We start from the raw sequence: 57671 nt of genomic DNA, 5'->3' as shown, positions 1-57671 counted from the left end.
GAACTCACCACAAATCAAATCAAGATCGCCATCATTATCAAAGTCAGCCAGATTTGGCGAAGGCATTCCAAAGACATCCACCGGCTCGCCGGCCGCTTCTAGCATCACCGGCTTGGCGTAAGCGGGGCTCTCTGTCGATCCCTCGTTACGCACAAGATAGACATAGCCATGCAGCGGACCACGCATCCATTTGCCGCTGGCGTCAAACGCATTGTCCCAGCCATATTCGACCCAATCGCCAACGCCGACCATCAAGTCGAGTGCTCCATCAGCATCGTAGTCAACATAGCGCCATTGATTGGCGCGCACGCGGCTGGGGTGAATGTTTTTGTCGGGGTAGATCGACCTACTTTGTTCGATACGATCACCCAGAAAATTGATCCACTCGGTCCCCGGTGAGAGGATCCGCGGTTGACCATCCACATACGAAACCTGCACCGACTGCATCCCCGGCCCAACAGGGACCGGCGGCTTAAAAATCGGCAGTTTTTGGTTGCCGCCAGGATTCTCAAACAGATAGGTCCCTTTGAAGGGAACGTCGGGACACGAGACGATCAGGTCGAGATCGCCGTCTCCATCCCAATCGATTGGCATTGGCCACGCCCAGAGTCCAACGCCTAGATCGACATGCAATCCTGGGTCGTTGTATTTCACTGGCTGCTTCGTTTCATCCGCATGAAGCGATATCGCGATCACATGCAGCATGGCAGCTGAAAGAATAAGACGAAGCATAGGGCAAGCTCCTTCAGGCGAGGTGGGGGGGATCGGCTCCAAGCGCATAGGTCAGGGCTTCCTGCCCAACCGACGAAAGGCGATTTCAGGCCTAGCTTTTACAAACCGGCCGTGATATCCCTCTGGGATCCCAGCCTAGCTGCGCCTGCGATGATTATCAACCGTTTTTAGGGACAAGTAATTTAGAGATTCTCAGAGCAACTGCGTGAGCGTACTAAACGGATCGCTCACGCGCATCCATCTGGTTCAGTTCGTCCAACAGATCTTGAGGAAGCGCCAGGGGGATCGCATTTTTGCCTTCGCCCAGCGCTTGACGACGATCGAAGGAATCCAGCGCCAAGCGTCGACTAGCGCGGATATGCTCGCGCATCCAGTAGCGTGCCAGTTCGCTGCTCCCTTTTTTAAGAGCTCGCAAAATCCGTCGATGGTAACGATAAACCGAGAGCACAATTTCTAGATCGTGAGGCTCTCTCTTGGCGGTAAAGATGCGCGAGAGGATTCGCAGGTCAGAGATGATCTTGATCATGCGGCGGTTGCCGCTTGCTTGCAGGATCACCAAATGAAAGCCCATATCGGCCGATAAGAAACTTTGTAGCAGTTCAGGGCTGAAGTTCCTTGGTTCGCTTTCGGTCAGTTCTCGCGCAACCCGCATGATTTTTTTGCACAGTAGCGAGAGCATCTGCACCTGCTCGCTGGTTAAATGGCCGGCTACCATTTCGGCCGCATGGCTTTCAATCGCTTCACGAACCTCGTAAAGCTCGGCCATTTCGGCGCGATCGAGCGCATGGACGATGGTGCCAAACCGCGGAACCTGGCGGACTAGGCCTTCGACTTCAAGTTGACGAATCGCCTCGCGGATCGGCATGCGGCTCATGCCGATTTCTTTGGCCATCGCCAATTCCGAGATCTGGCTACCTGCCGGCAAGTCGCCAGAGAGTATCCGCTTTTGGATGTGCTGATAAGCCTGTTGTCGCAGAGGTATCTTTTCCATGAGCGTCATTGTAACGTTCTCGCCGCCATTCTTTGCACGCCAATTGCAACCGTTCAACAGGCCGGTCCTCGACAACGGGCCGGAGTTGCCAGAATTCAAAATTCTGGGGGTTGCATCTCTAAACTGTATCCTACAAGATGATGGGATACCAGCAGTATCCCACACAGCAATTGCTGTTTTTCTTCTCCCGGTCGTTTGCCGCCCCACCGAGCGTATCCTGTGCACACGTTCTCTCTCATCGACATCGCGGTGCTCGTGATCTACTTGATTGGAGTGGTCGGGATGGGGTTTTGGTTCTATCGCAAAGACCGGAACCCCGATGGGTATATGGCGGCTAATCGTTCAATGCCGGGCTGGGTTGTTGGACTTTCAATCTTTGGAACTTACGTCAGCAGCATCAGCTTTCTGGCGCTGCCAGGAAAAGCCTTTTCGAGCAATTGGAACGCGATTGCGTTCAGTCTTTCGCTGCCGATCGCGGCGTGGATTGCAGCACGCTGGTTTGTGCCGTACTACCGCCAAGGAAATGCGATTTCGGCCTACGAACATTTAGAGCAACGGTTTGGAGTCTGGGCCCGGACCTATGCCGCGACCTGCTATCTACTGACTCAAGTGGCGCGGATGGGGTCGGTGATGTATCTGCTGGCGTTGCCGCTGCATCAGCTGCTCGGTTGGGATATTCCGCTTTTGATCTTGGTCACCGGTGGGCTAACCACGCTTTACACATTACTCGGCGGCATTGAGGGAGTGATCTGGACGGATGCCTTGCAGAGTGTGGTATTGACCATCGGAGCTGTGGCTTGCGCTATCTTATTACCGTTGGGGATGCCTGACGGGCCTAGTCAAATGCTGGAAATCGCGACAGCGCATGACAAGTTTAGTTTCGGCGAGATGGGACTCAGCCTGTCGCAGCCGACGTTTTGGGTGGTGCTGATTTATGGTCTGTTCATCAACTTGCAGAACTTTGGAATCGATCAAAGTTATGTGCAGCGATATATCGCATCGAAATCAGACCAAGATGCTCGCCAGTCGGTCTGGTTAGGTACGTTAATTTACGTTCCCATTTCGCTATTGTTTCTATGGATTGGAACGGCGCTGTTTGCTTATTACAAGGTGCAACCTGATCTGCTACCGCAGTCGCTGCAACTTGAAATCGCCGCCGGCAAAGGAGATAACGTCTTTCCGTTTTATATCGTCGATGGACTGCCTGTCGGCGTCTCGGGATTGTTGGTCGCCGCGATCTTTGCCGCAGCGATGAGTACCCTTTCGACCAGCCTAAACGGCGCCGCGACGTTAACGCTGACTGACTATTACCGCAGATTTATCCGGCCTAACTCCAGTGAACGAGAGTCGATGGTCGTCTTGTACAGCAGCACCTTGGTTTGGGGGCTAATTGGCACAGGAACGGCGATCGCCATGGTGCAAGTGCAAAGCGTACTGGACGCATGGTGGCAAATGGCCGGCATCTTCAGCGGCGGGATGCTGGGACTATTTTTGCTGGGGATCCTCAGCCGGAAAGCAGGCAATCCGACGGCCATTCTCAGCGTCGTACTGGGAGTATTGGTTATTTTGTGGATGACTCTTTCTAGTACTTCGCTCTGGCCTGCTGCATGGGCCGATTTCGTCAGTCCCTTTAACGGCTTCTTAGTGATCGTCTTCGGCACGTCGACGATTCTGATCGTTGGATTACTGATTGCGTCATTATTGGGTCGTGATCGAAAAGATGTCGCCAAGGCTGATCACTCGTAGCAGGATTGGGCAGAACAACTAGACGACTTAAACCTGAAATCAACCATTCAGGTCACCTATCGGCCTACTTGGGCCAACCACAACAGGATGATCAACCTCGTGAGCTTTCCCCAAGACCGACTTGAAGGCATTGTACCGCCGCTTGTCACACCGCTGACCGATCGTGATCAGCTTGATCACTCTGGTCTTGAGCGGTTAATCGAACATGTGATTGCCGGGGGAGTGCAAGGGCTATTCATCCTCGGCAGCACCGGCGAGGCGCCCAGCTTAAGCTATCGCTTACGGCGAGAATTGATTGCGGCGGTCTGTCGCTTAACGAAGCAGCGCGTTCCGATCCTAGTTGGAATTACAGACACTGCATTCGTCGAGTCGGTCGCATTGGCCAACCATGCGGCAGACGCTGGCGCTGCAGGCCTGGTCTTGACCACTCCCTATTACTTTCCGGCTGGGCAAACCGAACTGTTAAGCTATGTGCGAAATATTACTCCCGAAATGCCTTTGCCGCTGCTGTTGTACAACATGCCCTCGCTGACCAAAGTGTGGTTTGAGATCGATACCCTCAAGCAGCTGACCGATCTGCCGGGGATCGTCGGGTTGAAGGATAGCAGCGGAGACCTTGTCTACTACGAGCAGGCCACTCAATTGAAACAGCTCCGGCCTGATTGGTCGGTAATGATCGGCCCCGAAGCTCTGCTGCCAGAGTCGCTTGCGCTGGGTGGAGATGGCGGAGTTGCCGGAGGCGCCAACGTGGCGCCGCGTCTGTTTGTCGATTGCTTTGAAGCCCAGCGGTCGGGCGATCACTTAAAACTGGCCGAACTTCACCGGCGGATTCTTGACTTTCAACGGATCTACGAGATCGGCAAATATGCCTCAAAATACATCAAAGCGACCAAATGCTGTCTGTCGCTGATGGGGATCTGTAACGACTTTATGGCTGAGCCGTTCCACAGCTTCCGCAAGCCGCAGCGATTGCAAGTTGCTGAAATCCTGACAGAACTAAATATCCCCGTATCCCAGAGTTAAAACCAATGTCCGGTACTCTTCCGATCGTGCAATTGGTCGCCAGCGGCGATTCTCGTCTGTCAGCAAATCAGAAATGTTGGCCGGCCCAGCTCGCATTGGAGCAATCGTTAGAAAAAGCGGTCGGGCAGCTGGGTTATCAACTGCAACGAGCGCATCAAGTGACCGCGGATCAACATGGCTTTATCGACAGCCAAAAAAGGGGCATCGAAGTCTTCCGCTCGATAGATCCCGCTGCTCCGATCCTTGTCGCTGAAGCAGTTTGGCAGTATTCACATCATGTCTTGGCTGGGTTGATTGGCCATCGTGGACCGATTTTGACCGTTGCCAATTGGTCTGGGCAATGGCCCGGCCTGGTCGGCATGCTGAATTTGAATGGATCGTTGACCAAAGCCGGCGTTAGATATTCGACATTGTGGAGCACCGACTTCACGGACGAATATTTCACAACCCGCCTAAAGCAGTGGCTTGAGACCGGCTCCTGCGAGCATCCGACGGAGCATGTGACCTCGCTCGATGCCCACTCGATCCCAAGTGCTCAGGCCGAACTTGGGAAAAAGCTGGCCGAGCAATTGCGCCGCGAAAAGGCGATCATGGGCGTTTTCGATGAAGGCTGCATGGGAATGTTCAACGCGATCATTCCGGATCATCTTTTGCACCCGGTTGGGGTCTTCAAAGAACGGCTCAGCCAATCGGCGTTGGTTGCTGCGATGCGAGAAGTCACTGACGTTGAAGCGCGGCAAGTATTGGCCTGGTATCAAGCTCACGGGATGCAATTTCACTTTGGTGAGGACGATGTAGAAGAGTTGACTCAAGCTCAGGTCCTAGAGCAATGTCGCATGTACGTGGCTGCGGTTCGTATCGCCGATCATTTTGGCTGCGAGACAATCGGAATTCAGTACCAACAAGGTCTGAAGGATATGACGCCGGCGAGTGACCTGGTCGAAGGAACGCTGAATAGCACATTGCGGCCGCCGGTGTTAGATCCCGCTGGACAACGCGAATTGTTCGCCGGTCGTAGTATTCCGCATTTTAATGAAGTCGACGAATGCGCGGGGCTCGACGCGGTGCTGATTCAGCGCTTGCATCGAGCTTTGGGCGAGCCAGTCGAGACGACGCTCCACGATTTGCGTTGGGGTTGCTTGGACGAATCGGGGACGACAGACCAGTATGTGTGGGTCTTCGAAATTTCAGGTTCGGCCCCGGCTGAACATTTAGGAGGCTGGGACCACTGTCACGGTTATCGACAACCAGCGATGTATTTTCCCAAAGGGGGATCCACATTGTCAGGCGTCTCGCGGCCCGGCGAGATTGTCTGGTCGCGGATTTATGTCGCCGAAGACGCGCTGCATATCGATCTCGGTCGAGGAGAATCAATTGCGCTGCCGGTAGCCGAAACCCAAAGACGGTTGGACGCAACCACCGCGGTTTGGCCGATCATGCATGGAGTCACCTACGGAGTGAGTCGCGATCAGATGATGGCCAAGCATCAGGCGAACCACGTCCAGGTTGCGTATGCCAACGATGCGGAATCCGCCGATCGAGCACTGTGGGCGCGGGCCGCGATGGCAAGTTCGCTAGGGATCCAGGTCAATTTGTGCGGGACCAAGAAAGATGGTTCGCACTGGAACGGGAAAGCTTAATTCGATGGGTGACCACTATTTTGTTGGTGTGGATGTCGGGACCGGTAGTGCGCGCGCCGGCGTCTTTGATCGCCAGGGAAACTTGCAGGGATCGGCCGCTCAGGCCATCGAAACTTATCGACCGCAGGCTGACTTCGTTCAACAATCCTCCAACAACATCTGGCAAGCCGTTTGCCACAGTGTGAAGCAAGCGATTGTCGAGGCGCAGATCGATGCGGCAAAGATTCGCGGAATCGGTTTTGATGCGACCTGTTCGTTGGTGGTGACTGACAGTGAAGGGCGCCCAGTAACTGTCAGCATGGACGGGGATGACGATCAAAACGTCATCGTCTGGATGGATCATCGCGCCGCCGGTCAAGCCCATCGCATCAACGCCGGTAGCCATGAGGTGCTTAAGTTTGTCGGCGACGTTATCTCGCCAGAGATGGAAACGCCAAAATTATTGTGGTTGAAAGAAAATCTGCCGCAGAGTTGGCGGCGTGCCAAGAAGTTTTTCGATCTGCCAGACTATCTAACCTACCGCGCGACCGGAGACGAAACCCGTTCGCTGTGCAGCACCGTTTGCAAATGGACCTATCTGGTGCAGGGGACCGATCAAACAGGCCGCTGGGATGAATCTTACTTTCGTGCGATCGGTTTGGATGATCTTGCCGACGAGAAATTTGAGCGAATCGGCCAAAAAATTCGACCGATGGGGGAAGCAATTGGCCAAGGAGTTACGTCTAAGGCCGCCATTGAACTGGGAGTTCGGCCGGGAGTAGCCGTCGGTGTTTCGATCATTGACGCCCACGCTGGCGGCGTCGGAATGATCGGCGCACCCTTGAATGAGGATGCGTCGAACTCGATTCAGCTCGATCGACGGTTGGCGTTGATCGGCGGGACTTCTAGCTGCCATATGGCGGTCTCGTCGGAAGCTCGATTTATCCCAGGCATTTGGGGACCCTATTATTCGGCGATGATTCCCGGTCTGTGGCTGACCGAGGGAGGCCAGTCGGCAACCGGGGCGCTGATCGACTTTGTGATACATAATCACGGTGCAACGGCCGAGCTTGAGCAATTGGCGAAGCGATCTGGGCAGACTGTCTACGAGATTCTCAACCATCGTTTAGAGTTACTCGCCGAAGGTCAAGATGCACCTGGTTCACTGACGCGCGACTTGCACGTTTGCCCATATTTCCACGGAAATCGATCTCCTTGGGCCGATCCTACGCTGCGTGGAATGCTGTCGGGGCTTTCGATGTCGGCTTCGCTGGATGACCTGGCTCGGTTGTATCTGGCCGTGATTCAAGCGATCGCCTATGGAACTAGGCATATCATCGAAGAGATGAACCGCTCAGGCTATCGCATCGATACGATCTTTGCGTGCGGCGGCGGCGTCAAAAATCCGATCTTTCTCCGCGAGCATTCCGATATCACCGGCTGTCAAATTGTGCTGCCGCGCGAACCGGAGTCGGTCTTGCTGGGAAGTGCAATGTTAGGAGCAGTCGCGGCTGGCGAATACTCTGATCTGTTAGCTGCGATGGCCGCGATGAGCGGGACCAGCCAAGTCTTGCAACCAACTTCCGGAGCAACCGCCGCCTATCATCGGGCCAAGTACGACGTGTTTCTACGGATGCATGCGGACCAGCTAGCCTATCGGCAACGGATGCAAGCAATTGAGTCCGACTAAGGTTACAGATCGCGTCACCCCCGCATTTTTTTCTGTGAAGTCGCTAACGAAGTTACCCGTTCTACGGCGTTCTCACCAATTTATAGGAACAGCAGTTCCCTGCATCCTCGGTTCTATGAAACCAATTTCCCTTCTATCGGATGAGGATCTTTGGATCTTGCTGCTGATTTATCGGCGAACCCGCGGAGTTATGGGCGGATAATTCTTGTCTATTGCGACTCAGGCCTTCTACAATGGCTTGAACGCCGCGGTTGGTCCAGAAGTTCGCGAAGGAGCCGAGTTTGGATACGTTGTGCAGTCGTCAGACGAGGAAGCTCAAGCTGTTAATCCGCTCGTTTGGCTTGGTGATCGCGGTGGTGGGGCTCTTACGAGTCTCTTCTCCCTGTGCTGCGGAAACCTTGTCAGAAGGCAAAGAGCTGTTTCGCACCGGGCAATATGCTGAGTGCATCGCTGCTGCCAGCCAAGTGATCGCCGACGGGACCTATTCGGAAGATTGGCGCCTGCTGAAGATCGAAAGCGAAATGATCCTGGGGCGTTACGACGACGCGCTAAAATCGCTAGAAGAGGCGAAGAAGGTCAACACCTACAGCATTCGCTTACGTTGGGCCGAGCGCGACGTACGTCGTTTTAACGGAGAATCGGCGAAGGCCAAAGAGGTGCTTGCCGAAATCGCCGCTGAAGTCGAACGCTTGAGTGGACGATATCGCTCGCCAGAGGATATGGTGATCGTCGGGCAATTCTTCTTAGAAATTGGCGCCGACCCGAAGCAGATTCGGGTCAATCTGTTCAAGCAAATTCAGCAACGGGCTCCCAGCTATGCAGGCGCTTACATCGCCGCCGGCGAATTAGCGCTTGCCAAAAGTGACTTTGCACTCGCCGCCGAAGATTTTCAGAGCGCCTTGAAGATCGACAACGAGAATCCGCGCATCCTCTATGGCTTGGCGCGAGCTTTTGAACCCAGCGATTCTGAAAAGGCGCAGCAGTATCTTCATCAAGCGCTTGAGATCAATCCGCGTCACATTCCCAGCTTGCTCTTTGCGGCAGAAGAACATTTGCAGGCCGAACGTTACGACGAGACTGAAAAAGTACTGAAACAAGTGCTGCTGATCAATCCGGCCGAGCCCAAAGCATGGGCGATTCGCTCTGTCTTGGCTCATTTAAGCAGCGACGCCGATCAAGAATCAGAAGCTCGCGCGCAAGCACTTAAACATTGGACCGACAATCCTGAAGTGGACTATCTGATTGGGAAGTATCTGGGGCAAAAATATCGTTTCGCCGAAGCCGCCGCCGCTCAGCGCAAGTCGTTGAAATTTGATCCAACCTACTTGCCGGCCAAGATGGAGTTAGCAAACGATCTTTTGCGGCTCGGTAACGAAGAAGCAGGTTGGAAACTAGCCGAGGAAGTCTTTGACGCCGACAACTATAACGTTGTTGCTCATAACCTCTCGACGCTGCACGAGCATATGTCGAAGTACCGCACGTTAATCAGCGATGGTTTTGTGGTCCGCATGGATGCAAAAGAAGCCGAAATCTACGGTCCGCGCGTGCTAGAACTACTGCGTGAAGCAAAACGCGTGCTGGGTGAAAAGTACAATGTTGAACTGCCTGAAACGGTTGCGATTGAGATTTTCCCAAGACAACAAGACTTCGCAATCCGCACGTTCGGATTGCCTGGCGGCGCTGGGTTTTTAGGAGTCTGTTTTGGCAGTGTCATCACGATGAACTCGCCAGCCTCTCAGGGAAATACCCCTTCCAACTGGGAGGCAGTAGTCTGGCACGAATTTTGTCACGTGGTCACGCTCACCAAAACGCACAACAAGATGCCGCGGTGGCTGAGCGAGGGGATTTCTGTATACGAAGAAGGTTTGCGAAATCGCTCGTGGGGACAATCGATGTCGCCGAGCTATCGTAAAATGATCTTAGGCGATGATCTGACGCCGGTTAGCCAACTGAGCGGCGCGTTTCTCCGTCCCCCGAGCCCCCAGCATTTGATGTTCGCCTATTACGAATCATCGCTCGTGGTGGAATTTATCGTTGACCAATTTGGAATCGACGCCCTGCGCGCGATTCTTGACGAGCTGGGGAAAGGCTTGCAAATCAATGACGCGATCGCGCGGCATGCGGCTCCGATTGATGCGATAGACGCCGGATTTGAAAAATATATCCGTGAGCGAGCTAGCGCATTTGCCGCCGGCGCCGATTTTGATGAAGCAGATCTGCCGAAACAAGGTGATGCGACGACCTGGAAAGCATGGCTCGCGCAGCACCCTGACAGCTTTCAAGGTTTACAGCAATACGCGCTGGCTTTGATTGCTGAAGAACAATGGGAAGCGGCCCAGGCGCCGGTTGATCGCCTGCTTGAGTTGGCGCCTGACTACGCTGGCGCCGGAAGCGCACTTCCGTTGAAAGCTAAGATTTCTCGAGAACTGGGCGACACCCAACAAGAGCTCGCCGTGTTAGATCGATTGGCCGAATTGAGCGCCGACAGTCTGGTAGTCTATCGTCGTTTGGCAGAATTGCACAGCGAACAAGAAAACTGGGACGCAGTGATTTTTGCTGCCCAGCAAATTCTCGCGGTGAACCCACTGACCCCAGAGCCGCATCGTCTGCTGGCGCTGGCCGGAGAACGTGCTGGCGATCAGGACGCTGCGATCGCTGGCTTGCAGGCGCTATCGTTGATGAATCCGATTGATCCTGCCGATGTACATTTTCGCGCCGCACGATTGTTAAAGCAAGCTGGACGTCCCGAAGAAGCTCGCAAGCAAGTTTTGTTGGCGCTCGCAGAAGCTCCACGCTATCGCGAGGCGCATCTATTGCTGCTTGATTTGCTGGAGTCCAATGAAGCCACACCCAGCTCAGATCCTGAACTTACGGAAGAGGTCGAATGATCTTGAAACAAACATGGGTCCGGTCTGGCATGGTGGTGGCGGTCATTGTGATCATCAGCGGAGTCGTCTTTGCTCAGTTTGGGCCTGGACAATTTGGCGGCCGGCGAGGATATCGCGGCAGTGTGCCGCAGACCGGAGCGAAAAATGACTGGGATATCGACAAGCATTTTCAGCATGACGCGTTTCGCTTCGCGCGTGTGAAATACAACTCTTATGGCTGGCGCGACAAATGGGCGGTCGATTTTCCGGAAAGCGATTTGAATCTGCCGCATCGCCTGCGAGAACTAACATCGATCGAAGTCCACCCCGAAAGCGTGATTGTGGAGCTGACCGACGAATCGCTCTCGGACTATCCCTTTCTTTACTTAGTCGAGCCGGGGGACATGATGTTGTCCGACGACGAAGTCCAAGGTTTGCGCCGCTACTTGCTCAACGGTGGGTTTCTGATGGTGGATGACTTTTGGGGTGAGCAAGAATGGGACAATTTCTATCAGAACATTAAGCGAGTATTTCCCGATCGAGAGCCCGAAGAGCTGCCGCTAGAGCATGATGTGTTTCATCTCGTCTATGACCTGCAGGAAAAACCGATGATCATCAGCATCGGCTCTTGGATGAGTGGAAGACGAACCGAACGCCCCGACGCGCAAGAGGCGCATTACAAAGGGATCTTTGACGATCAAGGGCGGATGATGGCGATCATCTGTCATAACACCGATCTGGGGGACGGCTGGGAAGAGGAAGGAGTCGATCCAACTTACTTCAAAGAATACTCAGAGCGTTTTGCATATCCCCTGGGGATAAACATCATTACTTACGCGATGACGCACTAAGTTTGTATTGCCTGGCTCGCTTTGCCGCAGTCGCACGCGATTCACCTCCCCTGACATCCGCGAGAAAGTCCAATCATCGTGAGTATCGAGACTGAAGATTACGCCGCCGAGCAACAGACAGTCGAGCAGATCCGAGTCGGCCGTGAGCGCATCCTAAAAGAATTGTCGAAAGCCGTGATTGGGCAACAGGAAGTAATTGACCAACTCTTGCTTTGCTTATTTGCAGGCGGACATTGCTTGATTACCGGGGCTCCTGGTTTGGCGAAGACGTTGCTTGTCAATTCGATCTCGCAAATCTTCGATCTTCAGTTTCGACGGATTCAATTTACTCCGGACTTAATGCCGGCTGATATTACCGGCACCGAGATTTTGGAAGAGACGCACGACGGTAAACGAAAACTACAATTCGCCAAAGGGCCGATTTTTGCAAACGTGATTCTCGCAGACGAAATCAATCGTACGCCTCCGAAGACGCAAGCGGCCTTGTTAGAAGCGATGCAAGAGCATCAGGTAACCGCTGCCGGCGTACGTTATCCGCTAGAAGAACCCTTCTTTGTGCTCGCGACGCAGAACCCGATTGAGATGGAAGGAACCTACCCGCTGCCAGAAGCGCAGCTTGATCGCTTTATGTTCAACATCTGGATGGACTACTTGCCGGAGGACGATGAGGTTGCCGTGGTCAATCAAACCACATCGCGTGCGAGCGAGAGGATTAATTCGCTTTTTAGCGGCGAGGATGTGTTGCGGTTTCATCGCGTCGTCAAGAAGGTGCCGATCGCCGAAAATCTGGTGCGGTACGCGGTGCGTCTAGCAGACGCTTCTCGGCCGGGACGTGCATCAACGCCTGACTTTGTCAACGACTGGGTCACTTGGGGCGCTGGCTTACGTGCGGCTCAATATTTGGTGTTGGGCGCCAAAGCGCGGGCGCTGTTACTCGGCCGTCCGCATGTCGCCGCAGAAGATATCAAAGCGCTGGCCCATGTTACTTTTCGACATCGGATTCTCATCGGTTATCGCGCCGAAGCAGAAGGCGTTACGGTCGAGAAGGTGATCGACCGATTGTTGAAAACAATTGCCGTGCCGGGGGCCTGATGAACAGCGCACCCAATTCAGCAGCAAGTCCGTCCGACGCTTCTGCGAGGCTAGTGCAAAGCAAGGCTTCGTTCATCGACCCCGGTGCGTTGATGCGGATGAAGAACCTAGAACTTCGCGCTCGCGCGATTGTTGAAGGTTTCATGTCTGGGCTGCACCGTTCTCCGTATCACGGTTTTTCGGTAGAGTTTACTGAGTATCGCCAATACTCGCCTGGCGATGACACGCGGTTTTTGGATTGGAAGCTGTATGCTCGCTCTGATCGCTATTTCATCAAGTGCTTTGAAGACGAAACAAACCTCCGCTGTCACTTGCTGGTCGACTTGAGTCGTTCGATGAGCTACGGCGCCATCGGCTACAGCAAAGCCGAGTACGCCAAGACCGCCGCGGCGACGATCGCCTACTTCCTTTCGCTGCAACGCGACGCCGTTGGCTTGCTAACGTTTGACGAGAAGATTGTTGATTTGATTCCTCCCCGCTTTCGTCCGGGTCATATCCACCATTTGATGATGAGCTTAGAGCGTGCTCCGGCAGGGACGGCGACTAATATTGACAAGCCGTTAGAGCAAATCGCGGCCACCGTCGCCAAACGAGGCTTCGTCATTCTGATCTCGGACTTATTGACTTCGATTGCGTCGCTCAAGAAAAACCTGAGTTACCTGCGAACACGCGGGCACGAAGTCATTCTGCTGCGCGTGCTCGATCCTCGTGAGATTGACTTCGGTTTCGATAAACCGGCGATGTTTCACGATATTGAAACGGGACGCGACCTCTACATTGATCCAGAAGCCGCCCGCGAAAATTATCTCGCAGGCTTTCGTGAACATGCCGGCGCCATCCAAACCATCTGCAGCCAACTAGGAATCGAACTGCATCAGATTTCGACCGATCAGCCCTTAGAGCTCATGCTGTTTGATCTACTGGCCGAGCGGATGAAACGCGGACGCGGCAATGTCCGCCAAAGAACGCCGATGACGGGAGGCTCAACATGAGTTTTCTTTACGGTGCTTTTTTCCTGGGTGCGCTAACGATCGCAGCGCCGCTGTTGTTCCATTTGATTCGGCGGACCCCCAAGGCGCGCTACGAATTTAGTTCGCTGATGTTTCTGCACCCCTCTCCACCGCGGTTGACGCGCCGCAGTCGCTTGGACCAGTGGTTGCTGCTGCTATTACGATCGCTGGTAATCTTGCTGTTGGCGATCGCTTTCATGCGTCCTTATCTTCGCACCCAGGCCGATCTGTCCCTCCATGATGCGCCGCAACGGCATCTAGCGCTTTTGATGGATCGCAGCGCCAGCATGCGACGCGGCGTTGTTTGGCAAGATGCCGTCAAAGAAGCCATGTCGGTGATCGACAATTTGGAGCCGACGGACGAAGTCTCGTTGTTCGCCTTCGATGAGAAACTGGAGTTGCTTGTCGCGCCAGAGATCTCCGCAGAGCTCGATCGGTCACAGCGCCGCGAGTTGGTGCGTTACAAACTCGCCGAACTCTCGCCAACGTGGGGCGTTAGCAATTTGGGGGCCGCTCTGTTGGGAGTGGCCGAACGTTTAGAATCGGCGGATGATTTGCGGCAATCGCACGCGGCGCTGCAGATTGTCTTGATCGGAGATGTGCAGTCAAGCTCGCAATTGGATGCGCTGCAAACGAGTCAGTGGCCCACAGCAGTACGACTCGACGTTCGCAGGATCGAATCAGCAGAGGTTTCTAATGCACGCGTTCGGCTGGTTCAGTCGCAAGCAGAGGTAGAAGGAGAAATGGCGCACCGCGTTCGCGTGCGAAACGTCGCCGGCTCTACTAACGAGCAATTTAAAGTCGTGTGGAGCGATGGGGCCCAGGATCGATCGCGCCCAGTGTCATTTTATGTTCCCCCCGGCGAAAGCCTGGTGCTGGATGTGCCCAAGGAGCTCGACGGCAGCGTGCCTGATCGATTGGTGCTGAGCGGCGATGGCGCCGGGCTTGATTTCGACAATATCTTCTATCAGGTTCCCGCGATCCAGGAACAAATCAAGCTGGCTTACTTTGGCGAGGATGCTGAAGACGACCCAGCAGAAATGCAGTTTTATCTGAGCCGAGCGTTCGAAGAGACTGCAGCCCGCAAAGTAGAGATCGACGCAATTTCTATCGATGCGATGCCCAACTGGGAATTTGACGCGGCGCCTAGCTTTACGATTATCACCAAATCGCTGAGCTCTGAACAACAAGCGGGGGTCAATCGCTATCTCGATCAGGGGGGCGACGCTCTAGTAGTCCTCAGCAGCGACGAGATGGTAAGCGACTTGGGCTCATGGCTTGGCGGCGTAAAACTAATTCCAGGTAGCGAAGCAGATCGCTCCAACAATGATTCGTATGCGCTATTGGGGCAGCTTGATTTTCAGCATCCGTTGCTCCTTCCCTTCGCGGGCGCCAGGTATAACGACTTCACCAAGATCCGGTTCTGGCGACATCGCGTTGTCAGTCTCGAAGAGGTTGCAGGCGCGACCGTTATCGCAAGGTTTAGCGACGAGTCGCCTGCCCTTTGGTCGATTCCCCGCGGTGAGGGAACATTGTACGTGTTAGCCTCCGGTTGGAGTCGCGCCGATAGCCAACTTGCGTTGTCCACCAAATTTCTACCTCTCCTTTCGCGTTGGATAGAACTGGCCGCCAACAGAGGACTTGCTTCACAGTCGTATCTTGTAAATCAAGCGGTTCCGCTGCCTGCGTTACAAGGCAAACGCATAGTCAAAACCCCGGATGGATCAGAAATCGAGCTGAGTGCAACGACTAACGTATTCTCGGCGACAACCGCTCCGGGGATTTACACGCTGATCGACGAAGGGAAAGCAACAAAATTTGCTGTCAACGTCGCCGATGCGGAAAGCGAAATCGATCCGCTCGACGTGCAGCGACTTGAGCAATACAAGATTGCAATGGGCGCCGCGCCTTCGCAGTTGCAGCAGTTAGATAAGATGCGGCAACTGCGCGATCTCGAACTTGAGAACCGCCAGAAGATCTGGAAGTGGCTTATCATCGCCGCTCTGATCTTATTGGCAGTCGAAACGTTGCTCGCCGCGCGCCGAAGTCGTCAACCCGTTCAGGTCATGGGAGACCTCGCATGATGGATCGTCAACTCAAGTCTCAACTGCAACGTGTCGCCCATCGTTTACAGGCATATCGAAGCTTGTGCGGCGTGGGAATCGTCCTTCTTTCGTTTGCGGCGTTGCTGGGCGCGGTCTTTGTTGTCAGCAAGATGAACGGCCTGGTTGTTGAAGGAATCGTGCCGCTGGTGATGGTCGCGGCAGTGGTCGTTTCGCTGGTGGCGATCTTGATTGGGGCGAGATCGGGTCGAAACTCGCGTCGCTTGGCGCAACAGATCGAAACTCGATTTCCTCAACTCAATTCGGCGTTGATCACCGCAGTCGAGCAAGATCCGCACGCGTCGCTCCAAGGATTCGGCTATTTGCAGCAGTCCGTTGTTAATCAGGCTTTGCACCATGCGCGAACGCACGATTGGCGAAACTTGATCTCTCCCACGCAGATGGGATTGGCGCGTACGTTGGCGATTATCGGCCCCATCCTGCTGTTCGTTGCAGCCACCGCTTTGCAATGGCTCAACGCTGATCTACTTGTCACAAATCCTGAAGCGAGTCTGCACTTTGGCAATGTGGTGCTGAGTGGCGCTCAATACGAAGCGACGATCGAACCGGGCGATGCAGAAGTCGAAAAGGGAGCCAGTCTGCTGGTCCTGGCCCGCTTCGCGGACCGTTTGCCGCCAGAAGCAAAGTTGCTTTACCAAATGCAGGATGGCCAGGAACATTCCGTCGCGATGGCGCAGTCGTTGGACGATCCTTTGTTTGGCGGCAGGATCGCGACAGTTGCCGAGCCGCTGCGTTATCGCGTCGCCTTTGGAGATCAAGTTACGGCAGACTATCAGGTAACTGTCTTTGAGTATCCGCAACTGTTGCAAGCCGACGCCAAACTTATCTTTCCCAGCTATACCGGCCAACCCGAAAAGTTGGTGCAGGATACCCGCCGCGTTTCGGCGGTCGAAGGAACCGAGCTGACATTGCTCTGTCGCGTGAATAAACCGCTGGCTAGCGCCCAGTTGGTTGAAGTGACCGAATCAGGAGAAGCGGCGATCTCTTTGGAATCGAATCCGGCCGATCCGCTGACCTTTACTGCGACCGTGATCGTAGACAGGCATTATGAACTGACGCTTCGTTTAGTCGACGACGCAGGACGAACCGCCAAGCATCCCGCCGAATTTCGGATCATCATGCTCGCAAATCGTCCACCGGATATCAAACTAGCGCAACCGACGCAAGATATAGAGGTTTCGCCGATTGAAGAAATAGATTTGGCCGCTTCGGCTTGGGACGATTATGGACTTAAACGAGTCGGTCTCAGCTATTCGATCCCCGGCAAGCTGGAGCGCGAAGTATTGCTGGGAGAAGAGTTCCCGACCCAAGAACGCATTCAAACCGAACATTTGTTGGCGCTAGAAGACCTGGACGCCAAGCCCGATCAGCTTCTCTCTTGGTACTTCTGGGCTGAAGACATCGGGCCCGACGGGGCAAACCGCCGTACCTCCAGCGATCTTTATTTCGCCGAAGTTCGCCCGTTTGACGAAATCTATCGCCAGGGAGAACAACCGCCCGCAGGTTCGCAACAGCAGCAGCAACAAGGGGGCCAAAATGCCGAGCAATCGCAACAACTGGCCGAGTTGCAAAAGCAGATTATCAACGCGACCTGGAAAGTGATTCGCCGAGAAACGCGTGAAACTCCGACGGACCAGTTCGCAACTGACCTGCAGCTGTTGATTGAGTCGCAGCAAACAGCGCTGTCGCAAGTCGCAGAACTGGAAGAGAACCTGCAAGATCCGCAGTCGCTCAAGCATGTAGAGCAGGTAAAGCAGTCGATGCAAGCGGCGATAACCACCTTGGAATCAACCGTTAGCGGGTCAGCGATCGCCGAGTTGCCTCCGGCGCTCGGGCACCAACAAGCCGCTTACCAATCTTTGCTTCGCCTGCGTGCGCGAGAACACGAAGTCGTAGAGTCGAGTCAATCGCAGCAGTCAAGCCAGTCTTCACAATCGCAAAGCAAACGCTCACAACAACAACTGCAGCAATTGCAACTTCGGGAAGACGAAAACCGCTACGCCCAGCAAGAGCAAGCCCAATCCGAGCAGCAGCAAGAGACTCGCGAGGATCGTCAAGTCTTGAACCGACTGCGTGAACTTGCCCAGCGGCAAAATGACCTCAATGAGCGAATCAAAGAACAACAGGGGGCGTTGGAAGCGGCCAAAACTGAGGAAGAACGAGCTGAGGCAGAGCGGCAACTCAAGCGTCTGCGAGAAGAGCAAGAGGAGATCCTTCGCGATACCGAAGAACTGCAACAGCGGATGGAAGAGCCCGAAAATCAAGAACGAATGGGCGAACAGCGGCAACAGCTTGAACAGGCTCGCGATAATATCCGAGCTTCGTCCGACGCGCTAAAAGAGCAGATGGTCACCCAGGCCGCTAGCGCCGGTACGCGTGCTCAGAGCGAGTTGAATGAGCTGCAAGACGAATTTCAAAAGCGCTCGGCAGGTCAGTTTGAACAGCAAGTCCGTGACCTGCAGCAGCAGTCGCAAGAGCTGGTTCAAGCAGAAGAGAAGCTGGCTCAGCAATTGGAACAACTGCAAGGCGGTGGCAAAGAAGATCAAAACTCGCTCCGTGAATCGGATAATCGCGGTGAGGTGCAACAGCAACTTGCCGAACAACAACAGCGACTCGAACAGCTGTTGAATCAGATGCGAGAAACAATCGAAGAGGCGGAAGACACTCAGCCGCTGTTGGCCGAGAAGTTGTACGAATCGATCCGAGAAACACGAACCGCTGATCCGCAACAAGCGCTCGAAGCTGCCGATAAATCGCTGCAACGCGGATTTGTGGAAGACTCTATCCGACAAGAAAGGGAAGCCCGGCGTAGCATCGAACAACTCGCCGCAGGTGTCGAACAGGCAGCCGAACAAATCCTGGGAGACGAGACCGAAACGCTTCGTCGAGCTTTGAGTGAGCTAGAGCAATTGAATCAAGACCTAGAGGGAGAAATCGCTCGGGCAGAAGGACGCGAACCCACACAACCGGGACAGCAACCGGGACAGCAACCGGGTCAGCAACCGGGTCAGCAACCGGGACAGCAACCGGGACAGCAACCGGGACAGCAACCGGGACAGCAACCGGGACAGCAACCGGGACAGCAACCGGGACAACAACCGGGACAACAACCGGGACAACAACCGGGACAACAACCGGGACAACAACCGGGACAACAACCGGGACAACAACCGGGACAACAACCGGGACAACAACCGGGACAACAACCGGGACAACAACCGGGACAACAACCGGGGCTGGGGGGATCTGCCGGCGGCGGTCTAGAGCGGTTCTTACAGAAGGGCGGCTTCCAACCCAGCTCACCCTTCTCCGGCGATGATTTCATCGATTGGTCTGATCGGCTGCGTGATGTGGAGGAAATTGTAGAGGATCCGCAGCTTCGCGCTGAAGCGGCTCGTATTCGGGATGAGGCTCGCGAGATTCGTCGTGACATCAAAGGTCAGTCGCAAGCTCCGCAGTGGGATATCATCCAGGAAAAAATTGCTCGCCCGCTGACTCGACTGCAAAATCGCGTTGCGGAGGAGTTGCTGAAGCGGACTGCCGATGACGCTCGGGTTCCGATCGATAAAGATCCTGTCCCCTCGCAGTATGAGAACGCCGTTCGACGTTACTACGAACGGTTGGGGAGCAGCGAATGAGCGATTGGCTGCGCGAACAATTTATCCTCGAGTGGCCCAACGTCTGGGCGGATCGACCGTGGATCCTGCCGGCCTGGTTGCTGGGTGGCGTTATATTTCTGTTGATTGTCTGGGCTTATCGTACGATCGCTGCACCGCTGTGGTTGAAGTTCGTCTGCGCTGGACTGAAGACTTTGGCAGTGGCGCTGTTGGCGATGATTTTGGTCGAGCCGATGCGGAGCGAATCGAAGCCTGTGCCGGGTGCAAATTTGATCGCATTGCTCGCCGATCGCTCGCAAAGTCTTCAAGTTTCCGACCGCGGCGAGTCGACTTCGCGAGCCGCTATGCTGAAAACGCAACTCGACCGCGACGCAGCCTGGCAAGTTCGGCTTGGTCAAGAGTTCGACGTGCGTCGTTACGAGTTTGATCGTCTGTTGGCGCCGGTCGCCGACTTCCAGCAGTACGCGGCCGAGGGAGAAGCCTCGGCGATCGTTACATCATTGGCCTCAATATCCGACCGTTACGCGGGGCGACCGCTCGCCGGCATCTTGTTGTTTACCGATGGTAACGCGACCGACTTTTCGGAGGCTAACATCGACTGGAGCAAATACCCACCGATCTTTCCGGTGATGGTTGGCCAGGAGCAAACCACTCGCGACATCGGCGTGCGTCGCGTGACCGCGAGTCAAACCAACTTTGAGGCCGCTCCGGTTACTCTGACAGCCGAGATTGAAGGGGAAGGGTTTTCGGGGAAGTCGGTCATCGTTGAGTTGCTGGACGAAAAGGGAGAACGACTGCAATTGCAAACTGTTACGGACATCCGTGATGACCAACTCTTTTCGGTCCGGTTTCAGGTCAAGCCAACAGAACGCGGAATTCTGTTCTACCAAATCCGCGCTTTCGAAAAGTCGGCGTCGGGCCTGTTTGCCGATGTCGACAAAAGTTCGGAAGCCACGCTGCTTAACAACAGTCGCATGGTAGTCGTCAATCGCGGACAGGGCCCATACAAAGTGCTCTATGTCTCGGGGCGACCCAACTGGGAATTCAAGTTTTTGAACCGTGCCCTGGCCGGCGACGACGAGATCAAACTTGACGCGCTCGTCCGAATCGCCAAACGAGAACCGAAATTTCAATTTCGCGACAAAGACTCCAGCGCCAATCGAATCTTCACCAACTCGGACGACGAACAGAAGGAGCAAGTCGAACAATACGACGAAGCGGTCTTGTTGCGGGTTGGGCAACTGGAGCCGGGCGAATTGACCGGCGGCTTCCCCAAGTCGCCCGACGAATTGTTTGAGTACCACGCGCTGATTCTCGATGACTTGGAAGCCGATTTTTTTACGCAGGATCAAAAGTCGCTGATTCAGGATTTTGTCAGTCTTCGCGGCGGGGGCTTCATGATGCTCGGTGGAACTGAATCGTTTGGCGAGGGTAAATATCATCGCACGCCGATTGGCGAACTGTTGCCGATCTATTTGAGCGGTATCCAAACAACTCCTGAGCAAGCCGAGTTCAAGCTGAAAATGACGCGCGAAGGTCTGCTTGAGCCGTGGGTCCGCGTTCGCGCGACCGAGCAGGAAGAAGCGACGCGTTTCGACGAAATGCCGCGGTTGCGAACGCTCAATTCGGTCGGCGCACTGAAGCCAGGTGCAACCCAGTTGTTGTCTGCGCCCCTGACGCAGGACGATTCGCGCCCTGTGTTGGTGACCCAGCGATTTGGCAAGGGGCGAACCGCAGCGATGCTGATCGGCGATTTGTGGCGTTGGAAATTGCATCAAAAAACGACGGACAACGAAGACCTGGAGAAAGCTTGGCGGCAAACCGTGCGCTGGTTGGTGGGCGATGTTCCGCAGCGCGTTAAGGTGGATGCCGGCCGCCCCCAGGGTGACCCAAGTGGTCCGCTGGAAATCGCCGTTCAAGTGAACGACGAGAAATTCAAGCCGCTTGACAATGCCAGCGTTTCGATTGAAGTTAGCACGCCCGAGGGGGAATTGCTGACGTTGACCGCCGACGCCAAAGACGCCTTCTCGGGGCAATATGCGGCCAACTATGTGCCTCGCACGCCGGGCGCCTATCGCGCGAAAGTCACGGCATTTCATCCCGATGGCAGCCAAATCAACCATGCTGAAACCGGCTGGGTGTCGGAGCCGGCCAGCGACGAGTTGATGACATTGAAACCAAATCGCAACTTCCTGGAAACGATCGCTCAGCAGTCTGGCGGCGAAGATGTTGCGTTGAATCATCTGGAGCAGTTCGTAAGGACGCTGTCTGAGCGCGATATCCCGATCGTTGAACCCAAAGTTCACGCGGTCTGGCACACTTGGGGAGTTTTTCTGTTGGCAGTTGGGATGCTGGTGATGGAATGGGGACTTCGTCGTTGGAAAGGGCTTGCCTGACATGATGTGGTTAGTCGCTTGCGCCGCGCTATTGGCTGGCGCCGATGCCGAATCGACGCCGCCGGTTTCGTCCACTACCGTGATCGTGGTGGTTGGCGAACCAGGTGAAACAGAGTATGCCGAAATGTTCGCCAAGTGGGCCGATCGCTGGAAAGCAGCGACCACCCAAGCGGGAAGCTCGTTCATCGGCATCGGAATGACTTGTCCTGAAGATGCGAAACTAACCGACCGTGAGCTCCTGCGCCAGACGCTCGCTGAACTCGAAAAAGATCCTCCCGAAACCTTATGGATCGTGCTAATCGGACACGGAACCTTCGACGGCAAAAAAGCAAAATTTAACCTCCGCGGCGCTGATATCACCGCCAGTGAACTTGCCGAACGAGTAGCGCCGTTATCTTGTCGAATGGCGATCATCAACTGCGCTTCGGCCAGCGGGCCATTCGTCGCCGAGCTCTCGGCTCCCAACCGCGTGGTGCTTTCGGCCACACAAAGCGGTTTTGAGCAGAACTTCGCCCGATTTGGCGGGTATCTGTCCCAAACCGTCGGAGAAGCGTCGGGCGATCTTGATAAAGATGGCCAAACTTCTTTGCTGGAAGCCTGGTTGGCTGCGGCGAAACAAACCCAGCAATACTACGACTCGGATGCTCGATTGGCGACAGAGCACTCGTTGCTCGACGACAACGGCGATGGAAAAGGAACGCCGCCTGATTGGTTTCGCGGCATCCATATTATCAAGGTTTCAAAAGACGATACGCTTCCGGATGGAACCTTCGCTAATCAATTCATCTTGGCGCCCGGCGAAGACTCGCTGATACTTACGGAAGCGCTGCGTGGTCAGCGTGACGCGCTTGAGCGACAGCTTGCCGAGTTGCGGCAACTGGAATCGGAACTTGCGGAATCAGAATATTTAGATCGCCTAGAATCGATTCTCTTGCCGCTGGCGAAAATTTATCAAGCTGACCAATCCCAAGATCCGTAACGAACCACCATTCGCGACGATAGATGGGATATTCTGTTACTTCGTCCCTGAGCGATTTCCTCCAGCAGCTCCAAGGGAGCTCTTTAGCAAATTCTCTTCGTCTTTCAACGGCTGGATTTGGCGAGCCTGTTCTTTAATCACGCTCGCCTCGCTGGTGAGGCCACCTTCTGCTTTGGTTGCTGTGTCGGTTTGATCTTCATCCAGCGCTGGCGTCGAGAGCTGATCGACAGACCTGACGATGGGCGGCGCTGTCGATTTGGAGTCATGTATGGTGACTGGAATTCCGTTGGGGAAGACAACCTCGCGGGCTTCGTCTGGCATCGAGATACTATTTTTTTGGAACGCCGATTTTACTTGACGGATGACGGAGGAACGAACCTTCAACCAGCTATGTTCGCGGCCGTTCAGCCAAAAATAAAGACGAAGATTGATCGTCGCATTGCCTAAGCTATCCGCTAGTACGGATGGTTCTGGATCGTTCAGAATCGCGGGGTGTTCCTCCAATACTTTGCGGGCGATCTCTTGCGCAGCCGTGATCGAATCGTCATAGCCGATGCCGACGACAAAGTCTTCGCGGCGGTTTGCATTGGCGGTGAAGTTGCGGAGGTTGCTTTTGTAAACGGCGGCGTTAGGGATCTGCACCAAGTTTCCGTCAAGCGTCATCAAGATCGTCGTGCGGACATTTAACTGCTGAACGTATCCGGTCTCCCCGACCACTTCGACCAGATCACCAGTCTCAAAAGGGCGTTGCATACTGAGGAAGATGCTAGCCAAAAAGTTTTCGGTGATGTCTCGAAACGCAATACCGAAGGCCAAACCTATTAGTCCTGTGCCGCCGACCACGGTCAGCGCTAGTTGCGTCAGTCCAGAAACTCGCAAGATTACATAGGCGCCGCAGAGAAATGCGAAGACTCCCACTCCGCGCGCGACGACGTTGCGAAGAAGTCTAGCGCTAACTCGATTTAAAAGCAGATACCCCGTAATGCGAGTCGCCAGCATGCCGGCGCCGATCGAAAGAATCAAAATGCAGAGTCCGAACGCGACAAACGGAAGCGATCGGATGATGTCGCGCCAGAGAACCAAGAGCCCATTCCAGGCGGGGCCGAAATCCCAAATCGACGGTTCGGGTACATTCATTCGATTGGCCACGGCGACCACATCTTGGGTATTACGGGCTAAATCGCCGGCCCATCTTTTTAGATCATCGGATTCGGCCTGACCGTTAAGAAAGACGACTCCTTGTTCGACCCGCACCTGCGGTTCGGTAAACCAACCGGTCGCTATTAGCACGCTTTCGAGCCGCATCCGGATCTCGTCGTCGCGAGCTATTGGTTTTACATCTACCTTGGTTGGGGCAATCGAGAGTTCCGCTTCGTTGGGCGTCGCCAGTTTTTTCGGCGGATCGTCGGGACCGGCTTGCTCGGCCGGTTCCTGAGCGGCGACAAAGAACGGCGCCCCCCCCAAGGAAATAGTCAGCAAGGCCGCCAGCAAATATAGAGGAATGGATCGCCGCACGGGGATGCTCTCTTTCTGAATCTGTAAATCGCGTTGACGGCAAGCTCGCGCGCATTGCCGCCACCGCGGATCGAGCTACGGAAACTGTTCACGGGATGTGAGAAAAGTTACGTCAATTCTCACATCCTAACGGAAAGGCAGAGCCTGCGGCTCGAGTTCGGGGGGAATGGTCTTGCGGCGGACCTCCCGATCTGACTGGACTGGACTCGCTAACTTTTTTTATGGATCGTTCCCCCCTCTAAGTAGATGAAATAATTTGGGAGGCAAGCTTAGACTGGAGCGAAGCAGAAGGCTGGGCGAAGCGCGCGAAACCCCACCACGCCCATCGCCCAGCTTGGAGCGTGCCCACCCGACAGCGGTTCGAAGGACAGGACAGCGGACCGGACCGCGTCGTTTTTTCGTATGCCCGCAATTTTCGTCGTCCGAACTCGCGAGCGAGGGTAATGCGCTCGCAAGAAAATGACGAAACATGAATGCCGCACATCGTCGCTAGGGATTCCCTCTGAGTTAGGCATTCTCCATTGCTTCCCGAGTGGACTGGACAGTAGATTTTTTTTGTGTGAACGTGTCTGAGCCGAATCTGACCACCATTGTCCGCTGCGCATCCGCAACCACACCGCTGCATTTTCGCTGTCCGATGACGTCCCCTTACCAGGCGCGCACCCTTAGCGCCTGGCCACTCTGCAGTCCATCCAACTCAAAAAACCAGCCAGCGCAGCAGACAGCCCCAGCAACCTCTCCCGAAGTTGCCGATCTTCAACGACAAAGCACCGCCTGATGAAACCAGCAGGTCGCCCGGTGCATCAAAATGTATGATTAGATGTTAACAAAACACTAAGACTTTGTCAAGTGGCGAGACAATAGTTCGCCCCGCCAATCTGGCAAGCCGCAACGCGACTCAACTCAATGCGCAAATGCTGTGCCGAACAGTATTAAGACGATGGCCTGATTTGGTTCTCCCGGCCGCTGTATCCTGTTATTCTATGATAGGTCCGCCTCGGGTTCACTTGGTTCGCAGGAGAATATCATGCCCAGACAAAAGCGTACCGCGGAGGTCGATTTTCTGCGCGTCTTTGCCCCACCTACAGAACCATCATGAAACTGAAATCTCTGATCTGGCTGTTGGTCTGGGGGTACAGTCTGTGCTTGTTTGGAGATCGAACGAGCGCCGCCGAACCACCTGTCAAAAAGATCGTCTTGATCGCCGGTCCGAAAAGTCATGGTCCGGTCGGCAACGGCATCCACGACTATCCGTGGTCAGTGAAGTTGTTAAAGGTGATGCTCCAGCATTCCAATATTGCCGATCAAGTGCGGGTCGAAACTCATCTGAAAGGTTGGCCGCAAGATCCGCGGACGTTGGATGACGCCGATGCGATTATGGTCATTTCGGACGGGCGCGACGGTGACAAGTATCAAGAAGCGCCGCAGTTTCAAAGTGAAGAGCACGTTGCAGTGATTCAAAAGCAGATCGATCGCGGCTGCGGTTTTTTGACGTTCCACTTTTCAACCTTCACGCCTGACCAATATGCAGCGCAAATTCTCGACTGGAGCGGCGGCTATTTTGACTGGGAAGATGCTGGCAAGCGGCAATGGTATTCGGCAATTGAAACGCAAACCGCTGCGATGGAGTTAAGCTCGGCCGAGCATCCGATCTCGCGCGGCGTGCAGCCGTTCACCTTGCGGGAAGAGTTTTACTACAACTTGCGGTTTGATCCGCAAGATGCGGCCTTGCAAGCGATCGCCAGCGTCCCGACCTTGCCAGGGCGAGAGCCTTACGGAAAAGTCGTTGCGTGGGCGCGAGAGCGGACTAATGGGGGACGCGGCTTTGGCACTAGCTGCGGGCACTTTTACAACAACTGGCAAGATCCGCAGTTTCGCAAATTAATACTCAACGCACTGGCCTGGTCAGCGCATGTTAAAGTTCCGCCAACCGGCGTCGAAGCAAAATTCTACACGCATGCCGAGATTGATGCGGCGCTTTCCGAAGCGGATTGATAGTCGGCAACGTTGAGGTGAAAGTTTCTCACCCAAACGTCTGATCGGACTGCGATCCGAGCGCTGTGTAGGCGTCGACAAACCGGCCAGCTTGCGTTTGAATCCAGTTCCAATCTTGGTCCGCAACCCGCTGGGCGTTAAACAGCGGACTCCCGATTCCAAACGCGATCGCGCCAGCATCATGAAAGCTTTTTAAACTTTCGACGGTGACGCCGCCGGTCGGCATTAGAGGGATCTGCGGCAAGGGACCACGTAGACTCTGCAAATGGGCGGGTCCCAAGGAGTCCGCCGGAAAAATTTTGACGATCGCGGCGCCGAAGCTCCATGCACGGAAGACTTCGCTAGGAGTCATCGCGCCGACAAAGGCCGGAACCTGATTGTCGCGGCAAACCTGGATCACGTCGGCGTCAACGATCGGCGTGACAATAAATGTAGCCCCGCTTTGGATCGCCAAGTGAGCATCGTCAACGGTGCAAACCGTTCCCGCGCCAACGTTGACGCGATCTCCAAATTCAGCCCGCAGCTGCTCAATTTGCGTCGCCGCCGCAGGTGAATTGAGCGTGACTTCGACGGTGGTCAATCCGCCTGCGACTGCAGCGCCGACAGCGTGCTGCGAAGCGTCGAGGTCAAAGCCGCGCAAGATGCCCACCAACGGCAGCTGCTGGAACCGCTTCCAGTCGAATAAATCAGTCATGCGGCGCTATGTCGCTTTGGTAGAGCTCGATTTGAGCGGAGTAGGGGAGGGAATCGCAGCAGGTCGAGCAACCGAGCTTCGTCCGCGATGTCGGGTCGCTGAATTGATGTTCGCAAAGACCTTCCATTGACCGAAGGCAGAAAGCTGATCGACTTCGTCTGTGGGGATTACGATGGCGATATCCCCTAATCCCAGTAGATCGAGCGCATGTTGATACAGCGGTTGGAACGTAGAGTTGGCGCACAATACCAGGGAGCTGTCACTGTTTCGAATACGAGCCAGCGCTGCGAGTTCGTTACCGATCAGGATCCCGTTCAACAAACCGGCGCTCTCAGCGGCATCGAATCGATGCAGAAGTTGTTTTGCACGTACTTGAAACAGGATGCTGGTCAGCTCGCCGTCTTGCGCAAAAGCGACGCCATCTGCAAAGGCCGCTTGCTGCGCCGGCGTTGGTGCGGAGGTCGGCTGACGATGTTGCGGCAGTGAATGCCGCAGCGAGCTTTGCTCTTGCAGCAACTGATAGAGTTCGCCGGTCATGTAGGTACGAAAGTCGACCAGCTCACCCTCTTGAAGACAAAGATGTTTAGAGTGCGTTCCCGGCAAGACTACCCAGGTAGTTTTCGCGCGCGATAGAGCGAGCGTCTGGACCGCCAAGCCGATCACTTCGATCTCTTCACCGCGCATCACATCGCACGCGGCGCGAACGCCAGAGAATAAATAGACTGGATGCCCTGAAACGGCGTCGAGCGATCGCCAGGGAAGGGCTGATCCATTTAGGCGAAAAGGAAGCGTTGCATAAGGAAGTTCGCACCAGCCAATCGAGGAGCTCGCCATGCCGGAAATTAAAATCGGCGTTTGGGAAGCGTCAAAATCAATTTCGGAGGCGATCGCTTCAACATGGCGACCCAAGACTTGGGCAAACAGCGAGCTACGGTTAGCGGGGGCGGAGCCGGCCGCCAAGTTGGCCGCGCCTTCGGACGACGTACGTTGCGCGACGATTTCTTTGCTGGTAACTTGAACCAAGCGCAACCGAAATCGGCTCGTTCCCCAGTCGCAGTTGAAGAAATATGGAGCCATCAAGACTGCCTGGTAAGAGAAGTCAACCTCATCGTCTCAGCCGACAAGTGACGCGGCGCATCCCGGGTGATCGGCAATTCGCGATGATATCTATGTATACAGGCAATTGTTTCACGGGTCAAGATTCGCTGCGTTCGCACAACGTCTCACGCCATACGGCCATAAAAATCCCCTTAAAGCTGGTTTTCAGTCAATAATAGTTGATTATGGTTGACTTATTCTACCCTGGAATCTACGAATTTTTGCAAAATGACTTGACTAGATGTGGCGCCAACCTGTATACAGGGCGAGTGGCGGGCCACCGCGATTAGCTGTCTGCAACGAAGATCTGCTGATATCTGTCGGGGTACGCCTCTTGTCTCGGCGATGTTTTGAACTCCCCCGGCTCTTTGACTTTTAAAGCTCTCCCTACCCATGCAAGACCCCGTATATCGAATGCCGCTGTTGCCCAGAGCCGGTGGTTGGCTGCTGGTTGTGTTCACGTTGATGTCGTTGGGCTGTGGGAAACAGGAGTCAGGTTCTGCGGTGACTGGAAAAGTAACGCTGGAGGGCAAATCGCTCGAAGGTGGCGTGGTGCTGTTCAATCCGTTGAACGCCGATTTGCCGCCGATCCGGGCCAACATCCAGCCAGATGGCGGCTACCAATTGAACGCAGAACCGGCGGAATACAAAGTCATCGTCAAATGGTATGAGCAGCAAGCGGGTGACATCCAAGCGGAAGATCCTCGTTACCAAGAGCCAAAACTGTTGACGCCGAGAAAATACGGGAGTCTGCAAACGACACCGTTGCAATTCAAAGTTGTCAATGAAACAGAAGAAATTGATTTGAATTTGTAATCGCTTTTGCACCTCATCCGGTATTCCTCTTCCTTCCTATGCCTTGGAGCCGATCATGCGAAACGTTATTCGCTCTCCTAGAATCAAACTTGGTTTTACCTTGGTCGAACTGCTGGTGGTGATTGCGATCATCGGCGTCTTGATTGCGCTGTTGTTGCCGGCGGTGCAGCAAGCGCGGGAAGCGGCGCGGCGCATGCAGTGTACGAACAACCTGAAACAAATCGGGTTGGGAGTGCATAACTTTCATGACACATTCGGCGTGATTCCGGCGAATACATTTCCAACTCGCCCATCGACATCGCCAACCCCTGCGAGCCAATGGTTGTACAGTCGATTTAGTGGTTGGACGGTGCTGTTGCCGTATATCGAGCAATCGGCGTTGCACGATGCATTCAATCGGTATCAAGACTATGAACACGCCGACAATAAGACGGTCGAACAAAATACGCAGCCGATCTCAGCCTATTTTTGCCCTTCGCTGCGATCGGCGGAAAAGACCGATACGACGTTTGCGGCGGCCCGACAAAACCGTCACAAAGGAGACTACGCATTTTGCGGCGGGGGTGAGTTGCCCAACGGAACATATAGTCACGTTCATGCCGATCTGACGACGACTCAGAGCAATGGGATGTTTGTCATGCCGCGTTATGATTCGAGCGGTAAGTTGTGGACAAAGCCGGGGCAACTGACGTTCGCCTCGCTAAGCGATGGTCTTTCGAATACGATCGCCGTCGGTGAAAAACGGACTCAAGAGTATCGCGATCCTTCTGGCTCGCTGATCGACGGCGTTGGCAAAGCAGTCAGCGACGGACCTCAATACTTGTGGGGACACTTCACTTCGCGGAATACGGCGTCGCCGATGAACGAGCCAATTTTGGGGACTTGGGGAAACAACGACGCCAACTTTGCTAGTCAACATCCCGGCGGCTGCAATTTTCTGATCGGAGACGGATCGGTCCGATTTCTCCCTGAAACGATCAATTTTGACCTCTATAATCTGTTGGCGTCGCGTAACAGCGGCATGTCAAAAACCCTCCCTTAGTTTGACCCTTCCGACATTTGTCACCTGCCTGCGGGCGTCGCCCAACAGCGTGCTCAATTCCTAGGCGCCCCACATCCACGACGAGAACGGCTATGCAACGATCACACGCTTGGTTTCCAACCATTTGTCTCTTAAGCTGCTTTATCGCGACGGCGGCATCGGCCGAAGAGCGGTCGTCATCACCGGCGGCCATTGCGCCGACGGTTAATTTTTCGCCCGGATTCGAATACGACGACAGCGTCCGGATGTTTCAAGGGATCTCGGGACTAGAGCGTTCGCCTGGCGGACGACTCTGGGCGACTTGGTATGGCGGCGGCGTGACGGAAGACCGGCATAACTATATTGTGCTGGTTTCTAGTGATGATGACGGCAAGAGTTGGTCGGAGCAAAAAGTGGTGATCGATCCTGACAAGGAGGGGCCGGTTCGCGCTTTTGATCCTTGTCCATGGGTCGATCCTGCCGGCAAGCTGTGGCTCTTCTGGTGTCAGGCGACTCGCGGCGGCAGTGGAGATCCGGTTACCTTTGCGATCACGACCGAAAATCCCGATGAAGCTCAGCCAGAATGGTCCCAACCACAGTTGATCCACGATGGCGTGATGATGTGCAAACCGATAGCCCTGTCCAACGGCGATTGGCTGTTGCCGACCGCCATCTGGCAACGCGACCAAAGTTGCCGTGTAGTTGCGTCGACCGATCAGGGGAAGACATGGTCGTTGCGGGGAACGGCGAACGTACCGGAGGCGGCGGATCGCAACTGCGACGAACCGATGCTGGTGCAATTGAAAAATGGCGATCTATGGCAATTGGTTCGTACGCGCTACGGCATCGGAGAAAGTCATTCGACCGATGGGGGTAAAACCTGGACGCCGGTAAAGCCGTGGAATGTCGAGCATACTGCCTCGCGGTTTTTTATCCGCCGATTGCAGTCAGGGAATCTCTTGCTGGTCAAGCATGGTCCACTCCACGAAAAGACAGGACGTTCGCATCTGACCGCTTACCTGTCGAAAGATGACGGACAAACGTGGGAGGGGGGCTTGCTGTTGGACGAACGAAGCGGCGTCTCCTATCCTGATGGCGCTCAGGCCAAGGATGGGGTGATTTATTTGACCTACGACTTTGATCGCTTGGGGCAAAAATTTATCTACATGACAACGTTTACCGAAGCCGATGTGTTGGCGCAGAAACCGATCAGTGATAACGCGCGGATGCAGGTAGTGATCAACCAGGCGACAGGACTCAATCCGCGAACCGACGCCAAGAAAAAGCGGGTGAAAATTGAGTTCGAATCCAATGACGACGGCCAAACGATCAGCAGCGCTGCGTCTGCGGAACTGATCCCTAGCACAGGGGAAGCTCAATCGTTTACGATCGGCGCAAAATTGTTCTCAGATCGCAATTATAAGGTTCACGATGTTCCCAAGGCGCTGGCCGGCAAGCAGTTTATTCAATCGTCCATTGAAAAAGCATCGGCCAAGTGCACCGCAGACGGCGTCGTATTTGTGGTGACGCCTGGGACGGATCGCAACCAAGACAGCATGGCGGCCGAACTGTTGAAACAAGGGTTTAGCAAGGTCAAGCTGCCCGAGTTCCTGTTGTTTGGTGAGACCAACGCGCCCGGCAATGTTTGCACGACGTATCAAAAGAGCTTGAAAGAAGGAGAGACGCTGGAACTAGGGAAGTGGGGAGTAATTCTGTACTAAGCTTTCCCTTTCTACTTGAAAGTTTACCAGCGATGATTGTTCCCGATCCGATTCGTCCCGCTCCCTTGAAGTCCGAGACGCCGCCGAAACGCTCGCTTTTAACCCGATTTTGGAGCGTTGTGCTGGCGGTTGGACCAGGCATTTTTTGCATCGGCTATACGGTCGGCACCGGCAGCGTTACGACGATGTGCAAAGCAGGCTCGATGGTCGGACTGGACCTGCTGTGGTTGCTGCTGCTCTGTTGTCTGTTTATGGGCATCCTGATGGAGGCGTTTGGCCGCTACGCCGCAGTGACCGGCGAAACGGCGATTCATAGCTTTCGTACGCATTTGCGTGGAGGAAAGTGGATCGCCATTTCCATCGTCATCGGTGTGGTGCTGGCCCAATATGGCGCAATTATGGGGATCTTGGGGCTCTGTTCCTCAATGATCAGCGATGTTGTTCATCAGCGTTATCCTGACATGGCCCTCTCTGACTATTGGACACGGGTCGGGATCGCGGTTGCGATTGTCAGTGTGCTGTACGCGTTGGTGTGGGTGGGATCTTATTCTTTCTTCGAGAAGGTGTTGGTCTTTTTCGTCGCCCTGATGGGGATCACTTTTTTGGGGTCGATGTTCATGGTGCTGCCAGCGCCGGGGGACTTTCTGGCTGGATTGATGTTTCACCTGCCGACGGATAAGGACGCTTTTGTGCTGGTTCCGGCGATTGTGGGCACGACGATGGCCGCAGCGACATTCGTTGTGCGCCCACTATTGGTTAAAGCCAAGGGTTGGGACATTCATCATCTACGCGAGCAAACGCGTGATAGCGCGACTGCGGCGGTGTTGATGTTTATCGTTAGCTTGGCCGTCATGGCCAGTGCAACAGGCGCTTTGCACCACCAGGGAGAAGTGGTCTCGGAAGTAATGGATATGGTGAAAGCGTTGGAGCCGGCGGCCGGAAAGTTGGCGATGGTGCTGTTCTTTGCAGGAACGCTCAGCGCAGGGCTCTCTTCTTTGTTTCCGATTATTATGGTGGCTCCGCTGCTGATCGCCGATTATCGCAACGGCAAGCTAGAAACGACGACTCCGATGTTCCGGAGCTTGTCAGCGATCGCGTGTCTGATCGGTCTGACGGTTCCGCTGCTGGGCTTCAACCCGGTCGAAGCCCAGATCGTAAGTCAGATCGGCGGCGTCTTCGTTTTGCCGCTGTGCATTGGTGCGATGATTGCATTGGTGAACCGCCGCGATCTGATGGGGAAGCATCGGGCCGGATATCTACTGAATGCCGGTTTGGCCTCCGCATTTCTCTTCTCACTTTTGATAACCTATACCGGTTGCGTTACGATTGCGGGGCAATTCAGGCAACTGCTGCATTGATTGCCTTGGACGCAGTAAAAGCTTGACTTGTCCACCAAATTGGCGGTATACAGTTTGACCGGTTATTGTTTCAGCCAGGTGGGCGACGACCCCAAACTGATGCAATGTTCAGGATTTGGTTAACAGTCTTGATCGAAATCTTGTTACGATTCTCTGATGGCGCCTTCCAAGGTTTAACTTCGCTGCTTTTCACGGCATAAATCGCATGTCCTCCGTTTCGCTCAGTGCGGTCGCTTATCAACGCATCTTGCAATGCATGTTGGATCATTCGTTGTCAGGCGATCGTCGCATCTCGGAATCGGAACTGGCGCGGAAGCTGGGGATTAGTCGGACTCCGATTCGTGAAGCCATTTGCCGGCTAGAAAGCGAAGGATTTCTGTATCAAGTAGTCGGTAGCGGGACCTACATTGCGCGACCCGACCGAAAGAAGCTGCTCGACGCCTACGACGTCCGCGAGGCGCTGGAATGTCAGGCCGTTGTAAAAGCGACTCGCCGCATGACGATCAAAGAGCGTACCGAGTTGAAGCTGCAATGTGACAACATGCATGCTGCGATTTCGGCGCTGCGCGACTCTGGTGAAAAAGTAATGACCGGTGACGCGCTGAAGCAGTTTTTGGTCTCGGACCTCAAATTTCATCTGCTGCTGTTGCGTGCGGCGAACAACCAGTTTGCGATGAAGATTGTTACCGATAGCCGCGTTCGGGATTTCGTGTTTGGCGATTCGACCCATGAACGAACGCTAAAACACCTCGCATGGGTTTGGCTATTACATGCGCGCGTGGCGCGTGAGGTGCAGCGCAAAAATGCCCGCAGAGCGCAGTACTGGATGCGGCGCCATATCCGCCAAAGCCGTAACGATGCATTGATCGCGCTGCAAAAATGCGGAACCTCCGCCGCACCGCGTCAGCCTGCGCCAGCCGAGTTGACCAATTTACTGCAATCGGTCTGTGAAGAATTGACGGTGATCAGCACGCCGCCGACCGCTGAGAGCGGCGAATCTTAAACGCGGTTAAACTGTTTTTGGTCGCAGTTTTGCGAATTCGCTGGGCCCCTTAAGGCAAAAAAAGTTGAACAGCGGTGAACCTCCCCTCGGGTGGGAGAATCTACTACACTAGTAGAAATTCAAATGGCCCGCACGGTTCGCTTTGGAATGAATTACGGCTCGTTTCTCATCCAGCTATTTGCCGCAGGAGACGTAATGCTCCCGCCGCTTGGGCAGTTGTCGGCAACCGAGCTTGCCGAGGGGGACGCTGTTCTGGCCGAACATGAGACACTGTGGCGACTGGACCAACCGGCCGCAGCGCCGCTGTTTGATCTCACCGCAGGACGTTGGGCTGCAGTTCGTCTGTTTCGCGCATGTCAGTTTGCGATCTATCGAGACGCCGACGCGGAAGCGATTGAGGAAGAACTTGCCCCCGCCTATCCAGGCACAATCACCGCCGAGGTCTGTTACAGCGTCGATCTAACGTTTCGCTATTTGCCTCAACTGGCCAGCTTTGCTCGCACAGCGTCGGCCCATGATCCGCTGGTTGGGCGTTTGCAGATTTGGGCCGAGCAGTGGCCATTATCATCGGTTGGCATGGGTGAACTATCGATTGAAAAGCCATCAATAGAGCCGCTGCTGGAGCATGCCGGTCTGCGCCGTCAATACGCTGATCGAATCATCGCCGCGGCTGACCTCTCGCGACTGGGCGATCCGCGGATCGATGGCGAAATCCAAGATATGCTAGGTATGTATCCCGAGTTGGCGCCGCGCATCGCCGCGATTATTTCTTCTCCGATTGTGAAGACATCATGAGCAACGAACAGCCGATCGAAAACTTGCTGCAATTAGGCGAGAAACTAAGCCGCCAAGTGCTGCAGCCGATGAAACAGGCGTTTGTCGGTAAAGACGAGATTATTGATTTGCTCGGCATCTGCTTGGTCGCGCGGGAGAATCTCTTCATCCTAGGTCCGCCAGGCACGGCCAAAAGTGCGTTGGTTCAGCAGTTGGCGCGGCGGATCGAAGGAAAAATGTTCGATTATCTGTTGACTCGATTTTCGGAGCCAAACGAAATCTTTGGTCCCTTCGATATCCGCAAGCTGCGGGAAGGAGAGCTTGTCACCAATACCGAAGGAATGTTGCCGGAAGCGACGTTTGTGTTTCTTGACGAACTTCTCAACGCCAACAGCGCCATCCTCAACAGCTTGCTGCTGGTGTTGAACGAGCGAGTCTTTCGTCGTGGGCGTGAGACTCGGAATTTGCCGACGTTAATGGTGGTTGGCGCCAGTAACTGCTTGCCGCAGGACGATGCGCTAGGAGCGTTGTTCGATCGTTTTTTGTTGCGTGTTCGCAGCGACAACGTTAACCAGGAAGAGCTAGGAGACGTACTGACAGCCGGCTGGAAACTGGACCAAGAACGGGAGAGCGTCACGGCAGGCATTCGTGTCGAAGAAGTCCAACACCTGAGCTCGTTGCTGCTGCAAGTCGATCTATCGCCAATTCGTAGCGACTATGTCGAGTTAGTCCATCGTTTGCGACATGCGGGGATCGCTGTCTCGGATCGCCGAGCGGTGAAACTGCAACGTATCTTGGCAGCCAGCGCGCTGTTGTGCGGACGATTGCAAGCTAACCGAACCGATATGTGGGTGCTAAAGCACATCTGGGACACCGAAGAGCAGCAAGATGTCCTTAAGTCGATCATCGGCGATGTTCTGCAGCGGGCCAGCGACGAAGAAAAATTGGAAAGCCATCCGCAAAGTCGTGGCGCGGATGCGCCTGATCCGGAACGCTTGGCTGACGAATTAGAGCGGATCGCCAGCAAGATCACGCAAGGAGTGTTGCAAGCGACCGAACTCTCGTACGTACGCGACCAACTAGGGCTGCTCGCTTCGCGCTGTCAGTGGGTTTCCGATACGCAGCAGCGGACGTTTCTGCAAGAGAAAACGAGTTCTCTGCTGGATCAGCTGGGAGAAGCCGCATGACCTTCCAAGTGTTACGGATGGAGCGTCATTTGCAGGAGACCTTAGCGCGTGTTCGCAGTAGGGACAAATTGTCCGTCTGCGAAACCGAATCGCATCTTTGGGTGCGTATTGAACAGGATTCAGCGGAACTAGATTGTGACTTGAATAGTTTACCGGGTATTTGCTATTCGGTATTGGCAGACGGACAGTTGATCGAGCGCGGGCAGCGCGTTCCTCATGGCTATTTACCGCAAGCAGATTGGATTCGGCTTGCCGACTGGATGACAATCCGGATCGAGTCGCCGGCGCTGGGCGCAGTCCCTCCATCGCCGATAGCGCTGCAGATGATCGCGAGTAGTACTGCACAGACCAGCAATGTTTTAGTGACCAGCGGCGTTAACTGGCTGCAGTACGCCGCTTCGGCGCCACAAATTCGCTTGCAGCAGTTGACATTCGCCCAAAGCGAAGATCGTCGTGTCGTGATTCGGGGAACTCCGCTCCCGCCCATATCTGGCCTGCGTTATGTCGAGACAAACGGAGTCGCGTCCGTCGCTGGTTGGACCTGGAGCCCGGCTGTTGCCGCCATCGTGGTCGCTCGGTCGCTGCAGATCTCGGGGACTGACTTGGCGCTGCTGCATGCTGACGGCAGTTGGGAGAAGATCCGAGGAGACCAATTTGTAAAAGGGTCTCGAGCAGCCGTGCGGCTCTCGATGCAGGAAATGGAACCATGAGCAGCGGTGATATTGCTATCTCGCAGCGTTATCTGCTGCCACCGCCTGAGGCTTACTGGAACTGGTGTGACGGCGGAGATGCAATCGCGTGGGCTAGCGGCGGGACGATCGTTTTTCGATCTGAATTAGTCGCCGTGCTGCGGCATTTGGCGCCCCAAGGTCTGCCGCCGCTTGGCTCGTTGATCTTGGTGCTGGCGGCGACGCGCGCCAACTGGGAAGACTCGCCCTACGACAGCGTCATGTCGGCAAGCTTCTGGCAAGAGGAAGGCGCGGATGCGTCCGATTTGCCAAAAGCGATGGCGCTGCACGAGCAACTCTTCAGCGGAGTTGAAGGTCTGGGAAAACTGCCTAAGCTTGACACGGATCTCCGCGCTTCGCTCGCCGCCAAAGCGACCTTGGCCGAAGTGGTCTTTGAAGGTGCGTCGCGCGCGATTTCACCAGAGGACGCCAACGTAGTCCTCACCTATTTAGAGAACGCAATCAGCGAGGTGTTGGTTTGGTCTGACTCCGAAGTGCAAATTTATGTCGATTCGGCAGACTTGTCGGCCAACGACCTACACGAACTTTGTCGCGGATTGAAGCGTGTCTCGGCCGAGACGCTCCGAAATCGTCGTCTGACCTCGCTCGATCAACTTCCGCAGCCGGCCGACATCGAACTGCCGCAGTCGCAATTGGCCAAGGCGCTATTGGCCAGTTTGCACAATGATCAACAGCTGCATGGTTTGGCGAAACTGGCTCGAGAGTTGATGGCGACCGTTTCGTTGCCGCGAGCGTTGGCCGATCAGGAAGAAATCCAAGTTGGCGGCGTTTCGGATATCAGCAACCGTGGCCCACTTGATCGGCTGTTGCTGACCGAACTTGTCCATGATGATCTGACGCTGGCCGTACGCGTGAGCGTCAATGAGGCGCTTTACTTGCGGCGTGAATCGCCGCCGCGCACACCGCAAACCGAACGGATCTTGCTGCTAGAGTCAGGCATCCGCAGTTGGGGCGTGCCGCGCGTTTTTGCCACAGCGGTAGCGCTCGCGATGACGGCGACTACCAGCGGGACGACGCGGATCACCACCTTTCTGGCCTGCGGCGATCAAGTGACGCCCGTCGATCTATTAACCCGCGAGGGGCTGATCAAACATCTTAGCGTTTTAGACGCCGAAGCGCATCCCGGCGCTGCGCTGGCGGCGTTTCAACAGAAATATGGCCTACTTGATTCGGCCGCTGAGCCGGTTTTGGTTACTACCGAAGAGGTCCTGTCCGACCCCGAATTTCAGCAAGCGCTGACGGCGGCCAACTTTGCCAGCATTCATCTCGCATCGGTATCGCGGGCTGGTAGGTTTCGGCTGATCGAGAAAAGCGTGCGCGGCACGAAAAAAATTCGTGAAGCCGAAATGAACTTAGAGCAACTTCTGACAGATCAAAGGCCAGAAACGGTTCCACTGCTCGACCGCAATCGTGCCGATCTGCCGTTAAGCTTCTTTGTTCAGCCGTTTCCACTGCGATTATCGCATCAAGTCAATTTCCAGCAGACGATCTCGCTTGCAGAGGAGGGGGCGCTGACGATTGGGACCAACGGGTGTCTCTATCATTGGAAACGGAGTGAGCATACGGGCGCAACACTGCTAAGCTCCGAGTTGCCGGCAGGACAAATGCAATGGTCACGATACGATGCTGTCCATAAAATTGCTTACGCCGTCATTCAACATTACGGCGTCAACGACTTGTCCTTGATCAAAGTCTGTTTAAAGTCCTCTAGTTGTCAGCGGGTTCCACTTCATCCGCGTACCGCCGGGGGAACGATTATCGCTGGACGCGACGGGGTGCTGTTTATCCATTCGCCAGGAAACATCGAGTTCCTTTCGATGGAGTCGGGCGAACATGTGGATGATTTGCGTCTGACGCACCGATTACGCTGGGTGAATGATCGTTTTGTTTGCATCACTTCGGCGGCAGTCGGGTGGTGTCTGATTTCCTTCGATGGTCAGAAAGGATCCTTCGATGAAATCAGCCTGTCGTGGGATAGTGACGCGCCGAAATTGATCGGCATGGGGGAGTGTGCATCCGTGGACGGTCCTGTGGGAGTCACGGATCGCGGCGATCTTTATTTCACGGCTACCAAGCAGTTGGTGAAAACGGGGCAGAGCATCGTAGGACCGCTTGCAACGCCGACATTCTCCCAAGATGGACATCGAGTCCTGTTGACCTCGCAATCTGTCAGTTCGAGGAAACCTTCCCAATATCAGCTGATTGATCTACTCCAACGAAATGCAATTCCGGTCAAAGCATCAAGTCCAGAAGCGGCTTTCTTTTGGCTTCACCCCCAGGCAGCGCAGGCGATCTCGGCACGCAACATGCGACATCGCTTTACGCACATCGCGGTCGATCAAGCGAGCAATATCCAGCGGCTGCTGTTGATTTCGCGAAAGAAAGTGGCGCTGGCGATTGAGCTACGGCCGGATGGTCGCTTGCTGCTGATCTCGATCAAGAAGCCAGAAATTTTTTCGCTGCTGCAGACTTTTAAACCAGTCGAACAGCCCGGAATTCGGTTTGAACTCTCATGCGCGACTTGGGAGGACGGTAGCAAAGCATTTCTAGATGCACGCGGGATGTTGCACCTGCGCTCTTCGGATCTGTCGGCTCCTGAATTGTCTTTTGCGTTGGCGGATGGAGAAATCGGCGCTTGGTGCTCCGATGGAGATTGGTGGGGCTCGAGCTACTTCACAGGACTAATGCCTGCTGCTTCGGGAGACGCCAAGGTCCTGGCCGGGATTCTAAGCCGATTTATGGGGAACTTGCGATGATCGAGCAAACACTCCAATTGTGCTATACGCCGCATCCGCAACGCCCAACGACCGCTTGGTTTGTCGCGTCGCCAGATCCTATCGATTGGCTCCAGTCCGCAGCCAAATGCGATCCCTCAACGCAGTTGGCGATGCGGTTATTGATGACGCCGACTACGCCTTTTTCGCAAACAACCGGCGGCGCGTTGATTTTTGCCGCAGTCGGCCAAGCGGCCGATTTGCGTCCCCTGGGGCAATCGCCCCTCTGTATTGCGTATGGGAAGATCGTAGATCGTTTGTATGTTCCGATCGAAGCAACGTTGGTCCCTGATGTCGCTAACGAAGAATTACAGGCGATACTTTCAAGTGAGTTGCTCTATCTCTGGCATCCAGCCGCCGGCCTGATTGGCTTTGAGCCGAATGAACTTTTGGAGCTGGCCGATTTTATCGACGCCAGTAGATCCCAAACCGGCAATTGGGATCGGGCTCAAGCCGGCGTTCAGTTAGCGCCGCGACTTCGATCGCTGCAGCCGACTCAGTCGCTAACGCTCGAGACGCTGTTTCAGCAAGGGCAAGACGATATCGGATCGCAAAGCCAAGATTTCGGTAGCTTGCCACCCACGACAGAGCGACCCCAGCCGGGAGTTGGTCATAGTACCGCCAAACTTGGCCTAAACCTATTGAGATCCGGAATCTCCGGCTTAAAAGCGATTGGAAATAGGCTAGGAACGGCCTCCGGTAGTTCTAACCAGGGAAAAACGGGTAATTCCTCGGCCGGCGCCCAGTCAGGACGATCATGGCTGGAGCGACTGCAACAGTGGACTGCAGAGAGATTGGCTGGACTCGATCAAAATCTGCGTAGTGAGCGGGAAAAAGCGATCGACAAATTAATGGGGCTGTTGGACCAAGACCCTGATGAGGGATTGAAATACGCACTGCCGCTGGGAGGTGATGCGCATCGCGGAATCGCGCGTCCGGGAAGTCGCTTGACGGCCAATGACACCAACTTCAACCCCAATCGATTAGGAGGGGGCGGAGGTCCGGCGGATAACTGGGACCTTTCGTGGGAAATTCGTCAAAAGTTAACGGCCCAATATCGCGAATTGGCCAATCGAGAGCTGCGGATGGGCCGTTATCGCCGCGCCGCTTATATCTTTGGCGAACTATTGGACGACATGAACGCAGCGGCCAGCGCTTTGGAGCAAGGGAGCCATTGGCGCGAAGCGGCGCTACTATATCGAGAGCGTTTGAAACAGCCGCAAGCGGCGGCTCGTTGCTATGAACATGGGGGACTTTGGACCGAGGCCTGTCAGCTGTACGAAGAACTGGAAGAGTACGAGAAGTCAGGCGACATCCATGCCAAGCTAGATCAGCATGAAGCGGCCCAGTTGTTGTACCGCAAAGAAGTAGTTCTCCGCCGCGGACGCGGCGAACTCATGACGGCTGCTCGGTTGTTAGAGCACAAGTTGGGTGCCGTCGAGGAAGCAATCGACGAGTTAGCGTCGGCCTGGCCGGCCACTTCGCAAGCAGGGCCTTGCATGCGGGAGATGTTCGCGCTGCTGGGACGACATGCGCGACATGACGAAGCGGCCCTGCGTCTGCAAGCACTGCGTGACCAGACGGTTCCGCACCCTAGTCGTATCAAGCAGATTGAGATCTTGGCCGAAACCTGCGTCACCTATCCTGATCGTAAAGTTCAACAACAAGCGGCGGATGATACCCGCGTGCTAGCCGCACGCTTGCTGACCGGCAAACTTGTGGTCGAATCGCAGCGCGTGGTTCAAGCCGTCAAAAAACTTGCGCCAGAAGATCGTTTGCTAGGGCGAGATTGTCAACGCTTTGAAGACAACCGTAACATTCGTCAGCCGTTACCTACGCTGAAGTCAGCGCGCTCCCAACGAACCACCAAGCTGGTCCATCAGTTTGATTTATCACAGAAGGGGATGCACTGGAAAGCGGCGGCATCCTCAGGCAGTTTGATATTTATCGCCGGCATTTTCCATGGTCATTTAAAACTGTTTCGCTACGCATTTGATGGGAATCTCACTACTCATCCTTATCGACGAGGACAACAGAGCAGCTTGGCTGATCCAGAAGTCCTGTTGTTGATGAAGAACAATCAGCCCGACTTTGTTCTGGTGCATCCGTTGGCGGGATCGGTGATCACCGATCTGATTGAGTTCCCCGAAACGCAGGAGATTCCCTTCGCAACCAAGGCCGGCGCCATCCCAGGGATGTCGAGCAATCTGATCGGAGCGGCTCATTCAGGACAAGGTTTGATCTGGCTTTTGGAGCTATGCAACGACCTACCGACTTTGATCGGAGTTCGCACAACTGGCGAACTCACCGTGACGCAGACAATGACCGAATCAGTGGCCGAGATTGTCCATTATGCCCAAGAAAATCGGTTTGTACCGATGTGCGCCAATGGACGCATGGCCTATATCGGCGCTGATGAGCGGTTACTGCTGTTTCGAAATGGCGCATTTCATAAAGGGATTGAGCTGCAGCAACCGATTAGCAGGCTCGCCGCTACGCTCACCAACACGCGTAGTCGGGTTGCGGTCGCGCTGGAACGCGGTGGAATCGTCTTTTGGGATGATGCGCCTGATGGCGACCGCGGGCAATTTTCACCTGATTTTCTCCGTCCACTCATCGCGTTTAACCGTGGTGGAATGTTGATATCGGCCAGTGGTCGTCAAGGCGAGGTCTATAGCACGCACGATAGCAAGTTACAGCTTCAGGCTGAACTAGAGTTTTCCTCCACTGTCGTTGCGGTTACATCGGATCATCGGCCGAATCGATTTTGCGTGCTGTTGGAGACGGGGGAGATTCAGCAGTATGAGTTCGATGGTTAAACCGATGGAGTCTACTCTGCTGGCTACGGCAGATCTGGTTCTTCGACGGGTAACCCTTTAGCGAACCAAGGGTAAATGCAAGGGATCACCAGCGATGTAAGCAGCGTGGATGTAATCAGGCCGCCGATCACAACGCTGGCCAAGGGACGTTGCATCTCGGCGCCGTCGCTAGTCGAGAGGGCCATCGGCAAGAATCCGAGACTTGCGACCAGCGCCGTCATCAGCACAGGGCGAAGACGGGCCAGCGCGGTTTGGTAGCTGATATCGCTGAGCGGGATTCCCGATTTACGCAGGTTCTCGGCGGCGCTAACCCAGACCAAACCGTTGAGCACCGCGACCCCAAACAGCGCGATAAAGCCAACGCCGGCCGAGATACTGAACGGCATCTCGCGCAATGACAACGCGATTATTCCGCCGGAGGCGGCCATCGGAACCGCCAAAAAGATCAAAAAAGCCAAGCGAAGTGAACCGAGACTGGTATGTAAAAGGAGCAAAATAATGATCAATACGATCGGAGTGATGATGATTAGTCGACGACTGGCTGACTGTAGATTTTCAAAATCTCCCCCCCAGACAATTTCATAACCAACAGGCAACGCCACTTTTTCGCCAATCGTTTGCTGCGCCTCTTGTACAAACGTCGCCACATCGCGACCGCGAACATTTGCAGCGATGAAGGTTCGCCGTCGATTGCCTTCGTGTTCGATACTAGGAGGCGTTTCTTCGAGGGTAATCTCGGCCAGTTCTTTAAGCGGGATCGGTTTTCCCCCTGCTTCGGCAACGGGAAGCTGCTCCAGCAACGAAAGCTGTTCGCGCCACTGGAGCGGGATTCGGACCAAAATAGGAAACTTGGCTCGCCCTTCAAAGATCTGCCCCACAGGGACCCCACCGATCGAAGACACAACATCCAGCACTGCTTGCGCATCCACTCCGTATCGAGCCAGCTTGTCAGGCTGTGTCGTGATCGAAATGGTCGACAGATTCGCTTGATAGTCGGCCTTCACGTCGACGGCGCCTGGTATCTCTCGTAAGACGGCTTCGATTTCTTTTCCCTTTTTGGCGAGAACCTCTAAATCGTCTCCATAGAGCAAAACAGCGACATCGGCCTTCACGCCGGCGACCAACTCATCCACTCGCATTTCGATCGGTTGGGTAAAGCCAAAGGCGACGCCGGGAACGTTTTCGTTTAGCACTTCTGACATTTGCTCGATCAGTTCATCCCGTGTTTTATATTCTGGCCAATCATGCGGCGGTTTCAGCAATACCCAAACGTCGGTTTGATGCACTCCCATCACGTCATTAGCGATTTCGGGACGGCCTGTTTTGGAAAAAACGGTTTTGACCTCGGGAAATTCAAGCAGTAGCTTTTCGATCTGGGCCGACATGACGATCGAGCCTTCTAAGGTTGCGCTAGGGAGTCTTACTGCTTCCACCAGCAAATCACCTTCGTTAAGACGCGGCATGAATTCGGCGCCCAGGTTCATCGCGATCGGAATACTGGCGAGAAAAACGGCCAGCGCGATGGCTACAGTCAATCCAGAAAAGCGGATCGCGCGAGTGACGATCGGATCATAGATCCGTTTAATCCAGCGAATCAAGAAGATCTCTTTGTCTTCCATGTTTTTCGGCAGCATGAGCGAAGCCATAGCCGGCATGAAGGTTAGTGACAGGACGAGAGAGCCTGCTAATGCGAACAAGACGGTCAGTGCCATCGGTCGAAACAGTTTGCCTTCGGTTCCTTCTAGCAATAAGATCGGGATGAAGACCACCGAAATGATCAGTTCGCCGAACATCGTTGGCTTGCGAACTTCGATCGCCGCGTCCCGTATCACGTAGGCATGCAGCTTTCCGTCGTTGGGGTGTGACAAGCGGTGAATGCAGTTTTCGATCATGATCACCGAGCTATCGACGATCAAACCAAAGTCAATCGCGCCCAAGCTCATTAGGCTGGCGGTCACGCCGACGGTAGCCATCACATTGGTGGCGAACAACATCGATAAGGGAATCGCCATCGCGACCAAAATACCTGCCCGGAGGCTTCCCAGCATAAACAGCAACACCACAACGACCAGCAGTCCTCCTTCGGTCAGATTGGTGAGCACAGTTTTTAGCGTTCTACCGATCAATGCGGCGCGATCGTAGGTGATTTCTAGGTGAACGCCAGCGGGCAACGTTTCTTCGATCTCGGCCAGACGCTGTTTGGCTCGTTCCACGACTTCCCGCGAGTTCTCGCCGATCAACATCATGACCAGTCCGGTCACCGCTTCACCGCGGCCGTCGCGGGTTACTGCGCCTTGTCGCGTCATGGGAGCGATCACTACTTTTGCGACGTCACCGACAAGAATCGGCGCTCCGTCCGCTTCACGGCGAACCACGATTGCAGCAATATCCGTTTCATTGCGAAGGAGCGAGACGCCGCGCACGAACCGCTGTTCGCCATAGTGAATCACATAACCACCGCCGGCAGTTGCGTTGTTATTTCGCAGTCGGTCAAACAGCGTCTCCAGTGTAATGCCGTAACTGGTCATCAGATCTGGATCAGGCTGCACTTCATAAGTTTTGTAGAATCCGCCGTGCGTGTTGATTTCGGTAACGCCGGCGACTTCGCGCAGACGTGGAGCGATTTCCCATTCAAGCATCGTACGCAAAGCCATGGCTGAATGACGATCACTGCGTACTTCAAATTGTAAAATTTCACCCAATGCAGTGGTTAGTGGCCCCAGCGTCGGCGTGCCGTAACCCGGCGGTATATTCGCGGCTGCTTCTACCAATCGCTGCGAGACCAACTGCCGTGCCCAGTAGACGTCGGTTCCTTCCTGAAAGACGATCGATACCACCGAAATCCCAAACTTCGAGACGCTTCGCAATTCCTTCACATCGGGCAAACCGCCCATGATGTTTTCAATCGGATAAGTGACGTATCGCTCGACTTCGATCGGCGAAAGCGATCCAGCATCGGTGACTACCTGCACCTGTACATTCGTCATGTCCGGCACAGCGTCAATCGGCAATTTAACCGCCGAGTAGAGTCCAGCTACGGCCATTAGCATCGTCAAGATGATGACAAGGCCGCGGTTTTTCAGCGAGAATTCGATCAGGTGGGTGAGCATCAGACGGCTTTGCGGTAGGGAGAAAGGGGAAGCCTCGGCGGACGAAATGCGGGCGAATTACTCCGCTTCTCCTTCTAGTAGCCATTCTGATTTGAGGAGGAATACCCCTTGGACGACAACTTGCTGACCTGGCGAGAGACCTTCTCGGATTTCAATCCAATCTTCAGATCGCTCTCCGAGTACGACCGCTGTGGGCTGAAACTGACGGTCCCCAGTTGCGACAAAGACAAAGTCTTGGTTATCGTGCTGAAAGATTGACTCAGGATGTGCGGCCAACACGATCTCGGATTTTCCGATCGGTAGGGCAACGCGAGCGAACATTCCCGGCCGCAATAGGCCACTGCGGTTGTCGATTACGGCGACCACCGGAACGGCATTGGTGTCTGCCATTACTTCGCGACCCACGTATTGAACACGCGCCGTAAAGTGATGGTTGGGAAGAGCGGGAATCGAGACGGCGATCTCTGTCCCGGTTTGCAGCTTAATCGCCTGCCAATCCTTTTCGCGAATATCAGCCGAGATGTACAGCGAGTCAGTATTGGCCAGCACAAACAATCCATCCGCCCGATAGACGCGTTCGTTTTCAGCGAGGAGCTTGGACTCGATGGTGCCTGCCATGGGGGCTCGTATCTCCAAGATTGATAATTCTTCGCTGTTGTGTTTTGTGTATTCGGCTCCGCCTAGCAATGCATGAAGGCGTTGGCGCGCGATTTCGGTTTGACGCCGAGCGTTGGCCAGTTTGGACTCGGCTTCTCGCTCTGCTTGAGCGGAATCGAAAGTCGCCTGGTCGCGGGAAGCTTGAAACTCGGCTAGTGCGACCTGAAATTCTGCATCCCGCTCGCGCAGCGTACGCCCTGATAAGGCGCCGGTTCCGGTCAATGGCCGAATGTTATCCAGCAAATCGGACGCGAGGCGAAATTTGACATACGCCGGTTGCAAAGATTGTCGGTAGACGCCCATCGTGCGATTTTCGAACTCCGCTTCTAACTGGGAAGTCTCCGTTTCCTTTTCCAGCAGCGCTACAAACTTTCGCAGATTGGCAGCGACCGTTTGGGCTTGCTTCGCACTGGCGGCGGCAAGCTCTTCTTCGGAAGCTCGTTGTAAAACTTCGGCACGCGCCTGCCCAATCTCGGGGCTGCTGATTTTGGCGAGAACTTGGCCGACTGTGACTACTTCTCCCGTATTTACCAAAACATTGGACAAAACGCCGTCGATCGGTGTACGTACTTCTACGTGTCGAGATTGGTTGTAGCCAATGCGTGCAGGGACGATGTGGATCGGCTGGATTCGCAGCGAATCCAGCGACGCTGTCACCAATCCCGCCGAGGCGAATTTCCCCTCTGGCAGCGTCACCTGAGTGTCTATCGGTGTTGGCGTTTCCCCCGCGACGTTTGCAAGATGGTCGCTCGTTTCTGAATTCATATGATGGACGGCAAGCCATCCGCCGCCGAGCATGCCAAGCACAAGAACAGAAGGGATCGCTTTGGTAATGGCCGTGACGACCGGGTATCGAGAATTGAAGGTGTTTGGGGCTGGCATGAGAATGTCCGAAATTCGGCGGAATCGAAGGTGGGAGAATGCAGGGGATCACGCGAACTGAGAAAGACGCTGCCTCAGACGGGGCAACGCTAAATTCTTCACTTCAATTGTCGAGGGCGAACTTCTCGGTAGCAATTCAGGATAAGCAGTAAACTTGTCAGGTTTGTCGGGGTTACCCTGACAAGAGACGGTTTTTGCCCCTGCAAAAATCGGTGTGGGCTGGGAGAGTGAGATCTGCGGATTCCCCAAATCAAAAACCAGATCGATGTACAATAGGTAGAACCGAGACAAAATCGCTCCCCCGACTCACGACAAAAAACAAGTCGGTTACGTCTATCAGTTGGATCACCGTCGACCTCAGAATACGTGTGCGGAACTGCCCCATGATTATGTCACGCCTCGAAACGGCTCGTCCGGTGAGACCGCTCTTGATCTGTCTGACGATCTTGTTAGCCGGCTTTTTGTCAGAGATCTTGGTGATGTCCCTCTTACCGGTGCTATTTGCCGAGAGTCACACCTCTTGGAACGCAGCGATCGCCGACGCTGGTTTGCTAACCATTCTTCTCACTCCGGTTTTGTGGTTTACGGCCATTCAGCCGTTACGAGAGATCGCTTCGATGCGTTCGCGACTGTTGGAGCAGTTTGTGTCGCTGCAGGAAGAGGAACGACGTCGGATAGCATTCGACTTGCATGATGAGATTGGTCAATCGTTGACGTCAGTCATGATGGGACTGCGGGCCATGGGAGATCGACCCAATCCCGATAACTATCACCAGCGACTCAGCGATCTGCGTGAGATCGTAAATCAAGCAGTGCACGAAGTTCGTCGAATCGCAAATGGATTGCGGCCTGCGGCGCTCGATCACCTGGGACTGCAAGGAGCTTTGGAAAGACTGGCTGAGGATGTGAGCCAAATCCATGATTTAGAGGTGAATCTCTCGATGCAGCCGAATGACATGACAGAGCTGTCGCCTCCTTTGCAAACCGCGATCTACCGAATTTTGCAAGAAGCTTTGACCAACGTGGTTCGCCATGCTGACGCCAAGCAAGTGCGCGTGCTGGTCAAACGACAGGGGTATGAACTAATCTTAGAAGTGGAAGACAATGGCAAAGGACTACCGGATACTCCACCGCCTCCAGAGGAGCAACATCTGGGGCTGATGGGCATGATGCAGCGCGCCGCCCTGTTAGAAGGTGACTTCACGTTTCAGAATTTACCAGGACGAGGTACTTTGTTACGGGTGAGGTTGCCAATACTAAGATGAGTGAGCGGAAAAAAATTACTCTCGTGATCGCCGACGATCATACCGTCTTCCGCGCAGGTCTGAAATTGTTACTTCAGGCGTATGAGGATATGCAAGTGATCGGTGAAGTGGCGGACACCGATCAAATCCAAGAGGTCGTCACGCGGCTAAGGCCTCAAGTGTTAATCCTGGATCTGAGCATGCCTGGTGGGAGCAGTTTGCCGTACATCGAAAAACTACGCCAGACAGCTCCGGAAACGCGAATTCTGGTCCTCTCGATGCATGACGATCTGGGTCTCGTCCGTGCGGTCTTGGCGAGCGGAGCAAGCGGCTATGTCGTCAAAGCGGCGGCTGATACCGAAGTCGCCGCCGCAATTCGAACTGTCGCGAGCGGCAAGGTCTTTGTCGACCTGGATCTCGATCCGACGCAGGTCGGCTTGCTGCTGGTTGCAGAAAGAAATGACGTCAAAGGCAAAGCCGCCGGACCTCTTGAGGGGCTGAGCCTACGGGAGAGAGAGGTTTTTCTCCGCTTGGCGAAGGGGCATACGAACCAGGCGATCGCCGACGAGCTAGATTTGAGCGTTAAAACGATCGAAACCTATCGGGGGCGCATCGGCGTCAAACTGGGACTTCGCAGCCGGTCCGATTTTGTACGCTTTGCGATTGAGTTAGGGCTGATCGGCCCCGACAGTTTTCAATCGGACTCACGCTAAAGAATATCTCGAACGCCGGTGAATAGAAGTCCCTCGTTTCGTCCAAGAGGCCTATAATAGTTGCCAAAGCTGGCTTCGGAAGTCTGCAATCAATTTCTAGCCTAACCTCAGAGAAATGTATGGATATTCGACTCGATGGGAAACGAGCGCTCGTCACCGGCGGCAGCTCTGGGATTGGCGCAGCGATCGCAGTAGAGTTAGGCGCCGCCGGCGCAAAAGTGGTAGTCAATTATCATTCTCATCCAGAGAATGCAGCCGAGATTGTACAGAAAATCACTGCTGCTGGCGGTCAAGCGATCTCGGTCCAGGCCGATGTTTCCGATCTGGGATCGGTCGAGCAGATGTTTCAGCGAATCGACCAGGCGTATGGGGGAATTGACATCCTGATCAACAACGCCGGCATCGATGGCAAACGGGTCATGAGCTGGGAGATTGACGCCGCCGAATGGCGGAAAGTCATAGAAGTCAACATGCTGGGCTCGTTCTTCTGTGCGCAACAGGCGCTGAAGCGGATGATACCTGCAGGGGCCGGAGTGGTGATCAGCATTAGTTCGGTCCATGAAGAGATCGCCTGGTCGGGTTACAGCGCTTACACGGCAAGCAAATCAGGCGTCGCAATGATGACCAAGACCTTGGCGCAGGAAGCGGCGCCGCATGGGGTACGCGTGCTCGCGATTGCCCCCGGGGCAATCAAGACCCCCATCAACAAGGCGGTTTGGAGCGACCCAGAGAAAAGCAAAGATTTGCTGACCAAGATTCCGCTGAATCGGATCGGTGAAACACGCGAAATTGCCGAGATGACGGTGGTTTTGGCGTCAGACGTCGCATCCTATATAACCGGTCGCACCATATTTATTGACGGTGGGATGACCGATTATCCAAGTTTTGCCGAAGGTGGATAAGCGGTGGAGAGCAGGTTTAGTATTTTGCATCGTTGAGAATGTCACCGACTACAGCTAGTTTCGCACCTCTTCCGCTGGGAATCTCTGAATGAATGATCGTATCGCACCTGGCGCGCCCGGCATCCAACCACGTTGGACCTCCAGCGCTAAAGATGGAATCGGCACCGCGTACCATACCAGTTCGCGAGTCTGGTTTACGCTAAGTCATGGGATCATCAACGAGATTTACTATCCCCATGTCGATTCGCCGAATACGCGTGACCTGCAGTTGTTAATTACCGATGGCGAAACGTTTTTTCATGAAGAAAAAAGAGATCTCACGCATCAGATCGAGCGCCCCGAGCCAAACGCGTTACTCTACCGTTTGATCAACACGGCTCCGGACGAGCGATACCGAATCGTGAAAGAGGTGATCAGCGAGCCGCATTCCAACGTTGTGCTGATGAACGTCAAAGTCGAAATCCTTGATGCGAAGCTCGAAAATAAACTGAAAATCTATGTGCTGCTCGCTCCCCATCTCAGCAACACCGGCGAACATAACTCCGCCGAGTGTTTGAAACTGGCGGGCAAGCACCTGATTCACGCCCACAAAGACTACGCACATCTTGTCCTGGGTTGTTCAACTGACTTTGCACGACGTTCTGTTGGATTTGTCGGTGTCAGTGACGGCTGGCGCGATTTAAGTGACAACTTCCAGATGGATTGGGAGTACAACCGCGCAGAAGATGGCAACATCGCAGTGACAGGGGAAGTCGATCTCTCAAAAGGGCTTGAGTTCACCATCGGCGTGGGGATGGGATACACCTGCCAAAGCGCAGCAACGCAGCTGATGCAGGCGTTTGTCTACCCGTTTTCAGTTCAGCGAAAACGATACATTGAGCAGTGGAAGCGGACGATCTACCAAAATCCGATGCAACTCGAAAATGAGGATACCGCCTGCTTGGTGAGGCTTAGCCAATGTATTTTGATGGCGCACGAAGACAAGATGTTTGCTGGCGCAACGGTCGCTTCCATGAGTATTCCATGGGGCGAAACGAAGGACGATAGCGACTCTGGCGGATATCACTTGGTTTGGGCGCGCGATATGGTGCAAACCACAACGGCGCTGCTTGCCTGTGGAGAAAAAGAATCGCCGCTGCGTGCTCTCACTTGGCTATCTTGCGTGCAAAGCGAAGATGGCGGGATGCCTCAAAACAGCAAGATTGACGGCACCGCCTATTGGAAAGGGGTGCAACTGGACGAAATCGCAGCGCCAGTGATTCTGGCTTGGAGATTGCACCAGGTGGGCGCCTTAGAAACATTTGATCCGGCCATCATGGTTCTTCGCGCTGTGCGTTATTTGATCTTGCATGGGCCGGTCACTGCTCAAGAACGATGGGAAGAAAACCAGGGGTATTCTCCTTCCACATTGTCTGCCGTTATCGCTGCGATCATTTGTGCCGCTGACTTCGCCGAGCTTCGCGCGGATTCAGAGACAGCGGAGTTCTTACGCGATTATGGAGATTGGATCGCCGCGTCATTAGAAACTTGGACCGTTACCGATTGCGGTGAATTGGTGTCTGGCAAACCGCGACATTATGTGCGAATTACGCCTGCCAGTCCGCAACCTGGCTGCATCTCACCTGATCCGAATACCGCGACGATTATGGTGGCCAACGGCGGCGGAGAGCATCCCGCGCGAAATGTTGTTGACGGCGGCTTTTTGCAACTGGTGCGGATGGGCATTCGCGCGGCGGACGATCCAATCATCGTCGATAGTGTCGCAGTAATTGACGCAGTTCTAAAACGAGATCTGCCGCAAGGCCCTTGTTGGCGACGCTACAACCATGATGGATACGGACAACATCTGGACGGACGCGCCTTCGATGGCACAGGCGAAGGTCGCTGCTGGCCGCTATTGACCGGAGAACGGGGTCACTACGAACTAGCGGCCGGACGAGATCCTTCGCCCTATATCAATGCGATTGAAGGTTTCGCGAACGCCGGCGGCATGTTGACTGAACAGGTCTGGGACACTGCCGATCTACCTGAAAAGGAGATGTTTTTTGGCGAGCCCTCAGGATCGGCGATGCCGTTGTGTTGGGCGCATGCTGAATATATTTCCTTGGTTCGCAGTCGTACTGAAGGCAAAGTTTTTGATCGGATTGAAACGGTTTATCAGCGCTATGCCGTCGACAAGACGCAAAATCGCCTCCAGATTTGGACGCTCGCACATCAGTTAGCGGAGATCCCACCAGGTTTGCCGCTGCGAGTGATCCTTGATAAGAATGCGGTCCTACACTGGAGCACTGATCAGTGGAAATCTCGTCAAGATCTAGCGACGCACGAAAATTCGTTGGCGCTTCACTCGGTTGACTTACCGATCCAAAGTCTGACCCCCGGCGATGTCCTGGTTTTCACCATCCACTGGATTGCAGAGGATCGCTGGGAAGAACATGATTTTACGGTGAAAGTACGGTAAAACGGTTCACTCCGCCAGCGATCCTTGATGTTAACGGCTGAACGTTACTCTTCAATCTTCAGCCCTAGTCCAAGCAGCGCGTGCTTTGTTTCTTTGCACGATTTATGGGCGATCCCTTGAATGCCAAGACTGCGCGCGATGTCGACAAACATCGTGCGGTCATCGATATAAGCGATCTGATTCGGTTTTGCCTGAGCGACATCCATCGCCAAGCGATAGATTTCGACGTCCGGTTTGCGCAAATGGACAAAGCAGGAGGACATAAAACAGTCGAACAACTCACCTAGCTTAAATTCCTTGATTCGATGTTCGGTCAACTCGCGTCCCTCATTGCTGAGCGCGATCACATGCAAGTGATTCAGCTTTTTGACCTGAAGCATGAACTCCAGCATCTCGGGAAGCAGCTGAGACTGGGCAAATACGAAGTCTTGAAAATCCTTGCGTGAAAAGGAACGTTCTTCAAAGAAGATCACGCGATCCAGATAGTCGTCTAAACTTAGTCTGCCGACTTCATACTTATCAAAGGTAAATTGATGACGCTCGTCAATTTGAGCGTAGTCCAGATTGAACTCTTTGGCGGCCAACATCCGCGATTTGCGATCCCACCCATTGGTCAACAGCACACCGCCGATGTCCACAAATAAGGTGGTGATTTGCTGCGCGGCGTCGCTGGTACGCCGGATTACACGCGGCTTTTCTTGGTCGCCGACGCGCACCGAAGAGGTCCCAATCGATTGATCCCACAACCGGAAACCACCCAAGAAAGCGTTACTGTTGGCGCCGGGCGTGGTATTGTCAGGCAGATCATCGACCAATCGTGCATTTCCACCGCCGAGAATCACATATTCGGCTTCAAGTGCTGCCGAGAGTCGCTGGACGACATCCAGGACCATTGTGCGCCACTTTTTCTTCCCATGCCTCTCAAGTCCGCGTACGCCGAGATAATCCTCAAACGTTTTGCCGTTTTTATAAGGTAGGTGCGCAAGCTCCATCGGCTGCAGAATCCCGTCAACGATCATCGCCGAGCCCAATCCCGTTCCTAATCCCAAGAAGAGCATGCGGCCGCCGTGGTAATCCCCCATCGCTTGCATCGCGGCGTCGTTGGTCAACTTGGTCGGCTTACCCAGCGCCTTCTCAAAATCAAAACCGACCCAGCCGTCACCCAAGTTGTGGGGCTCTTGCTGAATTTTTCCTCGTACCACCGGCGTCGGAACTCCGATGGAAATGACGTCAAATTCTAAGTCGGCCGTGATCTTCTTGACGCCAGCGACCATCTGCTCTGGAGTCAAATCTGGCCCCGAGTCGAACGATCGCTTCTGATCGATTACCGACGTGAGTATTTTGACATGGGTTCCGCCGACGTCGATGGTCAAGATTATCATGAAGTCCCTTCACTGCGTATCGCGAAAAAGCTCTCCGATTCTAACGAAATATGGGCAGGGATGACCATCGGTAATCCTGTCCCGTTCGATAGGTTCAATAAAGCAACGCTCAAGGGCAACGGATTACGCGGTATACAGATACCCGCCGGCTAAACCGAATATCAGAGCAATTAGATGTGCTGCATCTGCCGATAAACCGCTCGGCGTTCCCCCCACCGTGATCAAGCTGACGACTAGGCGAACCAACAAAAATAGAGCCACAAGTGAGATTAGTGACGGTGGCCAACGGTCAATCCATAGTAAGGCGCCCAAGCACCCGTAGTAGCCAGCCGATGGCCCAACATCATGCGTTATTTGCAGAAGATCCCCCAGCGGATGCTGAAAATAACGGAGTGCCGGGACGACGAGCAGCGATTCGCAACAAAGCGTTAGGGCGTGGACTGCAAAAAATAGGAGTCCAGACCGCACGCTGCCGACTCTCCACTCTAAACTGCCCAAAAATAACCCGGCCGCAATCAGCGATACGTAAAATCGCCAGCCTCCGACGGTAATCAATAAAGATGTAGCAACTCGCCACCACTGGAGAGCTAGCAAATGCCGCGGCGCGTAACCCCAGTTGTGTAGATCGCGCGGTGCGATCTCCGCGTGATGCGTACTGGTCCATACCGCCGTGGCGATCAGTACTGTTACCAAAGACAAAGTAAAGGGAAGCTTGACGACTGCCAGCATCCAATTTGCGTAGAGAGAGACAGCGATCATTTTCAAGGGGACCATCGCAACGGATCTTGTTGATAGTAAGTGCGCATGGCCTCAAACAAGTCATGGTCGGCAGTAGCTAGGTTTTTCGGGGTTTGGAAAAACGCTTCCGATAAGACGGCAAAGAACTCGGCCTCGTTGGTTGCCCCGTAACAATCGACCAACGATCGATGCCCCGCTTGGCAATCGTGGACTTGTTGTTTGTAAGCACGTTGGAAGTGGTGGAGCCAATTTTGAGCTTGTTCGTCTGAATCCATGGGAGGAATCCCATCGGCGGATCGGCCGTTCAGCATATCCAGTTGATGCGCAAATTCATGGATTACGAGATTCCGAGCATGATTGGGACTTTGCGCTCCTTGCGTTACATCAGGCAATGACAAAACCACAGGCCCCCGATACCAGGCTTCGCCAAGTCGATCGGACTGAGATTCGATCACCAAACCGCCAGGCGAAGCTACTTGAGAAGTTGCTCGATAGGCGGAGGGATAGATCAAAATCGACATTACGTTGTCGAAGTATTCTTCCCCAAGCCCCAGTGTCATCAGTGCTACCTGCGCTGCGACGGCGACCTTGATCTGGTCGTCGAGTTGCAGATCGTTGCAACCTTCCCAATTCTTCTCGGCAACTAGGATTGCGACCGAATGCTGGAGCTTCTCTACTTCTGTCGGCGTCAGGGCCGGATATTGCCACAAGTGGGCTTGGATAAAGGATCGCCACTGGGGCGGAAAGGGTTGGGTCTTGATCCGGTCACGCGACCGCCGTTTGAGCCAAGAAAAAAACATCCGCCGGGCCGTGTTCGAGATACGAGAAGGTAAATAGGACCCGCTTTATGATCACCGCGTGGTCTCGATTCGTAAAGCCGGCGCAATACAAGCTCTTCCTCATCCATGTTCTGCCGAATTGCCGACTGGGCGAGTCCTTGGTCGCATCTTTTGCGAGGGGCGATCGAAAGAAATGCAACCTTGACACTCTGCATTAAGTAGTTCAAACTGGCGGCATATGAGTTTCCAGCCAGGGGGGTGGCGGTGGTGCGAAGCGTCCGTTTATTTCTGATGATTTTGCTGATTTGCGGCGGCGGCAGCACTGCATTTGCTGATTTCTTTTCCCCGATCATTCGCACGCTTCCGCCAAATCTGAAAAACTCGCAGCCAAAATCAACCCCGCTTGCCGTTCCAGACGACTCAGTGGCATCAACTGGGATGCGCAACTGGCGAAATGCGAGCGGCGAGTTCTCAATATTAGCCTCGTTGGAAGCAATTCAAGGAGACGTTGTTCGCTTGAAAAAAGAGAACGGCCAGATGATCGACATCGCCGCACAGATGCTTCATCTTGAGGATCAATCCTTTCTCCGCAATTCTCGATCGATCGCAAACGTTGATAAGATTCGACTCGGAGTCCTAGACTTGGCTCAGATCAACATAATTGCGGCAGGCTGTAAGCGGGCCAGTGACGCGCTCGCACTCTACGAGGAGTTTTCACAAAAGCCCAATTTAAGTGATGAGGACAAGGAAGCTCTTGCACCTCAAATAGCAGAACTAAGCATCGCTGCGGAGCTAGATCAAGTTCGGCTGAAGGGTGGTTGGGCATCAGTCGCTGAATACGAGCAGGCTCAGCAACGCCAGCTGCAAATGCTCGCTGATGCAAAACGAGCTTTCGATGCTCGCCGCCCCGAGAACTATCAAGCCGCAATCGAAAGCGCGGCGCGAGAATTGCCCGAGAATATCCTGCCAGAGTTTATGCTGGGCGTCTATCATGTGGTGGTTTCGCGAACTCCTAAATATGCGATCGCCCAATTTCACAAATGCGAGCGAAACTTGCTAATTCGTGAGCAAAGTTTAGAACCGCACGAGCAAGCGAACCTTGTCGCCGTCTATCACAACTTGGCGGTCGCTCATTTGCGCAGCGGAAATGTCGCAACCGCGATTTCCTGCATGAATCGAGAGCGTGAACTGGGCGTTGTGCCTGTCGAGACGGCGCAAAATATTCGTCGCATGCTTTGGCTGGCGGATCTCGCCGAGCAATCCGGCGTCACGCGAGCTGCGAGCAAGATTTCGGCTCGCCAACGAAGTCAATTGTTGGAGATTATCGCTTTGGGTTCCTCCAGCAATCTGAACTTCCAACGCAGTTGGAAACTGCTTGGCTACGTCGAAGACGCCTCCGCAAGCAATTGGAGAGATCCGGAAAGTTGGGACATCATGACCAACTCACTTCTCTCGCTCGAGGATGATTGGTGTCTGGCTTGTTATGGATCGGAAGGAGTTCCTTGCCCAGTGACGGGCTGTTCTGGCGGTACGGTCCGCAGCGTAAAAACAACCGTTACGCAACGGAATAGCGGCCCGCTTGTTATCAATACGCCGATTCGCGTCCGTTGCAATAACTGTCGAGGAAGTGGAGTGGTCGATTGTCCGATCTGCAGAGACGGTAAATTTCAGCCGTAATCGGAAACAATCATTCGGGCAGCTTTTGCTGGTGGGATGCAACCCGTTTGGCGGCGACCGCTTTTTTTAACCCGCTTAATTGCGGCAGGACTTGCTGATAAAGCTCAATCGCATGATGCTCAATGGCTAAACGCTCCCATTCGTCTGGCCGAGATTCTGATGCATGCCACCACAGTTCGGCGGTTGCCTCCGTCGCTTGCCAATCGGCGGGTTGAAGATTGGATTCCTGCTGGGCAGCAACTTTGAGCTGCGGATCTGTCGCTGCCGCGAGGTGAGTGATGCCGATTTCCCATTCGTTACGGTAGAAGCAGTGCCATTCGCCGAGCGTTTGATTGGCGCTAGTCGACTCGCGATTGTCGGCCAGGTTTTGCCGTGCCTGCGCAGCAGCAGCGCTCATTTCGGAGTACTTTGCTAGTCGTCGCAAATTGATTTGCGCGATCATGCGAGTTTCCGGATCTACAGCCTTGGTGGAGATGATTTTGGCGGCGGAGACTAGCTGTTCATGCTGCGAAAAATCATCGGCTGCAAGGTTCTGCTCCATCAGGTCGTAGGCGTATTGCAACCCAATGTCGGTACATTCTGTATTGTTCGCTGCTGAGATCTGACGAATGACGTTAAGCTTGAACTTGGCTTCGTCGACTTTATAACGACCGAGCAACTCAGCGGAGGCTGCCTCTAATAGTGTCGGATCGCCGGCGTCAATCGTTAGCGGTAGAGCATGTTGAAACAATACAAACGCCGCAGCAGGATCGTCGAGAGTTTGGCGGGCCAGTTGAATCCATTGAAACGCCAATTGTTTGCGTAGTTGAGGATCGTTCTCGGCCGCTTGAAGCTGGTCCCCGAATAATTCGGTAAACAATGATTCG

39 protein-coding genes (2 of these 39 running past the window's edge) are annotated in these 57671 nt (G+C 54.4%); 28 read left to right on the top strand and 11 right to left on the bottom strand.

Annotated features, from left to right (window positions below):
* Positions 1-732: the 5' end (the start) of an FG-GAP repeat domain-containing protein gene (locus tag SH421x_RS14475; protein ID WP_488849950.1), read on the bottom strand. 1194 nt of this gene lie to the left of the window's left edge; the window shows 732 of its 1926 coding nt (coding positions 1-732); its start codon is at positions 730-732; its stop codon lies beyond the left edge, outside the window.
* 214 nt (positions 733-946) lie between these two features.
* Positions 947-1723, bottom strand: coding sequence for a GntR family transcriptional regulator (locus tag SH421x_RS14470; protein ID WP_488849948.1), 777 nt, complete (start codon positions 1721-1723; stop codon positions 947-949).
* Between the two features lie 219 nt (positions 1724-1942).
* Between SH421x_RS14470 and SH421x_RS14465 the strand changes: the two genes are divergently transcribed.
* The 12 genes from SH421x_RS14465 (at position 1943) to SH421x_RS14410 (ending at position 22736) form a co-directional block, all read left to right on the top strand.
* Positions 1943-3469 carry a sodium:solute symporter family protein gene (locus SH421x_RS14465; protein ID WP_488849946.1) on the top strand — a complete coding sequence of 509 codons (1527 nt, stop codon included), beginning with the start codon at positions 1943-1945 and terminating at the stop codon, positions 3467-3469.
* 87 nt (positions 3470-3556) lie between these two features.
* Positions 3557-4492, top strand: coding sequence for a dihydrodipicolinate synthase family protein (locus SH421x_RS14460; protein WP_488849944.1), 936 nt, complete (start codon positions 3557-3559; stop codon positions 4490-4492).
* Positions 4493-4497: 5 nt separating this feature from the next.
* Positions 4498-6132, top strand: coding sequence for an L-fucose/L-arabinose isomerase family protein (locus SH421x_RS14455; protein WP_488849942.1), 1635 nt, complete (start codon positions 4498-4500; stop codon positions 6130-6132).
* A gap of 4 nt (positions 6133-6136) precedes the next feature.
* Positions 6137-7801, top strand: a complete 1665-nt coding sequence (locus SH421x_RS14450; RefSeq protein WP_488849940.1) for an FGGY-family carbohydrate kinase — start codon at positions 6137-6139, stop codon at positions 7799-7801.
* 281 nt (positions 7802-8082) lie between these two features.
* Positions 8083-10689: a tetratricopeptide repeat protein gene (locus SH421x_RS14445; RefSeq protein WP_488849938.1), complete on the top strand. Its 2607-nt coding sequence runs from the start codon at positions 8083-8085 to the stop codon at positions 10687-10689.
* The gene (locus SH421x_RS14440) at positions 10686-11519 is read left to right on the top strand and encodes a DUF4159 domain-containing protein (protein WP_488849936.1); all 834 of its coding nucleotides are present in this window, start codon (positions 10686-10688) and stop codon (positions 11517-11519) included. Before SH421x_RS14445 ends, SH421x_RS14440 begins: the two co-directional genes overlap by 4 nt.
* 78 nt (positions 11520-11597) lie before the next feature.
* Positions 11598-12611: an AAA family ATPase gene (locus SH421x_RS14435; RefSeq protein ID WP_488849934.1), complete on the top strand. Its 1014-nt coding sequence runs from the start codon at positions 11598-11600 to the stop codon at positions 12609-12611.
* A gap of 53 nt (positions 12612-12664) precedes the next feature.
* Complete coding sequence (locus tag SH421x_RS14430) at positions 12665-13603, top strand: DUF58 domain-containing protein (protein ID WP_488849932.1); 939 nt, start codon at positions 12665-12667, stop codon at positions 13601-13603.
* The gene (locus tag SH421x_RS14425) at positions 13600-15705 is read left to right on the top strand and encodes a BatA domain-containing protein (protein WP_488849930.1); all 2106 of its coding nucleotides are present in this window, start codon (positions 13600-13602) and stop codon (positions 15703-15705) included. The genes SH421x_RS14430 and SH421x_RS14425 overlap by 4 nt, the downstream gene beginning before the upstream one ends.
* On the top strand, positions 15702-19382 hold the full coding sequence (locus SH421x_RS14420) for a hypothetical protein (protein ID WP_488849928.1): 3681 nt from the start codon (positions 15702-15704) through the stop codon (positions 19380-19382). The genes SH421x_RS14425 and SH421x_RS14420 overlap by 4 nt, the downstream gene beginning before the upstream one ends.
* Positions 19379-21757 (top strand): glutamine amidotransferase, encoded by a 2379-nt coding sequence (locus SH421x_RS14415; RefSeq protein ID WP_488849926.1) that lies wholly within the window; start codon positions 19379-19381, stop codon positions 21755-21757. The genes SH421x_RS14420 and SH421x_RS14415 overlap by 4 nt, the downstream gene beginning before the upstream one ends.
* A 1-nt stretch (position 21758) precedes the next feature.
* Entirely contained in the window at positions 21759-22736 is a 978-nt protein-coding gene (locus SH421x_RS14410; RefSeq protein WP_488849924.1) for a hypothetical protein, read from the top strand.
* Between the two features lie 36 nt (positions 22737-22772).
* On the opposite strand, the gene SH421x_RS14405 is transcribed toward SH421x_RS14410, so the two are convergent.
* Positions 22773-24251 carry a mechanosensitive ion channel domain-containing protein gene (locus SH421x_RS14405; RefSeq protein WP_488849922.1) on the bottom strand — a complete coding sequence of 493 codons (1479 nt, stop codon included), beginning with the start codon at positions 24249-24251 and terminating at the stop codon, positions 22773-22775.
* Positions 24252-25346: 1095 nt separating this feature from the next.
* Here SH421x_RS14405 and SH421x_RS14400 point away from each other — a divergent pair.
* Positions 25347-26246, top strand: a complete 900-nt coding sequence (locus SH421x_RS14400) for a ThuA domain-containing protein (protein ID WP_488849920.1) — start codon at positions 25347-25349, stop codon at positions 26244-26246.
* 28 nt (positions 26247-26274) lie between these two features.
* Here the strand turns inward: SH421x_RS14400 and SH421x_RS14395 are convergent, their stop codons facing one another.
* A complete protein-coding gene (locus tag SH421x_RS14395) occupies positions 26275-26940 on the bottom strand; it encodes a bifunctional 4-hydroxy-2-oxoglutarate aldolase/2-dehydro-3-deoxy-phosphogluconate aldolase (RefSeq protein ID WP_488849918.1) in 666 nt (221 codons plus the stop codon).
* A gap of 6 nt (positions 26941-26946) precedes the next feature.
* Positions 26947-28017: a 2-dehydro-3-deoxygalactonokinase gene (locus SH421x_RS14390; protein ID WP_488849916.1), complete on the bottom strand. Its 1071-nt coding sequence runs from the start codon at positions 28015-28017 to the stop codon at positions 26947-26949.
* 414 nt (positions 28018-28431) lie between these two features.
* On the opposite strand from SH421x_RS14390, the gene SH421x_RS14385 reads away from it, so the two are divergent.
* From SH421x_RS14385 to SH421x_RS14340, 10 genes are all read left to right on the top strand, one after another.
* Positions 28432-28854 carry a hypothetical protein gene (locus SH421x_RS14385; protein WP_488849914.1) on the top strand — a complete coding sequence of 141 codons (423 nt, stop codon included), beginning with the start codon at positions 28432-28434 and terminating at the stop codon, positions 28852-28854.
* A 55-nt stretch (positions 28855-28909) separates the two neighbouring features.
* Positions 28910-29896, top strand: coding sequence for a DUF1559 family PulG-like putative transporter (locus tag SH421x_RS14380; RefSeq protein WP_488849912.1), 987 nt, complete (start codon positions 28910-28912; stop codon positions 29894-29896).
* Positions 29897-29988: 92 nt separating this feature from the next.
* The gene (locus tag SH421x_RS14375; RefSeq protein ID WP_488849910.1) at positions 29989-31596 is read left to right on the top strand and encodes a sialidase family protein; all 1608 of its coding nucleotides are present in this window, start codon (positions 29989-29991) and stop codon (positions 31594-31596) included.
* A 32-nt stretch (positions 31597-31628) separates the two neighbouring features.
* Complete coding sequence (locus SH421x_RS14370; protein WP_488849908.1) at positions 31629-32954, top strand: Nramp family divalent metal transporter; 1326 nt, start codon at positions 31629-31631, stop codon at positions 32952-32954.
* A gap of 205 nt (positions 32955-33159) precedes the next feature.
* Positions 33160-33957, top strand: a complete 798-nt coding sequence (locus SH421x_RS14365; RefSeq protein ID WP_488849906.1) for a GntR family transcriptional regulator — start codon at positions 33160-33162, stop codon at positions 33955-33957.
* Positions 33958-34080: 123 nt separating this feature from the next.
* Complete coding sequence (locus tag SH421x_RS14360) at positions 34081-34752, top strand: hypothetical protein (RefSeq protein ID WP_488849904.1); 672 nt, start codon at positions 34081-34083, stop codon at positions 34750-34752.
* Positions 34749-35918, top strand: coding sequence for an AAA family ATPase (locus SH421x_RS14355; RefSeq protein ID WP_488849902.1), 1170 nt, complete (start codon positions 34749-34751; stop codon positions 35916-35918). The genes SH421x_RS14360 and SH421x_RS14355 overlap by 4 nt, the downstream gene beginning before the upstream one ends.
* Positions 35915-36628, top strand: coding sequence for a hypothetical protein (locus SH421x_RS14350; protein WP_488849900.1), 714 nt, complete (start codon positions 35915-35917; stop codon positions 36626-36628). Before SH421x_RS14355 ends, SH421x_RS14350 begins: the two co-directional genes overlap by 4 nt.
* Entirely contained in the window at positions 36625-39423 is a 2799-nt protein-coding gene (locus SH421x_RS14345) for a hypothetical protein (RefSeq protein WP_488849898.1), read from the top strand. The genes SH421x_RS14350 and SH421x_RS14345 overlap by 4 nt, the downstream gene beginning before the upstream one ends.
* Positions 39420-42260 carry a hypothetical protein gene (locus tag SH421x_RS14340; protein ID WP_488849896.1) on the top strand — a complete coding sequence of 947 codons (2841 nt, stop codon included), beginning with the start codon at positions 39420-39422 and terminating at the stop codon, positions 42258-42260. The genes SH421x_RS14345 and SH421x_RS14340 overlap by 4 nt, the downstream gene beginning before the upstream one ends.
* 23 nt (positions 42261-42283) lie before the next feature.
* Here SH421x_RS14340 and SH421x_RS14335 read toward each other — a convergent pair whose 3' ends face one another.
* Together SH421x_RS14335 and SH421x_RS14330 are read right to left on the bottom strand one after the other, a co-directional pair.
* The gene (locus SH421x_RS14335; RefSeq protein ID WP_488849894.1) at positions 42284-45370 is read right to left on the bottom strand and encodes an efflux RND transporter permease subunit; all 3087 of its coding nucleotides are present in this window, start codon (positions 45368-45370) and stop codon (positions 42284-42286) included.
* 57 nt (positions 45371-45427) lie between these two features.
* On the bottom strand, positions 45428-46909 hold the full coding sequence (locus tag SH421x_RS14330) for an efflux RND transporter periplasmic adaptor subunit (RefSeq protein WP_488849892.1): 1482 nt from the start codon (positions 46907-46909) through the stop codon (positions 45428-45430).
* 383 nt (positions 46910-47292) lie between these two features.
* On the opposite strand from SH421x_RS14330, the gene SH421x_RS14325 reads away from it, so the two are divergent.
* The 4 genes from SH421x_RS14325 (at position 47293) to SH421x_RS14310 (ending at position 52229) form a co-directional block, all read left to right on the top strand.
* On the top strand, positions 47293-48174 hold the full coding sequence (locus tag SH421x_RS14325) for a sensor histidine kinase (protein ID WP_488849890.1): 882 nt from the start codon (positions 47293-47295) through the stop codon (positions 48172-48174).
* 23 nt (positions 48175-48197) lie between these two features.
* Positions 48198-48866: a response regulator gene (locus SH421x_RS14320; RefSeq protein WP_488849888.1), complete on the top strand. Its 669-nt coding sequence runs from the start codon at positions 48198-48200 to the stop codon at positions 48864-48866.
* Positions 48867-48985: 119 nt separating this feature from the next.
* Positions 48986-49768 carry a glucose 1-dehydrogenase gene (locus SH421x_RS14315; RefSeq protein ID WP_488849885.1) on the top strand — a complete coding sequence of 261 codons (783 nt, stop codon included), beginning with the start codon at positions 48986-48988 and terminating at the stop codon, positions 49766-49768.
* Positions 49769-49856: 88 nt separating this feature from the next.
* Entirely contained in the window at positions 49857-52229 is a 2373-nt protein-coding gene (locus tag SH421x_RS14310) for a glycoside hydrolase family 15 protein (RefSeq protein ID WP_488849883.1), read from the top strand.
* A gap of 44 nt (positions 52230-52273) precedes the next feature.
* Here SH421x_RS14310 and SH421x_RS14305 read toward each other — a convergent pair whose 3' ends face one another.
* The 3 genes from SH421x_RS14305 to SH421x_RS14295 form a co-directional block, all read right to left on the bottom strand.
* Positions 52274-53611 carry an ROK family protein gene (locus SH421x_RS14305; RefSeq protein ID WP_488849881.1) on the bottom strand — a complete coding sequence of 446 codons (1338 nt, stop codon included), beginning with the start codon at positions 53609-53611 and terminating at the stop codon, positions 52274-52276.
* A gap of 123 nt (positions 53612-53734) precedes the next feature.
* Positions 53735-54385 carry a rhomboid family intramembrane serine protease gene (locus SH421x_RS14300; RefSeq protein WP_488849879.1) on the bottom strand — a complete coding sequence of 217 codons (651 nt, stop codon included), beginning with the start codon at positions 54383-54385 and terminating at the stop codon, positions 53735-53737.
* Entirely contained in the window at positions 54373-55149 is a 777-nt protein-coding gene (locus SH421x_RS14295) for a M90 family metallopeptidase (protein ID WP_488849877.1), read from the bottom strand. The genes SH421x_RS14300 and SH421x_RS14295 overlap by 13 nt, the downstream gene beginning before the upstream one ends.
* 417 nt (positions 55150-55566) lie before the next feature.
* Here SH421x_RS14295 and SH421x_RS14290 point away from each other — a divergent pair, with 417 nt between their 5' ends.
* A complete protein-coding gene (locus SH421x_RS14290) occupies positions 55567-56805 on the top strand; it encodes an SHD1 domain-containing protein (protein ID WP_488849875.1) in 1239 nt (412 codons plus the stop codon).
* Between the two features lie 10 nt (positions 56806-56815).
* Here SH421x_RS14290 and SH421x_RS14285 read toward each other — a convergent pair whose 3' ends face one another.
* A protein-coding gene (locus tag SH421x_RS14285; RefSeq protein ID WP_488849873.1) for a hypothetical protein crosses the window boundary here: on the bottom strand, positions 56816-57671 show its 3' portion. The gene runs 827 nt beyond the window's last position; the window shows 856 of its 1683 coding nt (coding positions 828-1683); the start codon falls outside the window, past its right edge; the stop codon is at positions 56816-56818.

The sequence above is a fragment of the Blastopirellula sp. SH421 genome, from assembly GCF_057808535.1.
This window is presented reverse-complemented; position numbering and strand designations above follow the sequence as displayed.

Coding starts and splice junctions, on each gene's coding strand:
- SH421x_RS14350 (WP_488849900.1), top strand. CDS start 35,915: ATGACCTTCCAAGTGTTACGGATGGAGCGTCATTTGCAGGAGACCTTA.
- SH421x_RS14345 (WP_488849898.1), top strand. CDS start 36,625: ATGAGCAGCGGTGATATTGCTATCTCGCAGCGTTATCTGCTGCCACCG.
- SH421x_RS14440 (WP_488849936.1), top strand. CDS start 10,686: ATGATCTTGAAACAAACATGGGTCCGGTCTGGCATGGTGGTGGCGGTC.
- SH421x_RS14330 (WP_488849892.1), bottom strand. CDS start 46,909: ATGCCAGCCCCAAACACCTTCAATTCTCGATACCCGGTCGTCACGGCC.
- SH421x_RS14300 (WP_488849879.1), bottom strand. CDS start 54,385: ATGGTCCCCTTGAAAATGATCGCTGTCTCTCTCTACGCAAATTGGATG.
- SH421x_RS14335 (WP_488849894.1), bottom strand. CDS start 45,370: ATGCTCACCCACCTGATCGAATTCTCGCTGAAAAACCGCGGCCTTGTC.
- SH421x_RS14385 (WP_488849914.1), top strand. CDS start 28,432: ATGCAAGACCCCGTATATCGAATGCCGCTGTTGCCCAGAGCCGGTGGT.
- SH421x_RS14455 (WP_488849942.1), top strand. CDS start 4,498: ATGTCCGGTACTCTTCCGATCGTGCAATTGGTCGCCAGCGGCGATTCT.
- SH421x_RS14400 (WP_488849920.1), top strand. CDS start 25,347: ATGAAACTGAAATCTCTGATCTGGCTGTTGGTCTGGGGGTACAGTCTG.
- SH421x_RS14290 (WP_488849875.1), top strand. CDS start 55,567: ATGCGCAACTGGCGAAATGCGAGCGGCGAGTTCTCAATATTAGCCTCG.
- SH421x_RS14415 (WP_488849926.1), top strand. CDS start 19,379: ATGAGCGATTGGCTGCGCGAACAATTTATCCTCGAGTGGCCCAACGTC.
- SH421x_RS14380 (WP_488849912.1), top strand. CDS start 28,910: ATGCGAAACGTTATTCGCTCTCCTAGAATCAAACTTGGTTTTACCTTG.
- SH421x_RS14310 (WP_488849883.1), top strand. CDS start 49,857: ATGAATGATCGTATCGCACCTGGCGCGCCCGGCATCCAACCACGTTGG.
- SH421x_RS14470 (WP_488849948.1), bottom strand. CDS start 1,723: ATGGAAAAGATACCTCTGCGACAACAGGCTTATCAGCACATCCAAAAG.
- SH421x_RS14315 (WP_488849885.1), top strand. CDS start 48,986: ATGGATATTCGACTCGATGGGAAACGAGCGCTCGTCACCGGCGGCAGC.
- SH421x_RS14460 (WP_488849944.1), top strand. CDS start 3,557: ATGATCAACCTCGTGAGCTTTCCCCAAGACCGACTTGAAGGCATTGTA.
- SH421x_RS14305 (WP_488849881.1), bottom strand. CDS start 53,611: ATGATAATCTTGACCATCGACGTCGGCGGAACCCATGTCAAAATACTC.
- SH421x_RS14395 (WP_488849918.1), bottom strand. CDS start 26,940: ATGACTGATTTATTCGACTGGAAGCGGTTCCAGCAGCTGCCGTTGGTG.
- SH421x_RS14420 (WP_488849928.1), top strand. CDS start 15,702: ATGATGGATCGTCAACTCAAGTCTCAACTGCAACGTGTCGCCCATCGT.
- SH421x_RS14355 (WP_488849902.1), top strand. CDS start 34,749: ATGAGCAACGAACAGCCGATCGAAAACTTGCTGCAATTAGGCGAGAAA.
- SH421x_RS14360 (WP_488849904.1), top strand. CDS start 34,081: ATGGCCCGCACGGTTCGCTTTGGAATGAATTACGGCTCGTTTCTCATC.
- SH421x_RS14295 (WP_488849877.1), bottom strand. CDS start 55,149: ATGTTTTTTTCTTGGCTCAAACGGCGGTCGCGTGACCGGATCAAGACC.
- SH421x_RS14425 (WP_488849930.1), top strand. CDS start 13,600: ATGAGTTTTCTTTACGGTGCTTTTTTCCTGGGTGCGCTAACGATCGCA.
- SH421x_RS14450 (WP_488849940.1), top strand. CDS start 6,137: ATGGGTGACCACTATTTTGTTGGTGTGGATGTCGGGACCGGTAGTGCG.
- SH421x_RS14390 (WP_488849916.1), bottom strand. CDS start 28,017: ATGGCTCCATATTTCTTCAACTGCGACTGGGGAACGAGCCGATTTCGG.
- SH421x_RS14365 (WP_488849906.1), top strand. CDS start 33,160: ATGTCCTCCGTTTCGCTCAGTGCGGTCGCTTATCAACGCATCTTGCAA.
- SH421x_RS14375 (WP_488849910.1), top strand. CDS start 29,989: ATGCAACGATCACACGCTTGGTTTCCAACCATTTGTCTCTTAAGCTGC.
- SH421x_RS14325 (WP_488849890.1), top strand. CDS start 47,293: ATGATTATGTCACGCCTCGAAACGGCTCGTCCGGTGAGACCGCTCTTG.
- SH421x_RS14340 (WP_488849896.1), top strand. CDS start 39,420: ATGATCGAGCAAACACTCCAATTGTGCTATACGCCGCATCCGCAACGC.
- SH421x_RS14370 (WP_488849908.1), top strand. CDS start 31,629: ATGATTGTTCCCGATCCGATTCGTCCCGCTCCCTTGAAGTCCGAGACG.
- SH421x_RS14410 (WP_488849924.1), top strand. CDS start 21,759: ATGATGTGGTTAGTCGCTTGCGCCGCGCTATTGGCTGGCGCCGATGCC.